The 55,596-nt window shown below is 56.6% G+C and carries 58 protein-coding genes and 1 tRNA gene (1 of these 59 only partly in view); 23 read left to right on the top strand and 36 right to left on the bottom strand.

What is annotated here, in order from left to right; all coding sequences use genetic code 11:
* From NR195_RS21670 to NR195_RS21660, 3 genes are all read left to right on the top strand, one after another.
* On the top strand, positions 1–487 hold the 3' portion of the coding sequence (locus NR195_RS21670; protein WP_010255217.1) for a chemotaxis protein. The gene continues 476 nt to the left of window position 1, outside the view; the window shows 487 of its 963 coding nt (coding positions 477–963); its start codon lies beyond the left edge, outside the window; it ends in the stop codon at positions 485–487.
* An 80-nt stretch (positions 488–567) separates the two neighbouring features.
* The gene (locus NR195_RS21665; RefSeq protein WP_022625169.1) at positions 568–717 is read left to right on the top strand and encodes a hypothetical protein; all 150 of its coding nucleotides are present in this window, start codon (positions 568–570) and stop codon (positions 715–717) included.
* A 299-nt stretch (positions 718–1,016) separates the two neighbouring features.
* Complete coding sequence (locus NR195_RS21660; protein ID WP_010255214.1) at positions 1,017–2,594, top strand: methyl-accepting chemotaxis protein; 1,578 nt, start codon at positions 1,017–1,019, stop codon at positions 2,592–2,594.
* A gap of 316 nt (positions 2,595–2,910) precedes the next feature.
* Here NR195_RS21660 and NR195_RS21655 read toward each other — a convergent pair whose 3' ends face one another.
* From NR195_RS21655 to proB, 10 genes are all read right to left on the bottom strand, one after another.
* Positions 2,911–3,081: a cold-shock protein gene (locus tag NR195_RS21655; protein ID WP_085978710.1), complete on the bottom strand. Its 171-nt coding sequence runs from the start codon at positions 3,079–3,081 to the stop codon at positions 2,911–2,913.
* Between the two features lie 3 nt (positions 3,082–3,084).
* Positions 3,085–3,297 (bottom strand): RNA chaperone/antiterminator CspA, encoded by a 213-nt coding sequence (cspA, locus tag NR195_RS21650; protein ID WP_003854408.1) that lies wholly within the window; start codon positions 3,295–3,297, stop codon positions 3,085–3,087.
* A gap of 381 nt (positions 3,298–3,678) precedes the next feature.
* Complete coding sequence (locus NR195_RS21645; protein ID WP_010671164.1) at positions 3,679–5,433, bottom strand: glycosyl hydrolase family 28-related protein; 1,755 nt, start codon at positions 5,431–5,433, stop codon at positions 3,679–3,681.
* Positions 5,434–5,636: 203 nt separating this feature from the next.
* Complete coding sequence (locus NR195_RS21640) at positions 5,637–5,930, bottom strand: hypothetical protein (RefSeq protein ID WP_010255207.1); 294 nt, start codon at positions 5,928–5,930, stop codon at positions 5,637–5,639.
* On the bottom strand, positions 5,927–6,274 hold the full coding sequence (locus tag NR195_RS21635) for a hypothetical protein (RefSeq protein ID WP_010255205.1): 348 nt from the start codon (positions 6,272–6,274) through the stop codon (positions 5,927–5,929). The genes NR195_RS21640 and NR195_RS21635 overlap by 4 nt, the downstream gene beginning before the upstream one ends.
* On the bottom strand, positions 6,271–6,738 hold the full coding sequence (locus tag NR195_RS21630) for a glycoside hydrolase family protein (protein ID WP_010255203.1): 468 nt from the start codon (positions 6,736–6,738) through the stop codon (positions 6,271–6,273). Before NR195_RS21630 ends, NR195_RS21635 begins: the two co-directional genes overlap by 4 nt.
* A gap of 204 nt (positions 6,739–6,942) precedes the next feature.
* Positions 6,943–7,221, bottom strand: coding sequence for a hypothetical protein (locus NR195_RS22915; protein WP_071785064.1), 279 nt, complete (start codon positions 7,219–7,221; stop codon positions 6,943–6,945).
* A gap of 423 nt (positions 7,222–7,644) precedes the next feature.
* A complete protein-coding gene (locus NR195_RS21625; protein WP_010255201.1) occupies positions 7,645–8,376 on the bottom strand; it encodes a S24 family peptidase in 732 nt (243 codons plus the stop codon).
* A 360-nt stretch (positions 8,377–8,736) separates the two neighbouring features.
* Positions 8,737–9,990 carry a glutamate-5-semialdehyde dehydrogenase gene (gene proA, locus NR195_RS21620; RefSeq protein WP_033766601.1) on the bottom strand — a complete coding sequence of 418 codons (1,254 nt, stop codon included), beginning with the start codon at positions 9,988–9,990 and terminating at the stop codon, positions 8,737–8,739.
* A gap of 10 nt (positions 9,991–10,000) precedes the next feature.
* Entirely contained in the window at positions 10,001–11,104 is a 1,104-nt protein-coding gene (gene proB, locus NR195_RS21615; RefSeq protein WP_010255198.1) for a glutamate 5-kinase, read from the bottom strand.
* A gap of 238 nt (positions 11,105–11,342) precedes the next feature.
* Here proB and ompC point away from each other — a divergent pair, with 238 nt between their 5' ends.
* Positions 11,343–12,455 (top strand): porin OmpC, encoded by a 1,113-nt coding sequence (gene ompC / locus NR195_RS21610; protein ID WP_256844901.1) that lies wholly within the window; start codon positions 11,343–11,345, stop codon positions 12,453–12,455.
* Between the two features lie 332 nt (positions 12,456–12,787).
* Here the strand turns inward: ompC and crl are convergent, their stop codons facing one another.
* The 3 genes from crl to gpt form a co-directional block, all read right to left on the bottom strand.
* Positions 12,788–13,189 (bottom strand): sigma factor-binding protein Crl, encoded by a 402-nt coding sequence (gene crl, locus NR195_RS21605; RefSeq protein WP_003851176.1) that lies wholly within the window; start codon positions 13,187–13,189, stop codon positions 12,788–12,790.
* 132 nt (positions 13,190–13,321) lie between these two features.
* Positions 13,322–14,569, bottom strand: a complete 1,248-nt coding sequence (gene frsA / locus NR195_RS21600; protein WP_033779697.1) for an esterase FrsA — start codon at positions 14,567–14,569, stop codon at positions 13,322–13,324.
* Between the two features lie 116 nt (positions 14,570–14,685).
* Positions 14,686–15,144 (bottom strand): xanthine phosphoribosyltransferase, encoded by a 459-nt coding sequence (gene gpt, locus NR195_RS21595; protein ID WP_009091894.1) that lies wholly within the window; start codon positions 15,142–15,144, stop codon positions 14,686–14,688.
* Between the two features lie 254 nt (positions 15,145–15,398).
* Here gpt and pepD point away from each other — a divergent pair, with 254 nt between their 5' ends.
* From pepD to NR195_RS21575, 4 genes are all read left to right on the top strand, one after another.
* Complete coding sequence (gene pepD / locus NR195_RS21590) at positions 15,399–16,856, top strand: beta-Ala-His dipeptidase (protein ID WP_158131972.1); 1,458 nt, start codon at positions 15,399–15,401, stop codon at positions 16,854–16,856.
* A gap of 260 nt (positions 16,857–17,116) precedes the next feature.
* Entirely contained in the window at positions 17,117–18,622 is a 1,506-nt protein-coding gene (locus tag NR195_RS21585) for a sugar ABC transporter ATP-binding protein (protein ID WP_256844900.1), read from the top strand.
* A complete protein-coding gene (locus tag NR195_RS21580) occupies positions 18,619–19,620 on the top strand; it encodes an ABC transporter permease (protein WP_010671160.1) in 1,002 nt (333 codons plus the stop codon). The genes NR195_RS21585 and NR195_RS21580 overlap by 4 nt, the downstream gene beginning before the upstream one ends.
* 25 nt (positions 19,621–19,645) lie before the next feature.
* Positions 19,646–20,713 carry a sugar ABC transporter substrate-binding protein gene (locus tag NR195_RS21575; protein ID WP_256844899.1) on the top strand — a complete coding sequence of 356 codons (1,068 nt, stop codon included), beginning with the start codon at positions 19,646–19,648 and terminating at the stop codon, positions 20,711–20,713.
* Positions 20,714–20,761: 48 nt separating this feature from the next.
* On the opposite strand, the gene dinB is transcribed toward NR195_RS21575, so the two are convergent.
* On the bottom strand, positions 20,762–21,817 hold the full coding sequence (dinB, locus tag NR195_RS21570; RefSeq protein ID WP_010255185.1) for a DNA polymerase IV: 1,056 nt from the start codon (positions 21,815–21,817) through the stop codon (positions 20,762–20,764).
* Positions 21,818–22,061: 244 nt separating this feature from the next.
* On the opposite strand from dinB, the gene dpaA reads away from it, so the two are divergent.
* Positions 22,062–22,805, top strand: a complete 744-nt coding sequence (gene dpaA, locus NR195_RS21565) for a peptidoglycan meso-diaminopimelic acid protein amidase (RefSeq protein WP_256844898.1) — start codon at positions 22,062–22,064, stop codon at positions 22,803–22,805.
* Here dpaA and NR195_RS21560 read toward each other — a convergent pair.
* Complete coding sequence (locus NR195_RS21560; protein WP_010255181.1) at positions 22,776–23,543, bottom strand: class II glutamine amidotransferase; 768 nt, start codon at positions 23,541–23,543, stop codon at positions 22,776–22,778. The genes dpaA and NR195_RS21560 overlap by 30 nt on opposite strands.
* Before the next feature lie 51 nt (positions 23,544–23,594).
* Positions 23,595–24,173 carry a D-sedoheptulose 7-phosphate isomerase gene (gene lpcA / locus NR195_RS21555; protein WP_010255178.1) on the bottom strand — a complete coding sequence of 193 codons (579 nt, stop codon included), beginning with the start codon at positions 24,171–24,173 and terminating at the stop codon, positions 23,595–23,597.
* Between the two features lie 253 nt (positions 24,174–24,426).
* On the opposite strand from lpcA, the gene fadE reads away from it, so the two are divergent.
* Positions 24,427–26,877 carry an acyl-CoA dehydrogenase FadE gene (fadE, locus tag NR195_RS21550; protein WP_010255176.1) on the top strand — a complete coding sequence of 817 codons (2,451 nt, stop codon included), beginning with the start codon at positions 24,427–24,429 and terminating at the stop codon, positions 26,875–26,877.
* 192 nt (positions 26,878–27,069) lie between these two features.
* Here the strand turns inward: fadE and mtnK are convergent, their stop codons facing one another.
* Positions 27,070–28,269, bottom strand: a complete 1,200-nt coding sequence (mtnK, locus tag NR195_RS21545; protein ID WP_154209603.1) for an S-methyl-5-thioribose kinase — start codon at positions 28,267–28,269, stop codon at positions 27,070–27,072.
* A 122-nt stretch (positions 28,270–28,391) separates the two neighbouring features.
* Here mtnK and mtnA point away from each other — a divergent pair, with 122 nt between their 5' ends.
* Positions 28,392–29,414 (top strand): S-methyl-5-thioribose-1-phosphate isomerase, encoded by a 1,023-nt coding sequence (mtnA, locus tag NR195_RS21540; RefSeq protein ID WP_256844897.1) that lies wholly within the window; start codon positions 28,392–28,394, stop codon positions 29,412–29,414.
* Positions 29,415–29,470: 56 nt separating this feature from the next.
* Here the strand turns inward: mtnA and NR195_RS21535 are convergent, their stop codons facing one another.
* Genes NR195_RS21535 through NR195_RS21525 form a run of 3 tightly spaced genes read right to left on the bottom strand, consistent with a single transcriptional unit; the run spans position 29,471 to position 31,309 of the window.
* Complete coding sequence (locus tag NR195_RS21535; RefSeq protein ID WP_010671156.1) at positions 29,471–30,013, bottom strand: acireductone dioxygenase; 543 nt, start codon at positions 30,011–30,013, stop codon at positions 29,471–29,473.
* Position 30,014: 1 nt separating this feature from the next.
* Positions 30,015–30,698, bottom strand: a complete 684-nt coding sequence (gene mtnC, locus NR195_RS21530) for an acireductone synthase (RefSeq protein WP_158149531.1) — start codon at positions 30,696–30,698, stop codon at positions 30,015–30,017.
* On the bottom strand, positions 30,695–31,309 hold the full coding sequence (locus NR195_RS21525) for a methylthioribulose 1-phosphate dehydratase (RefSeq protein ID WP_010255165.1): 615 nt from the start codon (positions 31,307–31,309) through the stop codon (positions 30,695–30,697). Before NR195_RS21525 ends, mtnC begins: the two co-directional genes overlap by 4 nt.
* A 481-nt stretch (positions 31,310–31,790) precedes the next feature.
* Here NR195_RS21525 and NR195_RS21520 point away from each other — a divergent pair, with 481 nt between their 5' ends.
* Both NR195_RS21520 and NR195_RS21515 read left to right on the top strand, forming a co-directional pair.
* Positions 31,791–32,951, top strand: coding sequence for a pyridoxal phosphate-dependent aminotransferase (locus tag NR195_RS21520; protein WP_256844896.1), 1,161 nt, complete (start codon positions 31,791–31,793; stop codon positions 32,949–32,951).
* Positions 32,939–33,706: an amidohydrolase gene (locus NR195_RS21515; protein ID WP_089414536.1), complete on the top strand. Its 768-nt coding sequence runs from the start codon at positions 32,939–32,941 to the stop codon at positions 33,704–33,706. Before NR195_RS21520 ends, NR195_RS21515 begins: the two co-directional genes overlap by 13 nt.
* A gap of 27 nt (positions 33,707–33,733) precedes the next feature.
* Here NR195_RS21515 and uraH read toward each other — a convergent pair whose 3' ends face one another.
* The 9 genes from uraH to hpxU form a co-directional block, all read right to left on the bottom strand.
* Positions 33,734–34,069 (bottom strand): hydroxyisourate hydrolase, encoded by a 336-nt coding sequence (uraH, locus tag NR195_RS21510; RefSeq protein ID WP_010671151.1) that lies wholly within the window; start codon positions 34,067–34,069, stop codon positions 33,734–33,736.
* Entirely contained in the window at positions 34,066–34,560 is a 495-nt protein-coding gene (gene uraD, locus NR195_RS21505; RefSeq protein ID WP_187485005.1) for a 2-oxo-4-hydroxy-4-carboxy-5-ureidoimidazoline decarboxylase, read from the bottom strand. Before uraD ends, uraH begins: the two co-directional genes overlap by 4 nt.
* Positions 34,561–34,562: 2 nt before the next feature.
* Positions 34,563–35,816, bottom strand: coding sequence for an allantoate amidohydrolase (hpxK, locus tag NR195_RS21500; RefSeq protein ID WP_010255158.1), 1,254 nt, complete (start codon positions 35,814–35,816; stop codon positions 34,563–34,565).
* Entirely contained in the window at positions 35,813–37,048 is a 1,236-nt protein-coding gene (locus tag NR195_RS21495) for an alanine--glyoxylate aminotransferase family protein (protein ID WP_010671148.1), read from the bottom strand. The genes hpxK and NR195_RS21495 overlap by 4 nt, the downstream gene beginning before the upstream one ends.
* 20 nt (positions 37,049–37,068) lie before the next feature.
* A complete protein-coding gene (locus NR195_RS21490; protein ID WP_010671147.1) occupies positions 37,069–37,800 on the bottom strand; it encodes an amino acid ABC transporter ATP-binding protein in 732 nt (243 codons plus the stop codon).
* Positions 37,781–38,437, bottom strand: a complete 657-nt coding sequence (locus NR195_RS21485) for an amino acid ABC transporter permease (protein ID WP_010255156.1) — start codon at positions 38,435–38,437, stop codon at positions 37,781–37,783. The genes NR195_RS21490 and NR195_RS21485 overlap by 20 nt, the downstream gene beginning before the upstream one ends.
* On the bottom strand, positions 38,437–39,105 hold the full coding sequence (locus NR195_RS21480; RefSeq protein WP_010255155.1) for an amino acid ABC transporter permease: 669 nt from the start codon (positions 39,103–39,105) through the stop codon (positions 38,437–38,439). Before NR195_RS21480 ends, NR195_RS21485 begins: the two co-directional genes overlap by 1 nt.
* 10 nt (positions 39,106–39,115) lie before the next feature.
* Complete coding sequence (locus NR195_RS21475; RefSeq protein WP_010255154.1) at positions 39,116–39,901, bottom strand: transporter substrate-binding domain-containing protein; 786 nt, start codon at positions 39,899–39,901, stop codon at positions 39,116–39,118.
* 192 nt (positions 39,902–40,093) lie between these two features.
* Positions 40,094–40,933, bottom strand: coding sequence for a MurR/RpiR family transcriptional regulator HpxU (gene hpxU / locus NR195_RS21470; protein WP_010255152.1), 840 nt, complete (start codon positions 40,931–40,933; stop codon positions 40,094–40,096).
* 138 nt (positions 40,934–41,071) lie between these two features.
* Between hpxU and NR195_RS21465 the strand changes: the two genes are divergently transcribed.
* Genes NR195_RS21465 through hpxZ form a run of 4 tightly spaced genes read left to right on the top strand, consistent with a single transcriptional unit; the run spans position 41,072 to position 44,627 of the window.
* The gene (locus tag NR195_RS21465) at positions 41,072–42,658 is read left to right on the top strand and encodes a gamma-glutamyltransferase family protein (RefSeq protein ID WP_256844895.1); all 1,587 of its coding nucleotides are present in this window, start codon (positions 41,072–41,074) and stop codon (positions 42,656–42,658) included.
* A gap of 12 nt (positions 42,659–42,670) precedes the next feature.
* A complete protein-coding gene (gene hpxX / locus NR195_RS21460) occupies positions 42,671–42,853 on the top strand; it encodes an oxalurate catabolism protein HpxX (protein WP_256844894.1) in 183 nt (60 codons plus the stop codon).
* Positions 42,850–44,247 carry an AtzE family amidohydrolase gene (locus tag NR195_RS21455; RefSeq protein WP_256844893.1) on the top strand — a complete coding sequence of 466 codons (1,398 nt, stop codon included), beginning with the start codon at positions 42,850–42,852 and terminating at the stop codon, positions 44,245–44,247. Before hpxX ends, NR195_RS21455 begins: the two co-directional genes overlap by 4 nt.
* The gene (gene hpxZ / locus NR195_RS21450) at positions 44,247–44,627 is read left to right on the top strand and encodes an oxalurate catabolism protein HpxZ (RefSeq protein ID WP_182500296.1); all 381 of its coding nucleotides are present in this window, start codon (positions 44,247–44,249) and stop codon (positions 44,625–44,627) included. Before NR195_RS21455 ends, hpxZ begins: the two co-directional genes overlap by 1 nt.
* Before the next feature lie 50 nt (positions 44,628–44,677).
* On the opposite strand, the gene puuE is transcribed toward hpxZ, so the two are convergent.
* From puuE to NR195_RS21435, 3 genes are read right to left on the bottom strand one after another with little or no spacing between them, the layout of a single operon-like run.
* A complete protein-coding gene (gene puuE / locus NR195_RS21445; RefSeq protein WP_010255138.1) occupies positions 44,678–45,631 on the bottom strand; it encodes an allantoinase PuuE in 954 nt (317 codons plus the stop codon).
* A gap of 32 nt (positions 45,632–45,663) precedes the next feature.
* Positions 45,664–46,395, bottom strand: coding sequence for an allantoin racemase (gene hpxA, locus NR195_RS21440; protein WP_010671141.1), 732 nt, complete (start codon positions 46,393–46,395; stop codon positions 45,664–45,666).
* Positions 46,392–47,114, bottom strand: coding sequence for a GntR family transcriptional regulator (locus tag NR195_RS21435; RefSeq protein ID WP_256844892.1), 723 nt, complete (start codon positions 47,112–47,114; stop codon positions 46,392–46,394). The genes hpxA and NR195_RS21435 overlap by 4 nt, the downstream gene beginning before the upstream one ends.
* Positions 47,115–47,258: 144 nt before the next feature.
* On the opposite strand from NR195_RS21435, the gene NR195_RS21430 reads away from it, so the two are divergent.
* Positions 47,259–48,767, top strand: a complete 1,509-nt coding sequence (locus NR195_RS21430; RefSeq protein WP_033756668.1) for an NCS1 family nucleobase:cation symporter-1 — start codon at positions 47,259–47,261, stop codon at positions 48,765–48,767.
* Positions 48,768–48,816: 49 nt separating this feature from the next.
* On the opposite strand, the gene NR195_RS21425 is transcribed toward NR195_RS21430, so the two are convergent.
* Together NR195_RS21425 and dnaQ are read right to left on the bottom strand one after the other, a co-directional pair.
* Positions 48,817–48,893 (bottom strand) — tRNA-Asp (locus NR195_RS21425).
* Between the two features lie 134 nt (positions 48,894–49,027).
* Positions 49,028–49,759 (bottom strand): DNA polymerase III subunit epsilon, encoded by a 732-nt coding sequence (gene dnaQ, locus NR195_RS21420; protein WP_010255127.1) that lies wholly within the window; start codon positions 49,757–49,759, stop codon positions 49,028–49,030.
* 51 nt (positions 49,760–49,810) lie between these two features.
* Here dnaQ and rnhA point away from each other — a divergent pair, with 51 nt between their 5' ends.
* Positions 49,811–50,278, top strand: a complete 468-nt coding sequence (rnhA, locus tag NR195_RS21415) for a ribonuclease HI (RefSeq protein ID WP_010255125.1) — start codon at positions 49,811–49,813, stop codon at positions 50,276–50,278.
* On the opposite strand, the gene NR195_RS21410 is transcribed toward rnhA, so the two are convergent.
* On the bottom strand, positions 50,260–50,997 hold the full coding sequence (locus tag NR195_RS21410; protein ID WP_010671138.1) for a class I SAM-dependent methyltransferase: 738 nt from the start codon (positions 50,995–50,997) through the stop codon (positions 50,260–50,262). The genes rnhA and NR195_RS21410 overlap by 19 nt on opposite strands.
* Positions 50,998–51,039: 42 nt before the next feature.
* Between NR195_RS21410 and gloB the strand changes: the two genes are divergently transcribed.
* Together gloB and mltD are read left to right on the top strand one after the other, a co-directional pair.
* The gene (gene gloB, locus NR195_RS21405) at positions 51,040–51,795 is read left to right on the top strand and encodes a hydroxyacylglutathione hydrolase (protein WP_132500276.1); all 756 of its coding nucleotides are present in this window, start codon (positions 51,040–51,042) and stop codon (positions 51,793–51,795) included.
* Positions 51,796–51,866: 71 nt separating this feature from the next.
* Complete coding sequence (gene mltD / locus NR195_RS21400) at positions 51,867–53,243, top strand: murein transglycosylase D (protein WP_022625195.1); 1,377 nt, start codon at positions 51,867–51,869, stop codon at positions 53,241–53,243.
* A gap of 110 nt (positions 53,244–53,353) precedes the next feature.
* Here mltD and NR195_RS21395 read toward each other — a convergent pair whose 3' ends face one another.
* Positions 53,354–54,145 (bottom strand): endonuclease/exonuclease/phosphatase family protein, encoded by a 792-nt coding sequence (locus tag NR195_RS21395; RefSeq protein WP_010255114.1) that lies wholly within the window; start codon positions 54,143–54,145, stop codon positions 53,354–53,356.
* 262 nt (positions 54,146–54,407) lie between these two features.
* On the opposite strand from NR195_RS21395, the gene yafC reads away from it, so the two are divergent.
* Entirely contained in the window at positions 54,408–55,310 is a 903-nt protein-coding gene (gene yafC / locus NR195_RS21390) for a DNA-binding transcriptional regulator YafC (protein ID WP_256844891.1), read from the top strand.
* A gap of 62 nt (positions 55,311–55,372) precedes the next feature.
* Complete coding sequence (locus NR195_RS21385; protein WP_155724509.1) at positions 55,373–55,519, top strand: hypothetical protein; 147 nt, start codon at positions 55,373–55,375, stop codon at positions 55,517–55,519.
* The last annotated feature ends 77 nt before the right edge of the window (positions 55,520–55,596 follow it).

Here is a 55,596-nt window from a genome sequence, read left to right as displayed (position 1 = left end):
AATCCTGTATGACATCATCCCATCGGTGCGCGGCGTCGAACCGGAAGCGGCCAGACCGCGTGCCTTCAACTACCGCCCAGGTGCGGTGGCGATTGTGGCAGAAGATTCCAAAGTCGCGCGTCAGCTGCTGGAGCAGGGTCTGAAGAGTATGGGCATTCCGGCGCTGATGTTTAACACCGGTCTGGATGCCTGGGAAAAAATTAAATTGATGAGCCAGGAAGCGCAGGCTGCCGGCGAATCGATTCACGACAAAATCGCCCTGGTGCTGACCGATCTGGAAATGCCAGAGATGGATGGTTTTACGCTGACCCGCAACATCAAGCGTGACCCGATCCTCAAGGCTCTGCCGGTCGTCATTCACTCCTCACTCTCTGGCAGCGCCAACGAAGATCACGTGCGCAAAGTGGGTGCCGATGGCTATGTGGCAAAGTTTGAGTTGAATGAGCTGTCAGACGTGATTTTCAACGTTCTCGACACTGCCCGCTAAGCGAATGCGGGCCGCTAAGAATGCCCGGCACGCTTTTACTTTTTAGCCAGCAGAATGGCTGACCTGATCAGGAACCGACTATGCACATTGAAACTTTACCCGTTACGCCTGCACCTGCTACGCCTTCCCGTCAAAAGGTGCTGCGTGGCCGTTTACGCCAGCTGGCCTGGATTAGCGCCGTCACATTAAGCGTCGCGTTCTGGACAGGCCTCTACTTCTTAGTTTTCTGAATCCATTCATCCTTGTCTGGATCGGGCTGTCAGCATCACTGCTGACAGCCCTTTTTTTTGTCTGAATTTCCTCTGGTTATTACTTAACCGTTTCTGATGATTTTTACTGACTATTTATTCACCCGACGTTATTACTTAAAAATTATTAAAGGTACAACTTCGTGCTCCGATAACAGTATGCGCGAGATTACCTTTTTGCCTGAGGCTGTGACCACAGACATCAGCAAGGCACTGCGCACAACAGCAGGAAACCTGAGTGTTGCTAACAAATTGATTAATAATAAAACGGGGAAGAGAACATGTTCAGTATCAAGAATATGAAGGTGGGAATGCGGCTCGCAGCAGCCTTCGGTATTATTGTGACGTTACTGATAGTGATTGGCGTGACATCCATAACCAGGATTAACAGCATTAATACGGCGATCGCCTCGATCGTTGACGATCGTTATGTGAAAGTACGACTGGCATTTGATGTGCGCGATGGCGTCAACGATCAGATCAAATACCTGCGCGGCATGGTGATCGACACGACACGTCCGGAAATGAATGTGAAGCGTTATGGTCAGCTGGATGAAGCCACGCAACGCACCAACAGCGCAATGAAAAGGATCGAAGATATTCAGGTCACGCCGGTCGGCAAGAAAAAGATCGCCGGTCTGCTGGCCTCTTCCCAGGCATTTGAGAAAGTTAAAGCAGAGCTGATCACCCTGGTGAAAGCGGGCGATTTTGAGGCTGCCAGCACCTATGTCCTGAAATCGATGACCGCCACTCAGAACAAATTCCTTCAGGATGCCGTGGATTTTGCCAACTCTCAGGACGCACAGCTGCGCAGTGAAGGTCAGGGTATTGTGGAAAATGGTCAGTCGGCTATCTCCATTACGCTGATTTTCTCCGCGCTGGCGATTCTGGCGTCTATTCTGCTGGGCTACTTCCTGACCCGTTCTATTGTGCGTCCGCTGGTTGCAGCGGTTGACGTTGCTGAACGCGTTGCCGCAGGCGATCTGAGTTCACAGATGCAGGTGACCTCACGCGATGAAACCGGCGTCCTGATGCAGGCGCTGCAACGGATGAACGATAATCTGCTGTCGATTGTGACCGAAGTGCGTACCGGCTCCGACACTATTGCGGTGGCCTCTAATCAGATCTCCAGCGGGAACCTTGATCTTTCGACCCGAACCGAACAGCAGGCCAGTTCGCTGGAAGAGACCGCCTCTGCCATGGAGCAGATGACGTCGACCGTGAAACACAATGCCGACAACGCGCGTGAAGCCAATCACCTGGTTTCAACCACTTCCAGCGTGGCGCGTGAAGGTGGCGTGGTAATGGAGCAGGTCATTGAGAAGATGGAAGCGATCGCCCTCTCCTCACGAAAAATTGTCGATATCATCAGCGTTATCGACTCCATCGCCTTCCAGACCAATATTCTCTCCCTGAACGCCGCGGTTGAAGCGGCACGCGCGGGTGAACAGGGTCGTGGCTTTGCGGTGGTGGCGAGTGAGGTGCGTAATCTGGCGCAGCGCTCAGCCTCAGCGGCCAAAGAGATTAAGGTACTGATTGAAGATTCCGTCGCTAAAGTCGATGAAGGTAGCAAGCTGGTGACACACGCCGGTTCAACTATCGGCGAAGTGGTGAACAGCGTGCAGAGCGTGGCAAACATCATGAGCGAAATCACCATTGCCAGCAGCGAGCAGAGCAGCGGCATCAATGAAATCAATCAGGCGATTACCCAGATGGAAGCGGTGACGCAGCAGAACGCCGCGCTGGTACAGGAAGCGTCAGCCGCCTCACAAGCGCTGCAGGATCAGGCAGAGCGTATGGCGCAGGCGATGAGCGTATTTAATACCGGCAAACTCTCACTGCAACCCGTACTGCGTTAATCTCTCTCAACGGCCTGCTTCGGCGGGCCAGTTTAAGAATGATGACGATAAGAGCAGATAGGTTACAGGCAACAGAGCGGGAAGCGGTTAGCGGTTAGCGGTTAGCGGTTAGCGGTAAGTGGTAAGTGGTAAGTGGTAAGTGGTAAGCGTTATACAAGGGAATTGCAAATATACAGGGAAAGTGAAAGTAAACAGGCAGGTTACAAGAATAAAGCGTGAGGTTTGAGAAGGAGGAAACGCAGAAACAAAAAAGGCTGCCAGAGGCAGCCTTTTATTACTGTAAATGCAACAACGCTATAAAGCTCACTAGCCTTAATCAGAGAGCGCGAAGCTGACTCTGAATTGCAATCCTTGCCAGGTTCACCTGAACCACGACAGATTTGCAGAAAATGCATTTCGCTCCATGCGGGTTGGCTCTTGTAACATCAAAATGTGATGTACGAAACTGTGAGCCACTACAGTGAGGACATTTAAAAGTAATTTTCAGTCCTTAGAGACCAACAACGTTCGCAGCAGCTGGGCCTTTGGCGCCATTTTCTACTGTGAATTCAACTTGCTGACCTTCATCTAATGAACGGAAATCGGTGCCCTGGATTGCAGAGAAATGTACGAATACATCTTTGCTGCCGTCTGCAGGAGAGATGAAACCGAAGCCTTTCTCTGCGTTAAACCATTTAACGGTACCGCGAATTTTGTTAGACATGCTTAAATCCTTAATATATCGAGCCTTCCGGCATACATAATGGCCTGAGAACAGATTTTAATCAGAACGTAAGAGAAGACTCAAAAAGAAGGGATGTCTCGCGACAAACTTAGAGATGAGAACTGCTTTGGTTACTTACTTTGATAGTGTCTGTTAATCAAACCGACGATTCATTAGGCCACACTTCTTAAAGTGACGCAAGCCGTAATTCAAATTAATCGCAATCAGCCTGCTGACGAGGATGAAGGCGAAAGGCTGTGTCAGGGAGACTGTCTGGCTTCACAGTGCAGCGGTGACTTTTCTGGCGACGTAAAAAGAAGCGGAGATAATGTCAGATCAAAAAAGGGCGAGGCCGGAGCCTCGCCCAAAACATGCCGATCATCAATCGTAGTAAGGAACCTTACGGTCAACGCCGTTGATATTGATCAGCACAAAACCGGTCGGAGCGGTCTTATTGGTCGGCGTACCCGCAGCAGTAGCCAGCGTAACCACCCCTTTTTCGTTGGCCCCGATGCCCGCCAGCCCGTTGTGCATGCCAAAACGTGCAGCGGGTTTCAGGTTGCTGATTTTGGTGATGTCCGTAACCACCGACATATCAGCCTGGAACAGCGAGCAGGAACCGGTATCGAAGCGGGTCGGACCGGTCGTCTTCAGGTTGAACATGGTCTCGCCGCTGTTCGCTCTCAGCTTGACCCAGATTACGGCATAGGTGGTCCCTACCCGGCCATAACGAATGTCCAGCACGGAAGGCTGCCCCATATGGTAAGCATCGGCCCAGACCGTCTCCAGTCGCTGGAGGTTGATCAGGGTTTTACCGGTGCCCACCACATTAACCGGCGAACCGGCGGTGCCGGAGGGCGTGGTCGCATCCGCTTTCCCGATCAGCTCCATTACCCATTGCTGGTTAGGCGCCGGGAAATAGAGCTGCCCCAGCCGATACCAGTTGTCGGTATCGGTGTTGTTCACCACTTTATAGCCGCTGTAGTAGCCGGCACGCAGCGAACCGGTCATGAACGTGCCGTAGTTCTCATCCCGACGATAGCCATATTCGAAGGTCGATAACCACTTACTTCCAGCCAGATCATTGGTGATTTTCGCCCCCGCCTGCAGGTTGATATGACGCATCACCACGCGGGCATTATTGAGATTGAGCGGCGTGCCGCAATCTTCAATGTTGAGCGTTTCGATGTTCCAGCCGCCATCCGACAGATCTCCTGGGTTAGTCGTGTGCTCAATCCAGACGTTACGCATGAGCCCCTGTGTGACGCGTGGCATATAGAGCGTCGCGTCGCCATAGCCCGACTGGAAGTTGGCATTACACAGCTCAATGGCGGTTGAGTGGTCCCAGTTCCCCTTCGGTGTGTTTGACCAGCCGACATCAAACACCCGTGAAAAGGTATTGGAGCTGTAAATCTGATCGAACTTACTGTCGAGCGTATCCTGCAGCTTAAAGACGGTTCCCCCGGTACTTTGCGCCTTGAAGCAGAAGATATTGACGATCTGGCCTCCGACAATGGTATTTTCAAAGAACGGCTGCGTGTTACTGCACTGTTCAGGCGTGACGGTGACTTTGGCCGCGGTGTCGACAGTCCCGGCGTTAGCCTGTCCATGCCAGCAGATGCCTTTAATGACGATTCGACGCGCATTAACCTTAAACACGGTATTCGCGCTTTTATCAGAAACAATAGTGGTGCGCGGTGCCGAGCCGAGCTCGATATCATCGCCTGCCAGACCAAAAAACGACAACTCCGTATCGCTGATATCGATGGGTGAAATCAGGAAGCGGCCCCCCGGAAAACGCACCGGAATCGCTTTCGCATAGGCGTTGTAAGACTGTGTCCATGCCAGCATCCGCTTAAAGGCTTCGGTGTCATCGGTCACGCCATCCCCTTTCGCGCCAAAGTGCAGAATGTTCACTTCGGCGGGATCGTTGATGGTGCGCTTCCAGTAGAAACCGTTACCCACCGCCACCGTACCGCCATCATCTTTCAGCGGAGTGGTGCTGAGGAAACCAACAAAGTCTGCGCCACCACGGAAGCTGGAATCCTTATCGTAATAGCGTTTAAGGCTCGCGACTTCACCTGATTTTGGTGGAACAGTGGTACGCAGTTCAGCAAAAGAGTTAACTTCGATCATAGAATCCTCCTCAGGATCATAGAGATATCGCGCTGAAATCAGCGCACTACTTAGCCGCAGCCGGATGGCCGCAAAGGGAGTCCCACATGTCGTTGTGGGTGTTGATGGCGCGCACCGTACGAACGTCCATTTTTTGCGCGTCATCGCCGTAGGTATAAAGAGGGGAAAAAAGTACGCAGGCAGAGTCGGTGATCGCCACCGGCTCAGGGTTTGTGGTATTTCGACTGCTGCAGCTTGTCGCGAGCAGCAGCGTCATCAAGGCTATGGTTGTCAGTCGCCACACGGTTAGCCTCCTCGCGGTTATGTTGTTGCTGTTGCGCCACCGCGGTGACGCGGGACGCCTCCTGTTGCGCGTTATCGACGTCAGAACGCGCTTTTTGCTGCACTTTGCCGATTTTCTTGCCGCCGAAATAACTGGCGCCCAGCGCCGCGATGACCGCAGCCAGCGCGGCGATCCAGTGCCAGCTGCCGCCCAGTAAGGTGGTAATCAGAGTCATGGCTTCGCTCCTTCAGACTGCTCCTTCGCATTGAGCAGGTTTTTCTGACGAACAAATTGTGCAATCACCCCCATCGCCACCATGAAGGCGCCCACCAGCCCGAGGTAGTTGTGCGGCAGAATCGCTTTAACGTCTTCGGGCAGTGCACTCCAGGCATCAACCGCGGCAGAAGGAAACGACTGCGCCCAGGCGCTGAGCATGGAACCCAGCGACGCAAGCCAGACAGACCAGGTTTTGAAAAGCAGACGGGCATGAGAGACAAACTGGAGGGTGGTAAAGCGCTGCAGCAGCAGCAGAATGATGATTGCCGTCAGCACGGCGGTGAGAAACATGAGCCATCTCATAGCAACCCCCTGTAAACCGCATAGGTTCCGCTGCGCATCATCTCCGCGTGACGTCTGGCGCGGCCCGGCGTCTGACGGGCCCAGAGGCTGTTCATCATCGCGTCAGCCGCATCATTAAACTGTTCAGCCACGATCGCGCTGAGCATATTTTTGAACTGCAGGACGCCCTCGACGCCCAGCTGATAAGCCATGCTCAGCAGCACGTCGGTGCGGGCGTCGTTGCACTTCGCCAGCGCATTACGCAGCAGCTCCCTGCCCTGCATCTCCTGAATTTTGTTTTCAAGAATGCACTGCTTCCAGACATCACCGACGCGCCGTGGCACGCGGAAAGCGTAATTACTCAGAGACGCCCCCTTGGGTCCAATGCGAATGCCGCCGGCCACCGTGGGAAAGCCCAGCGTGTCGAGATAGGGCGTGTCGACATACCCCTCTTCAAAATTCAGTACTGCGATTATCTGGCTCATAACGACTCCTCAATGACGGGTTAAAGCAACTCAGCCTTGTGAAAAGAAATACATAACGCTCGCTGATCATTACTCAGCACGGCGCAGCAGAAGGCCTTACTGACCCTGCAGCAAAACTGAACAGTAATTCAGCAAATTGCGCCCAGTGAGAACTGGAGAAAGCGAAGAGTTAGCCGGAACGGAAAAATGCGTTTTCTGCGCGTTTCAGCTCACGGCGTAGAGATGAACGTGCGGAAGACAGCAATTGTCGAAACTGGGTGTTTCCTGACTGGTGACGCGGGGTGCAGTAATTGCGCGGTCAACGCGCGGGGCGACCTGACGCTGGCAGATTTGCTCTGCACGTCTCAGGGTGGGTGTTTCAGTTGGGAAGTTCAGGGCCTCGTCGATGCTCTGTGTCAGGCTGCTGAGAGGTTGGCGCCGCCGGTGGCGACGAGTACGTGCGTTGCCTATAAAAACGCTTTTGCCATAGTGAATTATCGCCATAACTCCTCCTGTGAATGAGTCTTTGGCGATGGGGTGGCAGGCGCGAGCTTTCGGCGAACCGAACGGGCCCGAATGTCGCGTATCACGGTCGCACGCTTGCCGCCCGGCTGCATCAGCAGTCAGGTGGAAAGTAAGCGAGGGGAAATAAACGGCATCTGACGACGCTGCATTTTGCGCATCCACCCCATCCCAAAGTTCACTAACTTTGTGGTGGTATGATTCGCGCTTGTGCAGCGCCTCAATTGTTTAAGAGCGGCTCGTCCCTGAAAGAACTGCTTCGTTCATCCATATCCAAATTATTAACAGGTTCTTATGCTTTATCAAACACTGTTGGTTAATTTTTTATTTACCGCTGGTTAAATTTATGAATTTATGCCGATTATTTTTTTTTCAGCCTTCCTGAAAAAACCGGCAGAAGTGGCCTTAACCGAGGATTTGATAATGTCGCGCCTGGCTCATGATCACTTTGGCCAGTACCTTCAGGCTGGTGACGTCATCATGATTGAGATACCAGGTTTCATAACGCTTATTATCTGATATTACAGCGATTTTCTTATGCTGCAGCTGCAGGCGCTTGAGATAGAGCTGCTCATCGAGGGTGAAAATATAGATGCCGTCGCCGTCGAACATCCGCACGCTGATATCCACAAACAGCTGATCGCGCGGCGCAAAGGTGTCAGCCATGGAGTCACTGTTGATAGCGATTAACCGGATGTTTTCCGCCGGGCGCCCGTTGAACAGCACCCGCGCCTCATCCAGACCATATTCGATCGCCTGGATAGTCTCGACAAACTCATCACGCGCGGGCAGGCCTGCAGCACTTCGCTGACCAATGTCGAGGCTATCAATCCGAAACACATTCTTCTGACCGGTGAGCGCACTTAGCGTCACCGGTTCAGCAGGTTGTTCCATACCGTATTGCAGCCACTCAACCCTGACGCCCAGCAGCTGACTGAGAGCCAGTAAATTGCCGCCATCCGGCACTGACTGCGCGTTAAACCACTTCCACACTCCCGGCGTTGAAATCTTACAGCCTTGCTGCTGCAGAGCCCTGGCAACCTGTTTGTTTCGTCCATGTCCGGCAATGCCGGCACTCTCACAGGCCGCTATCAGCCTGGCGGTGAAAGCTTGTCTTGTACTTTCTTTTTTAACCATTAGTTAATAATCAGCCATAGAAGAGATACTGGATGTTATTTTCATTATTGCTACCAGTTCATTTTATATTACCGCTCGTTTACTACCTAACCGCTTTATCAAGCATTCCTGATAATCATTATCCGCTTCAGCCCGCGGCTGGACAAAAAATATTGCCTCAGGCCGCGTACAGCCCCGGCTTTCAGGAATGTTCCGTAAAAAATTGCGTGAATATCAGCCAGAATAATGGCCAGTAGTGACGAGACCGGAACGGAAATTAAGCTGATGCGCAGAAAACTCTATCTTTCACTGGACCGGAAAATGGAGCTAAAAAAAACGGGAGTCTCTGAAAGACTCCCGCTTTGTTAAAAATTATGGCAGTTATGGCCGGAGCGTATCGTCGCCCCATGCTATCCATTTATAGGTCGTCAGCGCCTCTAATCCCATCGGACCACGGGCATGCAGTTTCTGTGTACTGACCGCCACTTCGGCACCCAGGCCAAACTGTCCGCCATCGGTGAAGCGGGTGCTTGCGTTGACATAGACCGCTGAGGAGTCGACCTGACGGACAAAACGCGCGGCGTTGCGGGTATTACGGGTCAGGATGGCATCCGAGTGCTGCGTGCCGTGCGTACGGATGTGATCGATCGCCTCATCCATATCCGCCACTAATTTGACGTTAAGATCCAGCGACAGCCACTCATCATTGTACTGCTGTGGATTCACCTGCGTGACCGATGCCGGGCCTTGCTGCAGCTGCGCCAGCACGTTGCTGTCAGCATGCAACGCGATCGCTTCCTGTGCCATACGCGCGCTGAAGGCGGGCAGGAAACGATCGGCAATCGCCTGATCCACCAGCAGCGTCTCCAGTGAGTTACAGGCGCTGGGGCGCTGTTTCTTGGCGTTGACGATCAGATCAAGTGCAGGTTCGATCTCCATCGTCTCATCAATGTAGATGTGACAGACGCCGATGCCGCCGGTGATCACCGGAATAGTCGAGTTTTCCCGGCAAAGCTTGTGCAGCCCGGCTCCGCCACGCGGGATCAGCATATCGACGTAGCGATCCAGCTTCAGTAGCTGATTCACCAGCTCGCGATCCGGATTTTCGATCGCCTGAACGATCGCCGCAGGCAGACCGTGCTGTTTGAGCGCGTTCTGGATCACCCGGACGGTGGCCGCATTGGTGCGCCAGGTCTCTTTACCGCCGCGCAGAATGGCGGCGTTGCCGGTTTTCAGGCACAGAGTGGCGACGTCCACCGTGACATTGGGACGCGCCTCGTAGATTACGGCCACCACGCCCAGCGGCACGCGACGACGCTCAATGCGCAGCCCGCTGTCGAGCTGACCGCCGTCAATTAGCTGTCCAACCGGATCGGCCAGCTGGCAGACCTGGCGCACATCGCTGGCGATGCTGCCGAGGCGTTGCGGATTGAGTGTCAGCCGGTCCAGCAGCGCGGCGCTCATGCCGTTCTGACGCGCATCGGCTAAATCCAGCTCATTGGCCGCCAGAATGTCTGCGCTTTCCGCCTCCAGACGGTCGGCAATAGTCATCAGAACCTGATTTTTCTCTGCAGTCGACAGATCGGCCACGGTGTAAGCTGCGGCGCGCGCCGCTTTTCCCATCTCTTCTAGCATTGTCCGCTCCTTAACTGACGATCATGTCGTCGCGGTGAACCGCCACCGGGCCATATTCATAGCCCAGGATTTCGCTGATCTGCTGGCTGTGATGACCGGCAATCATCCGCATCGCGTCGCTGTTGTAGCGTGAAACACCATGCGCGATATCCCTGCCCTGCAAACTGCGGATACGGATCACTTCCCCACGTGAGAAATTCCCCTGGATAGCACGGATCCCTTTCGGTAGCAGCGAACTGCCGCGTTCAATAATTGCTGCCAGCGCACCATCATCGACGGTGAGTTCACCTGCCGGAGGCGCACCGAAAATCCAGCGTTTACGATTTTCCAGCGGCGATTGCTGCGCATGAAAGCGCGTACCGACCGGCTTGCCGTCAATAACATCGCTGATTACGCCGCTGCGGCTGCCTGAGGCGATGATCACATCGATACCGGCGCGGCAGGCGACATCCGCCGCCTGAAGCTTGGTCGACATGCCGCCAGTGCCAAGACCCGATACGCTGTCGCCCGCCAGGGCACGCAACGCATCATCAATCACATGGACATCACTAATCAGCTCAGCCTCAGGATTGTTACGCGGATCGGCGGTGAACAGTCCCTGCTGGTCGGTCAGCAGCAGCAGCTTGTCGGCACCGCCGAGCATCGCCGCCAGCGCTGAGAGATTGTCATTATCGCCCACTTTGATTTCAGCGGTGGCAACGGCATCGTTCTCATTGATCACCGGCACTATGTGGTTATCCAGCAGCGCGCGCAGCGTGTCGCGGGCATTCAGGAAGCGCTCGCGATCTTCCATGTCGGCACGGGTCAGCAACATCTGACCAATATGGATACCGTAGATTGAGAACAACTGTTCCCACAGCTGAATCAGACGGCTCTGCCCCACCGCAGCCAGCAGCTGCTTTGAGGCGATGGTGGGTGGCAGTTCGGGGTAACCCAGATGTTCGCGTCCGGCGGCCATCGCGCCAGAGGTCACAATCACAATGCGGTGGCCCGCCGCGTGCTGCTGCGCACACTGACGAACCAGTTCCACCATGTGCGCCCGATTCAGCCGGCGGGAGCCGCCGGTGAGAACGCTGGTACCCAATTTGACCACTAAGGTCTGACTGCCACTCATATTTCCTGCCGTAGTGAAAAATTTTTACGAAAGGACGTTTTAACAGGAGTCGATAAGGAAGCCAACAGCCAGCGGGGGAAAAGCACGAATTTACGCGGACAAGGAGGTAGACCAAAAGTTCAGGGTTAACAAGAAATCATGAAAAGTGTCATAAAAACTTCATCGCCGACGGGTAAAAAGTCCGTGCTTTACAAAAACTTTCATTTTTTTACGGCGTTCACATTGGGATTGATAGCAAATGAAGAAAAGCACACTGGCCATGATCCTCTCCACGCTGACGCTGGCATCCGCCGCGCAGGCTGCCGAAATCTATAACAAAGATGGCAACAAACTGGACTTATACGGCAAAGTTAAAGCTGAGCACTACATCAGCGATAATGCCAGCCAGGATGGAGACAAGTCCTATACCCGTATCGGCTTTAAGGGTCAGACACAGATTAACGACCTGATGACCGGTTATGGTCAGTGGGAATATGAGTATAAGCTCAATAACTCTGAAGGCAGTGACGCTAACAACAACAACAAAACCCGCCTTGGTTTTGCCGGTCTGAAATTCTCGCAGTATGGTTCGGTCGATTATGGTCGTAACTACGGTGTGCTGTATGACGTTGAGGCCTGGACCGACGTGTTCCCGGAATTCGGCGGTGACGGTACAGCCCGTTCCGATAACTTTATGACTCAGCGCGCTACCGGTGTGGCGACTTACCGTAACAACAACTTCTTTGGTCTGGTCGATGGGCTGAAGTTTGCGTTGCAGTATCAGGGTAAAAACGACGCCACCAGCGCCAACACCCGCACCGACATTAACCGTCAGAATGGCGACGGCTACGGTGCCTCACTGGGCTATGCCCTGGGTGATTCCGGTGTGAGCCTGATGAGTGCCATCACCTCTTCTGACCGTACCAACCAGCAGCAGGCACGTGCCTATGGCGGCGGTGACCGTGCGGATTCCTGGGGCGCAGGCGTGAAGTATGATGCCAACAGCGTCTACCTGGCGGCGATCTATACCGATACCCGCAACATGACACCAATCAGCGGCACCAACCGTAACACCGGTGCTACCGTCGCGGGCGCAGCCAACAAAGCGCAGAACATCGAACTGGTGGCGCAGTATCAGTTTGATTTCGGCCTGCGTCCTTCTATTGGCTATGTACAGACCAAAGGCAAAGATATCGAAAACGGTATCGGCGATGCGGATCTGGTGAAATATATCGACGTGGGCGCGACCTACTACTTCAACAAAAATATGTCCGCCTTCGTTGATTACAAAATCAACCAGCTGGATGATGACAACGCGCTGTCGATTAACAACGATGACGTGGTCGCGATGGGTGTGACTTACCAGTTCTGATTTCAGGCTAATGCCGGACAGCATAAGCTACAGAATGTATGAGCATGAAAAAGGGCGCGTTTTTCAACGCGCCCTTTGCTTGTTAACAGCATCTGGCCCGCTCTGCTATGAGATCGAGCTGCGCAGGGAACACGGTCAGATCGGAAAGACGCAAAAGACGTCATCCCTGACAGGCTCGGCCCGCGCCGTCCCTGGCGCGGGACGCTTTCCTCTTCTGCCCGTGTTCCCTGCGCGTTGAGCTTATTCGTTGCTGCCAGATTCACCCTACTTGAGATTTGTCAGCAGTTTGTGGGCAAGCGTTTTAACTCACCCTTTAATCTCTAAACACCCAATCAGGCGCTCAGCTTCACCGGTTTCTCATCGAAATCGCTGGCCGGAATCAGATCCAGCTCGAACTCTTTCAGCATCGCTTTCAGACGGGTATGGAAATTCCGTAAGGTCTCTTCCACGCGCGCCGTATTCTCTTTGCCTTTGATGGTTGCCACCGACCAGTCACCCTCTTTATCGAACAGACCGATATGGTAGACATAGGTAAAGTGGTCAGCCTGCGCTTCCAGCTCCATCCACCAGCCCCAGAACTCACGCAGTTCCGGTGCCGGTTTCACATTAACGCAGGCAGCCAGGCAGTCGAAAAAGAACCGGGTTTCGCCACATTTCCCATCGCGAATATAAGGCCCAAGCTCCGTAAAGCGCTTAAGCAGGCGACTGCGGGGATGACCACTTGGTAACGTCATGCTGAATCTCCATAGATTTTGACCGCTATACAGCCTTGATTTTCCGGACGGCCAGGTGATGTCATGTTTCGCTTAACGGCAGCCCGGAAGAATTCCGCTACTAGTTGTAGCAAATACTGTAAATTTTGCCAGTTACCTTTTTAAACGCTTCTCCAGCCAGTCGCAAATTTCATTCAGCGCCTTGTCGAAACTGGCCATCATCGGCTTCACCGGAATCAGCAACGCTTTGCCATCTGACGAAGAGTTAGCGATCAGCTTGCTCTCCTCTTCCGGGCTGAAAAGATCGTTTTGCCAGTAGCCCGACAGCATGGGTGTCGGCGTCCGGCGGCCCAGCAATCCCTGAGTTTTCAGCGAATATCGATTGAGTTCGGTACGCAGCGCACTGTCAGAGGCAGTTGCCATGCCCAGCCGGCTCGCCAGCATATCCATATACATATCCGGGATCTCATCCTGCAACGCTGTCTGCGTCAGCAGCGCATGCACAATCGGGCCAAGACAGGCGACCCCACGCAGCCGCTGCGATTCCAGATAGGCCAGTCGTACGGCCACGTTAGCGCCAAAGCGATAACCAAACGCCGCCACGCGGGTATGGTCGATCCAGGGCACGTTTTTCAGATCGCGCAGCACCTGCTGATGCAGAAAGCTGGTGTCCTGATTTAGCGTCCATTTCACCGAGTTGCCTACCGACGGCACATCAATGGTCAGCATGGCGATGCCGCGCGGTGCAAGGTAATCATGGAACAGGCGATAGTGATCGCTCTGTAATGAGTCGAGCGCGCCACAGAACAGCACGGTGGGATAAGGCGCTTCAACGTCAGGCGGCATGTGCAGAAAGCCGTTAACCGGGCTGCCACCCTGAATGGCGAACGTCAGCGGTTTCAGCTCGCCCGGCAGGCGTTGAGTCGCCTCTTCATAGGCGCGGTTCGCCAGCGTCTGCGCCTGGTCGGCCAGCTCATCCCCTTTTATATAGGGATAGGCCGCAACGCTGTAGAGATGCGCCGCGTGTAACCAGTAGTCGCCCGCCTCGCTGTCGTCGGTGGCCTCCAGCGCTTTCTGCTGCCAGATACCCGCCTGTTTACACCATTCGAAATGCCAGTTGCCGCCGCGAAAACCGATTACAGTGTCGAGCAGCGTCTCATCAGTATGTTCAACATTGCTGATGGCAATCCGAGCCAGCACTTCGCTGATCTCCTGCGGCGTCAGGCCACGCCATGTCCACATCAGCTTATTCAGCATACGATACCAGCCACGCTGGCTGTCACCATCCAGGGCTGAGTGGACATCCGAAGTAGCATGATGGTGGCGGCGAACCAGGGTTGAGGTTTCAGGATGTTTAAAGCGCGGTTTGAACAACTCCTCGCTGAGATTTTTGCTCGACATACTCACTTCTCCTGCAACAGAAACGGCGATGGCTAAGTGTACTGTACGGCAATTCGGGGTGCGAGGCACAGAAAGCACAACGCCCGGAAAACCGGGCGTTGTCTGATGCATATCAATCAGCTTTTAACAATCGGCGGGATGTAGACCACGCCCATATCCCACGGCTGCTCGATCCAGGTATCCTGCGGAATATCGACAATATAATCATCAACCAGTGAGCGACCGGCCGGTTTAGCGAAAATGGTGCAGAAACGCGCTTTCGGGTACATCTCGCGAATCGCCTGGGCGGTGCCGCCGGTATCCACCAGGTCATCGATCACGATAAAGCCTTCGCCGTCGCCTTCTGCGCGCTTCAGAACTTTCATTTCGCGCTGATGATCGTGGTCATAGCTGGAGATGCAGACGGTATCGACGTAGCGGATACCCAGTTCACGTGCCAGCAGCGAAGCCGGTACCAGACCGCCGCGGCTCACCGCGATAATGCCTTTCCACTGTTCAACAGGAAGCAGGCGCTGGGCCAGTTTACGGGCATGAATCTGAAGCATGTCCCAGGTAACGACGTATTTTTCGCTCATAGAATAGAAATCCCAGCCAACCGAGGTGGCGTAAAAATGTGCAACGGGGAAAAGGTTGCGCGAGATTATAAGGAGTTGACGCACTAAAAACCAGCACCCGCGCACTGGTTGCGGCTTTTTAGCGCGTCTGAGAGCGCACCCGGTAGAAAACAGTGATATTCTCGGGCCTGGCTCGTCAGATTCTCTGACGGCGATTTTTCACTGGAAACTCGCGATGTCCGGCCTCGCCGGTACACTGACACAGGAGACCTGTCGTGTCTGAATTGTCTCAACTCTCTCCACAGCCGCTGTGGGATATTTTCGCTAAGATCTGCTCTATTCCCCATCCCTCTTTTCACGAAGAAGCGCTGGCGAGTTACATCGTCGGCTGGGCCAAAGAGCAAGGCTTCTGGTGTGAGCGCGATCAGGTCGGCAACATCCTGATTCGTAAGCCCGCCACCGCAGGCATGGAAAACCGTACCCCGGTTGCGCTGCAGGCGCATCTGGATATGGTGCCGCAGAAAAATAATGACACCGTTCATGACTTCACCAAAGATCCGATTCAGCCCTGGGTTGACGGTGAGTGGGTGAAAGCGCGCGGCACCACGCTGGGCGCGGACAACGGCATCGGTATGGCTTCTGCGCTGGCAGTACTGGCTGACAACAGCCTGACGCATGGCCCGCTGGAAGTGCTGCTGACCATGACTGAAGAGACCGGTATGGATGGCGCATTCGGTCTGCAACCCAACTGGCTGCAGGCAGAAATCCTGATCAACACCGACTCCGAAGAAGAAGGTGAGATCTACATGGGCTGCGCGGGCGGTATCGACTTCGTCACCACCCTGCCACTGACCCGTGAAGCGGTGCCTGCTGAATTCCAGACCCTGAAGCTGACGCTGAAAGGCCTGCGTGGCGGTCACTCCGGTGCCGATATTCATATGGGCCTCGGCAATGCCAACAAACTACTGGCGCGCTTCCTGGCGGCACACGCTGCTGAACTGGATCTGCGTCTGCTGGCCTTCAGCGGCGGTACGCTGCGCAACGCGATCCCGCGTGAAGCCTTCGCTACCGTGGCGGTCGAGAGCCACAAAGCGGATGCGCTGAAATCAGCGGCGGCGCACTTCCTGAGCGCCATCAAAAATGAGCACGGCATCAAAGAGCCGAACATCGCACTGGTCACTGAGCCGCTGGCGCATCAGGGTAATGCTCTGAACGCTGACAGCCGCGATCGCTTCCTGAACCTGCTCAACAGTATGCCAAACGGCGTGATCCGCAACTCCGACGTGGCGAAAGGCGTAGTAGAAACCTCACTGAATATTGGTGTGGTGACCATGGAAGCCGATCATGCAGAGATCAACTGCCTGATCCGTTCGCTGATCGATACCGGCCGCGATTATGTGGTGCAGATGCTGACCTCACTGGGCCAGCTGGCCGGTGCACAGACCAAAGCGAAAGGCGGCTACCCAGGCTGGCAGCCTGATGCGGACTCCGCCATTATGGCGCTGACCCGTCAGACCTATATCGCGCTGTTTGATAAGACCCCGAACATTCAGGTGATCCACGCCGGTCTGGAGTGTGGTCTGTTCAAAAAACCGTATCCGGAGATGGATATGGTATCGATTGGGCCGACCATCACCGGGCCGCACTCGCCGGATGAGCAGGTTCACATCGAAAGCGTTGGCCTTTACTGGAAACTGCTGACCACCCTGCTGAATGTGGTGCCAGAAAAGTAATTCTGTCACAAAAAAAGTAAACCAGGCTCCGGCCTGGTTTTTTTATGCCTGTGACTTTCCCCCAGCATAATTCGCTGCCTTTTCCGCCCTTTACCCCGCTATTCCGCCGCTTTCCCGCGCTTCGCTGGTTGTAGCCGCCATTATGTCCAGATGTCTGGATGGCTAATAAGATTTCGTGCTAGCTTATGCGCTTTCGGCTGTTGCCGCGCCTGAAGGTTCAGGAAAAAATGCGGCCAGTGATTCTTCAGGAGAGTAATGACATGCCAGGGTTAAACTGCCTTGAGATGCGTAACATCTCCATCGCTTTTGGCGGGTTTGCCGCGCTATCGTCGGTGGATTTCCGCAGTGACGGCCATTCAGTACATGCACTGACCGGCGCTAACGGCGCGGGCAAGTCAACGCTGATGGCGATCCTTTCCGGTGCGCACAGCCACTACAGCGGCGAGATCCTGCTGGATGGTGAGCCGGTCTCCATCCGTACGCCGCGTGATGCGAAACGGCTGGGTATTCATCTGGTTCAGCAGGAAGTGGACGTGGCGCTGGTGCCGCAGCTCAGCGTCGCAGAAAACATTCTGCTGGATCGGCTGGCAGAGCCTGGCCACCGCTATCGCTGGGGCGAGGTTCGGCGTCAGGCGCGGGCGCTGCTGGCTCAGCTCGACGTGGCGCTGGACGTCAACCGGCTGGTGGAGCGCTGTACCCTGGCTGAAAAGCAGCAAATTCTGCTGGCGCGCGCGCTGTCACACCACTGCCGCTTTCTGATTCTGGATGAACCCACCGCCCCGCTGGATCAGCATGAAAGTGAGCGGCTGTTTGCTGTGGTGCGTCGCCTGCAGGCCAGCGGCATCGGCGTGGTGTTTATCTCTCACCGCATCCATGAACTGAAAGCAATCTGTGACCAGCTGACGGTGCTGCGTGATGGCCGGTTGATCGAAACCGGCCCGATGGCGGCACTGAGCGGTGAGCAGATCGTGGAGAAGATGCTGGGGCATCAGCTCACCGATATCTTCCCGGCCCGTCGTGCGCAGCAGACTCAGCCGCTGCTGCTGGCGATTGACGGTCTTCATGATGAGCAACTGCTGCAGGATATCTCGCTACGATTGCACAAAGGGGAAATTCTGGGCATTGCAGGCCTGGCCGGTGCCGGTAAAACCGAACTCTGTAAGGCGCTGTTTGGTGCCAGCAAAAGCCGCGTCAGTAGCGGTGAACTGCATGGCCAGCCGTGGCAGCCCCGTTCGCCGCATGACTCCGTCAGTCGCCGCATGGCGCTGGTGCCGGAGGAGCGGCGCAAAGAGGGGATCTTTATTGATGAGTCGGTGGCAATGAACCTCAGCGTCAGCGCAGACGACAGCTTTTCGCGCTGGAGCCTGTTTGGCCATCGCCAGGCATGGCGCTGGGCGGAGCAGGTTATCCAGCAATTGCAGGTGCGCACCACCGGTCCGGCACAGACGCTGCGCCGTCTCTCCGGCGGCAATCAGCAGAAAGTGGCGATAGGCAAATGGCTGCGCAACAACGCCGACGTGCTGATTTTCGATGAGCCGACGAAAGGCGTCGATATCAAAGCCAAAACCGAACTCTTCACCCTGATCGATAACCTGGCGCGCGAGGGGAAAGGCATCATTTACGCGTCGGGAGAGTTTTCTGAACTGGTCGGTTTATGCGACCGGATTTGCGTGCTCTGGGATGGACGCATTGTGGCCGAACTGGCTGCATGCGACGTCACCGAAGAGACGCTTTTGCTCTATTCCACCGGAGGAACCCCTGCGTGAGCAGCAAAGAAACCAGCCTGAATCTGACAGCCTCGCCGTGGCGTCACCAGTTGTTCGACTTTCTCTATAAATGGGGCATGTTGCTCACGGTGGTGATCCTGATCGCCGCCTTTGGTCTCGCCTCCGACAGCTTCCTTGAACCCAACAACATCATCAATATTCTGCGCTCAATTGCCATTGTCACGGTGATTGCGATCGGCGTCTCGATCTCGCTGACCGTTGGCGGCTTTGATCTGTCGGTCGGATCGACCGCCTCGCTGGCCAATGCGCTGGTGATTTCACTGTTTGTCTGGTACGGCTTCGGCACTACCACCGCCATCCTGCTCACCCTGGCGCTCTGCACCCTGGTCGGGCTGTTTAACGCCTTTCTGATTGTGATCCTGCGCATCCCCGACATGCTGGCAACGCTGGCGACACTGTTTGTGATTCAGGGGGTGGCGATGACCTACAGCTTTGGCGGATCGATCACCGAGAACATGGTGCTGCCGAGCGGTGATATGGCGGAAGGCACCATTCCGGCGGCGTTTGGCCTGCTCGGCCAGGTGCCCACCATCGTCATCATCATGCTGGTCGTCACCGTCGCCGCGCAGCTGGCGCTCTCACTGACTAAACATGGTCGCCGGATGTATGCGCTGGGCGGCAATCCGGAAGCGGCGCGCCTCTCCGGCATCCGCACCACCCGCTATCGGGTGCTGGCTTATGTGATCGCCTCACTGCTGGCCGGTCTGGGCGGCATTCTGCTCGCCTCGCGTATCGGCTCCTCGCAGGTGAACGCCGGTAGCGGCTACCTGATGGACGCGGTCGCGGCGGCGTGGATTGGCTTCTCACTGGCGGGCTCCGGCAAGCCGAATGCGCTGGGCACGCTGGTCGGTGCGGTGATCCTCGGCGTGCTGCAGAACGGTCTGGTGATGCTCTCTGTTCCCTACTACGCCATGGACATTATTAAAGGGCTGGTGCTGGCTTTAGCACTGGCGATCACCTATATCCAGCGCCGCTGAGGCGCGTTTACCGGAGTTGATAACAATGCAAAAAATAACACTCTCGCTGCTGGCCCTGAGCCTGCTGAACGCCAGCGCCGCCTTCGCGGATACCGTCACGCCGGTGCCTGCGGCTATCGCCAGTCATGATGGCCCGATCCGTATTGCGGTGATCCGCAATCTCGGCTCCGATGACAACACCACCCAGTTTGTTGCCGGTGCCATTCAGCAGGGTCGCCAGCTTGGCTTCAAGGTCAGCACCTTTCTCAGCAACGGCGACGATGCGCGCTTCCAGGATTTCGTGAATCAGGCGATCAGCCAGAAATATGACGGCATCGTGCTGTCGCACGGTAAAGCGCCCTACGCCAGCGGACTGGTGAAGCGCATTGCCGATGCAGGCATTAAGCTGTCGGTGTTTGATACGCCGGTGGATAGCCCGATCCCGGGCGTCACCGTCACCGCGCAGGATGACGCTTCACTGGCGCAGTTGTCGCTGGGCCAGCTCATCCATGATTTCAACGGCAAGGCGAACATCGTCAAGCTATGGGTTGCCGGTTTCCCGCCGATGGAACGCCGTCAGGTGGTGTATGAAAAACTGCTGAAAGAGAATCCGGGCATTCATCAGCTTGAGTCGATTGGTGCGGTTTCAACTGACGTTCAGGGCGACACCGCCAATAAAATTGGCGCGATTCTGGCGAAATACCCGAAAGGCAAAATCGACGCCATCTGGGGCGCCTGGGACGCCTTCAGCCAGGGCGCTTACAAAGCGCTGCAGGAGAATGGCCGTACCGAGATCAAACTCTACAGCATTGATGTTTCGAACCAGGATTTGCAGCTGATGCGCGAGAAAAACAGCCCGTGGGTGCAGACGGTAGCGGTGGATCCTAAAACTATTGGCGCGGTGAATATGCGTCTGGTGGCGAAGAAAATTGCCGGTGAAGAGACGCCAGCGACTTATCAGTTTAAAGCGGCATCGATCTCTCAGCAGCAGCTTAACAGCCAGCCTGGCGCGGTGAACGTCGCGTCACTGAACAAGATCATTCCGGGCTGGGGCAGCAATGAGGATTTCGTTGCCCCGTGGTTTGCGACCCTGGCGGCGAAATATAAGGAGTAATCGGATGTCAGCCTTGCCGGTCGGTGAGGCTGACGGTTACGGTTACGGTTACAGACCCAGCAGCAGCTGACGCTCCAGCTGGGGATCCACCATCGTCACATGTAATCCCACCAGCCGCACGCCGCGCCCGGCACGACGCTCATCCCAGGTTTTACGGGCGATGGCAATCATGTCCTCTTTATTCAGCACCGGCCAGATATGCTCCTGGGTCGTCTGCTGAAAATCACTGAACTTCAGTTTGACGCCCTGTCGCGCCACCTGCTTGTCAGGTCGGATCTGCGTCAGCCGGCGTTCCAGTTCGGCGTAGAGAAAATCGATAATTTCCAGGCAGGCATCCCAGTCGCTGATATCTTCCGCCAGCGTCCGTTCAACCCCCAGCGATTTACGCTCGCGCTCAACGATCACGCTGCGGTCATCAATGCCATTGCTGCGCTCCCACAGCACCCGGCCAAACTTACCAAAGCGCTTTAACAGCAGCGCTAAGTCCGCCTTCTGCACGTCGCCACAGGTTACCAGCCCCATCTCTTCCAGCTTTTTGGCCGAGACCTTGCCGACGCCAGGGATCTTCGCCAGCGGCAGGGTCAGCAGAAAACCGGACATCTCCGGCGGGGTAATCACGAACTGGCCGTCCGGCTTATTGAGGTCAGAGGCGATCTTCGCCAGAAATTTAATCGGGGCGATGCCCGCTGAGGCGGTAAGCCCGGTTTCACGGTAGATGGTGGCACGGATCGCCTGCGCCATCAGCGTGGCAGAGCCGTGACAGTGGGGGCTGTCGGTGACATCCAGGTAAGCTTCATCGAGGGAGAGCGGTTCAATCAGCGGCGTATAGCGGGTAAAGATGTCGCGGATCTGCGCGGAGGCTTCTTTATAGGCGTCAAAGCGTCCTGGCAGCAGACGCAGATGCGGGCATAACTTGAGGGCCATGCCGGTTGGCATCGCGCTGCGCACGCCAAATTTGCGCGCCGGATAGTTGGCGGTGCTGATCACGCCGCGACGTTCGCGGCTGCCACCAATGGCGATCGGGATGTCGCGCAGCTGGGGATTATCACGCATCTCCACCGCGGCATAGAAGCAGTCCATATCGACATGAATGATTTTACGCATACCCCCTCCGGCACTGGATAAGTATACAGTTGGCAGGGGTAACTGCAATATTTGTCGCGCTGACGATTAAAGTTTACAAATTTCTGGCCGAATATCCTTCAGTAAATCGCGAATTTGGCTGACGCCGTCTTGCTAAAAAAACAGACAATGTTTAATGTTGCGCTGCGGTAGCGGACAGTTCCGATAATGCAAACAGAGACGCACATTTTGCGTCATGTTCTCTTCACCTCAAGGTACACACAGCATGGGCAAAATCGCACTCCTGTTTGCGATGATTTTACTGCCAGCCCTCAGCATGGCAATGACACCCGAACCCGTCTCAACGGCACCGGTCAGCAAAGAATTAAAGAAGCAATTACTCGGCACCCCGGTCTATATCCAGATCTTCAAGGAAGAACGCACGCTCGAACTCTACGGCAAAATCGGTAACGAATACCGCCTGCTGAACACCTACCGCATCTGTAACTTTTCTGGCGGCCTCGGCCCGAAACGCCGTGAAGGCGATTTCAAAAGCCCGGAAGGTTTTTACAACGTGAAGCTGAATCAGCTGAAGCCGGATAGCCGGTTTTATCGCGCGATCAACATCGGCTTTCCGAATCAGTACGATCGTAATCAGGGCTACAGCGGCAATTACCTGATGATTCATGGCGACTGTAAGTCGATTGGCTGCTATGCCATGACTAACGCCTATATGGATGAGATTTTTACCTATGTGAATGCCGCACTGCGTAACGGCCAGCAGGATATCAGCATCAGCATCTATCCATTCCGCATGACCGACAGCAATATGCAGCGTCACCGCTACTCCACCTATGCCAGTTTCTGGCAGCAGCTGCAGCCGGGATACGCTTACTTTGCTAAATATCACCAGCCGCCGATGGTTAATGTCGCCAGCGGTAAATATGTGATGAACAGCAGCCCGGCACCGGTTTTAGCCAGTCCCGAAGCGGCTTCACGTTCATTCCTGGCGCTCTCCAAGGCAGAATAACGCCCATTCACCTGGCACGATCCGCTGCCAGGTTTCATTGGCCGTCAGTGGCTGCGTAGCAATCACCGTCACCACGTCATGCGGCGTGGTGTGCTGCTGAAAATCGACCTCCACATCCTGATCCAGTAACTGTGCCCGGCCAAAGGGTGCGCGGCGGGTGATCCAGTAAAGATTGGTGGAGCAAAAGGCCATCAGATAACGGCCGTCTGACAGCAGCATGTTAAACACACCCTTCTGCCGCAACGTGCCGGCAAGCTCCCCGATAAAACGGAATACCGCCGGCCAGTTGCCTGGCGTACGTGGATAGCGAGTCGCCAGCTGATGCAGGATCCAGCAGAACGCCTTCTCGCTGTCCGTTTCGCCCACCGGCCGGAATGTGCCGGTCTCCAGCTGCCGATAGCCCCTGAGCTGCCCGTTGTGCGCATAGGTCCAGTTACGGCCCCACAACTCACGGGTAAACGGGTGGGTATTTTCCAGCGACACCTGCCCGCGATTCGCCTGGCGGATGTGCGCCACCACCGAATGCGATTTGATCGGATACTCCTGCACCAGACGCGCAATCGGCGAGTTAAAGCTCGGCAGCGGATCTTTAAACGTACGACAACCTTTATCTTCGTAGAAGGTAATGCCCCAGCCATCTTTGTGAGGCCCGGTTCCACCGCCACGCTGAACCAGACCGGTAAAGCTGAAACAGATATCCGTGGGAACATTGGCGCTCATCCCGAGCAATTCGCACATAGCCACCGCCTTAGAGTAAGCGGCCTCCCGTCAGGCGGGAGGCCAGCGCAGTTACTTCACCATCTCTTTTTCGATCAGCAGCATCAGGATGTGGATCACTTTAATGTGGATCTCCTGGATGCGATCGGCATAACCAAAGTGTGGCACCCGGATTTCAATGTCGGCACTGCCTGCCATCTTACCGCCATCTTTACCGGTCAGGGTGATCACTTTCATCCCCTGCGCACGGGCAGCTTCAATCGCTTTAATGATATTGGCAGAGTTACCGGAAGTTGAGAGGCCCAGCAGCACATCGCCCGGACGCCCTACCGCTTCCACATAGCGTGAAAAGACATAGTCATAACCAAAATCATTACTGACGCAGGAGAGATGGCTGACATCAGAGATGGCAATCGCCGGATAGCCAGGACGATTTTCGCGATAGCGACCGGTCAGCTCTTCAGCGAAATGCATCGCATCGCAATGTGAACCGCCGTTACCGCAGGAAAGCACCTTGCCGCCCGCCTTAAAGCTGTCAGCCAGCAGCACCGCAGCACGCTGGATCGCATGGATATTGGCCTCGTCGCTGAGGAATTTATTCAGCGTATCAGCAGCTTCATTAAGCTCAGAGCGGATAATGTCCTGGTACATAGGGATGTCCTTTTTTAGGAGAGGTTAATCGCAGCAAGTTTAACGGAATGGCCGGTCAGCGCAAAGCGTCATGCCATGGCTGGCCAGGCAGTGGCGGCGATTATTACTGCAGCGGGTGATGCAAAAATGGACAGAAATCGGTTTTTGTGAGGCAGGTTGTAATTGCGATGTAAACAAATTGATAAATCAACCCAACTGCTCTAAACCTCTCTACATAACAGGTCAGACCTCTTACTACTTGGAGCGGTTCATTATGATGGTTGTCTCGATACTTGCCACGGTGGCGCTGATTGGCGCCCTGTTCTATCACCGCCTGTCGTTGCGGCTCAGCAGCGCGATTCTGCTGCTGTGGACTGCTGCGATGGCTTTTGCTCACCTCTGGACGCCATGGTTACTGTTGCCGCTGGCGATCATCCTGCTGCCGTTCAACCTGCCGTCATTGCGCCGCAGCCTGTTTTCAAAGCCGATGTTTCAGCGCTTCCAGCAGGTGATGCCGCCGATGTCACGCACCGAAAAAGAAGCGATCGATGCGGGCACCACCTGGTGGGAAGGCGATCTGTTTCAGGGCAAACCAGACTGGCAGAAGCTGCACAACTATCCGCAGCCGCGCCTGACTGCCGACGAGCAGGCTTTTCTTAATGGTCCGGTAGAAGAAGCGTGCCGCATGGCCAATGACTTCCAGATCACCCATGAGCTGGCCGATATGCCGCCGGAACTCTGGGCTTATCTGAAAGAGCATCGTTTCTTCGCGATGATTATCAAAAAAGAGTATGGCGGACTCGATTTCTCCGCCTATGCGCAGGCCTGCGTGCTGCAAAAACTGTCGGGCGTCTCCGGGATTCTGGCGATTACCGTGGGCGTGCCTAACTCATTAGGTCCGGGCGAACTGCTGCAACACTACGGCACTGAAGAGCAGAAAAATCACTATTTACCCCGGCTGGCACGCGGCGATGAGATCCCCTGCTTTGCGCTGACCAGTCCGGAAGCGGGCTCAGATGCCGGAGCCATCCCCGATACCGGCGTGGTCTGCATGGGCGAGTGGCAGGGTCAGCAGGTGCTGGGCATGCGGCTGACCTGGAACAAGCGCTATATTACGCTGGCGCCGATCGCCACCGTGCTGGGGCTGGCATTTAAACTCTCCGACCCGGATCATCTGCTCAGCGATAACGAAAATCCTGGCATTACCTGTGCGCTGATCCCGACCAACACGCCCGGCGTGGAGATTGGTCATCGCCACTTCCCGCTTAACGTGCCGTTCCAGAACGGGCCGACACGCGGCAATAATATCTTTGTGCCGATTGACTATATTATCGGCGGCCCACAAATGGCCGGTCAGGGCTGGCGGATGCTGGTGGAGTGTCTGTCTGTGGGTCGCGGCATTACGCTGCCATCGAACTCAACCGGCAGCCTGAAAAGTGTGGCGCTGGCGACAGGCGCCTATGCCCATATCCGTCGTCAGTTCCGCGTCTCAATCGGTAAGATGGAAGGGATTGAAGAGCCGCTGGCGCGCATTGCCGGTAACGCCTACGTGATGGATGCGGCGGCTACGCTGATTACCGCCGGTATTATGCAGGGTGAAAAACCGGCAGTGCTGTCGGCGATTGTGAAATATCACTGCACCCATCGCGGTCAGCGCGCCATTATCGACGCCATGGATATTGCCGGCGGTAAAGGCATTATGCTGGGTAACAGCAACTTCCTGGCCCGCGCCTATCAGGGTGCGCCTATCGCCATCACGGTGGAAGGCGCTAATATTCTGACCCGCAGCATGATTATCTTCGGACAGGGTGCGATTCGCTGCCATCCTTATGTACTGCAGGAGATGGCGGCGGCAGCCAGCAACGATGTTAACGCGTTTGATCAGGCGCTGTTCAGCCACATCGGTCATGTCGGCAGCAGCACCATGCGCAGCCTGTGGCTGGGCTTAACCGCCGGACGCACCAGCGCCACCCCGACCCGCGATGGCACCCGTCGTTACTATCAGCATCTGAACCGCATCAGTGCCAACCTGGCGTTGCTCTCTGATGTGTCGATGGCGGTGCTGGGCGGCAGCCTGAAGCGTCGTGAGCGTATTTCGGCGCGTCTGGGCGATGTGCTGAGCCAGCTCTATCTCGCTTCGGCGACGCTGAAACGTTATGACGATGAAGGCCGCAACGAAGCCGATCTGCCGCTGGTTCACTGGGGCGTGCAGGATGCGTTACATCAGGCGGAAGTCGCGATGGACGATCTGCTGCGTAATTTCCCGAACCGTCTGGTCGCGGGCGCATTGCGGATGACTATTTTTGCAGGCGGTCATCACTGCCCTGCTCCGTCTGACCGTCTGGACCATCAGCTGGCAAAACTGCTGCAACAGCCGTCAGCTACCCGCAGCCGTCTGGGCCGTGGCATGTACCTGACGCCCAGCGAGCACAACCCTGCCGGTCAGCTGGAACAGGCATTGCAGGATGTGATGGCGGCAGAAGTGATTCATGACAGGCTGTGCAAACAGACGAAGCAGCACCTTTCCTTTACCCGGCTGGATGCGCTGGCGAAGCGCGCGCTGGAGCAGGGCTGGATTGATGCTAAAGAGGCTGAAGTGTTGCAGCGTGCTGAGGCCAGCCGTCTGCGTTCGATTAACGTCGATGAGTTTGAGGCGGATGCGCTGGCAGTGCCGGTGCCAGAGAAAGCCCCTCAGGCTGCGTCGCGGGCGAGTGAGGCAGCATAGGGTTAGCGTTAGCCTGCATCACCGGCGCAGGGAACAGGGTCAGAAGAGGAAAGCGTCCCGCGTCAGGACATCGCGGGCCGAGCGAGCCAGGGATGGCTTTAGCGACTTTCCGATCTGCACCTGTTTCCGGCGCGGGCACACTCTTACAGCCAGCCTTTGATTTACCTGAAAGCCGACATCACGTCGGCTTTTTTATCCCGCCTGACGGATGCGGGCAATCAGCGCATCCACATCTTCTACATGATCGGCCGCCAGAATCAGCGTGCGTCCCAGATTAATCGCATTACGGATGCAGTCGGTACGCATCGCCGGATCGGCAATCAGCTTCATATCCGCCACGTGTGACATCCCCACCGTGCGGCGAATCAGTTCGGTGCCGCAGTAACCGATGGTATCGGCCCATACTTTACGCAGAAACGCCTCCGCATAGCCTGGATAAGCCAGCGCCTCATCACGGGTTTTCTCTGCCGCCAGTGCCAGAAAGCCCGCGGCAAAGGTGGTCCAGAGGGTGTGCACATCGCTGAGACGCTGCTCGCGTGCATCGGCGGCCTCACGCGGTGGCAGCAGACCCGGCACGCCGCAGTAGTTAATCAGCAGGTTGCCAATGGCGGTGCCGACATCAAAACCGATAGGGCCAAAATAACCAAATTCCGCATCAATCGCTTTCAGGCTGCCATCAGCAACGAAAATTGATCCGCTGTGAATATCACCATGCAGCAGCGCTTCAGCGTGGGCAAAGAAACGATGCTTGAGACCGCCCACCGCAATGCGCAGTGCATCGTCATTACGCAGGCTGGCGACCAACGGTTCAAGCGCTTCGGGATAGCTATTGCGCTCATGGTCGGTATAGGGATCGTTAAAGAAAAGATCTTCGGTGATTTCACACATTTCCGGATTAATAAAACGCGCCACTTCCGCTTTTTTCTGGTGCGGATGCAGGATGAAATCGGAGGTATGAAACAGGGTTTGTGCCAGATAGTCGCCTAACTGCTGAGCCGCTTCCGGGTAGTAAGCGCCCTTCACCAGCTCGCCGCGCCAGATGCGATGACTGGAGAGATCTTCCATTACCATCACCGCCAGCTCCGCATCGTAATGGGTGATCTTCACCGTGTGCTGCGGACAATATTTGTAGTGTTCGACCAGGGTCTGCGCTTCCAGCCGCGCCCGATCCAGCGTCAGCGGCCACGACTCACCCACACAGCGCACATAGGGCAGCGCCTGCTTGACCACCACCCGGCTGTTGCCCTGATCGTCATAAATTTTAAACACCAGGTTGAGGTTGCCATCACCAATCTCTTCTGCGCTGCTCAGCGCGGCAGGATTGTCCACGCCGCCAAATTGTCGGGCATATTCCACAGCATCAGCAGCAGTAAAGGTACGGTATTGCGACATTGCCTGTTCCTCATCAATCGAAGGGGGATAACCTGGGTGTAATAAGCCGTTCAGACGTCTATACATCCGTTCAGCATGTTGGCACAATAGGTATCATTAACGCAACATGGATTTCACCCACAATGCAGACACTTCAAACCACCAGCTTACAGGTTCGTGACAATCAGCTCTGGATTCTGGATCAGCAGGCACTGCCGCAGCAAAAGAACTGGCTGCCCGCGCACAGCGTGCCCCAGCTGATTGAACATATTCATGCGCTGCGGGTGCGCGGTGCGCCGCTGATCGGCCTTTCCGCCTCGCTGCTGCTGGCGTTGCTGGCAGAACAGGGGCAGACGCGCGCTGAACTGGCGCAGGCACTGGAGACCCTGCGCGCCGCCCGCCCTACCGCGGTCAATCTGATGAACAATCTGGACCGGATGAAACTGGCGCTGGCGCAGCCGGACTTTGCCCCCGCGCTGGCAGAAGAAGCCTGGCGACTGGTGCAGGAAGATAAGCAGCTGTGTGACGCCATTGCTGACGCGGGTTGTACGCGGGTGAAACACGGCAGCCAGCTGCTGACCCACTGTAATACCGGCGGACTCGCCACCGCCGGTGTGGGCACCGCCCTTGGCGTGATTGCCCGCGCCCATCAGCAGGGGCTGATTAAGAATGTCTGGGTTGATGAAACCCGTCCGCTGTTACAGGGCGGCCGGTTAACCGCCTGGGAGCTGGGCGAGCTGGCGATTCCTTACACCCTGATTACCGATTCCATGGCCGCCAGCCTGATGGCCCGTGGAGAGGTCGATGCCGTATGGGTAGGCGCTGACCGCATTGCCGCCAACGGCGATGTGGCGAATAAAATCGGCACCTACAGCCTGGCGGTGCTGGCCCATTATCATCAGATTCCGTTTTACGTGGCGGCCCCGCATACCACGCTGGATCGCTGCTGTCCGGACGGCGCAGCGATTCCTATTGAGCAGCGCGCCGCCAGTGAAGTGACGGGCGTTGCCGGCAGTTTTGGCAGCGTGCAGTGGGCGCCGGAAGCGGCGAAGGTCTATAACCCGGCGTTTGATGTCACGCCCGCCACCCTGATCAGCGGCTGGGTACTGGACACCGGGGTAGTCACGCCTGACCAGGTTCAGGGTGGCATTTTCCAGCCACAATAACGGTCTGCAAGGCGTTTACCGTGAGCGGCAAACGCCTTGCGAAAACAACGGGCGGTTTACGCCAGACGCGGATAGGCATCCGCAATCTTATCGCCGGTAAAGTTCGCTACCCAGCCTTCCTGATTATCGAAAATACGGATAGCCGTGAAGTGCGGTGACGATCCCATATCAAACCAGTGTGGTGTTCCCGCAGGTACCGAGATCAGATCGTTTTTTTCGCAGAGGATCTGCAGGATCTCGCCATCCAGGTGCAGACAAAAGAGTCCGGCACCCTCAACAAAGAAACGCACCTCATCTTCGCCGTGTGTATGTTCAGAGAGGAACTTCTCGCGCAGCACGGTTTTCTGCGGATTATCGGCGCGCATGCTGATCACGTCCCAGCTCTGATAGCCCTTCTCTGCCACCAGCCGATCGATCGCATGCTGATAGGCGTTGATCACCGTTTCGGGATCCGGATTTTCACCCAGATCGCGATCGGCTTCCCAGCGCTCAAAACGGACGCCTTTGGTGCTCAGGCGTTCACGAATCTCTTCCGCGTCGGTGCTGTGCCACACCGGCTGGCTGGCTTCGCGGTCGGTAAAAATAGTCAGTGCGCTCATCCTAAATTGACTCCGGGTTAATCTGGGAAAAATCCGTCACCTGACGATGGCGGCTCTCGCCGTCTGCATCGCCACGCAGTAGTTGCAGCGTCTGCCAGCCCGCCTCAGCGGCGGCATCCAGCTCCTGATGAATATCGGAGAGAAACAGCAGCTGCTCCGCTGGCTGACCAATTTCAGCGGCGATAGCGCGATAGGCTGCGACTTCGCGTTTGGCACCCACGTGCGTATCAAAATAGCCGCTGAAGAGGTCAGTAATATCACCTTCGTCGCTGTAGCCAAATAACAATTTCTGCGCCGCAACCGAACCGGAGGAATATACATACAGTTCAATGCCCTGCGCCTTCCAGCGGGTCAGTGCTGGCAGGACGTCAGGATAGAGATGGCCGGTAAAACTGCCGTTAACATAGCCATCGCGCCAGATCATGCCCTGCAGCGCTTTCAGGCCCGTTGATTTGCGATCCTGGTCCATAAACCCCAGCAGAATCTCTGTCACCGCATCCAGGTCGGCCTGCGGCTGACCGGCCTCCTCACGTACCGAATGCAGCGCTGCGGCGACCTCGGGCTGATGCGCATTTTCACGCAGGAAGCTCGCCAGATGCTGACGGGCGTAGGGAAACAGGATGTTATGTACAAAACGGATATCGCTGGTGGTGCCTTCGATATCAGTAACAATGGCGCGAATCATGCTCTCTCCAGCAGGCGACGTTGACGTTCACATTCAAATAAAAATTCCAGACCTTCCAGATGACGGCGTGCTTCGCTGACATCCCGGCCCCAGCAGGTTAAGCCGTGACCGCGCAGCAGAAAGCCGTAACGCAGCGGAAAGCGGGCAGCGTAATCTTCAATTTCTGACGCCAGCGCCGCAATGTCCTGGCTGTTGTCGAACACAGGAATGGCCAGCGTATCCAGATGGGTGTGCTGGCCACTTAACGATTTTTGCATCTCATAGCCGTGCAGCAGCAGCGCCGCGCCCTGCTCCACCCGCGACAGGACCGTCGCATTCACGGTGTGGGTATGCAGCACTGCGCCCGCCTCGGGAAAGAGTCGATAGATCATCGTGTGCAGACCGGTTTCTGCCGACGGCTTACGGCCAGAGAGCGACTGGCTGGTGGCAATATCGACCTCGATAAAGTCATCCCGCGTCAGCGTGCCTTTATCTTTGCCCGATTCACTCAGCAGGCAGACATGTTCATCGCGGCGCACCGACATATTCCCGCCGGTGGCCGGTGCCCAGCCTTTCGCGCCAATCCAGTGACAGGCGGCGACCAGCTGATCTAATGGAAGACTCTGCGACATAAAAGTTCCTTGCGGTGAAATGTGATCTCGGGTGGCTCAGCCCAGATAACGATAATGGCTATAAAATTACAACAGGTTGAAAATCTTAAACAGTTAGCAAACGTGCCCGACTGCTGAACCATACTCTCCGGGTCCTGCCAGATGATCCGCATCTCAGCAAGGCGGCAAGCGCTTATCGCCGGGAGCTGACACTCGTCAGTGACCGGGGTAAGTAAGTGCAGCCAACGCCGCTGACGCCCGGAGCATGACGCATGTAAATGCTAAATGATCCGCATCTCAGTAAGGCAGCAAGTGCGCGCATCCCCGGGAGCTGACACTTGTCAGTGACCGGGGTAAGCAAACGAAGCTAACGAAGCTGAGGTGTGGAGCATGACGCATTTAGCCATCTAAGCGTCTTGATTGCCAAATACTATCATCCTGTTTATAGTGGCACAAACACCGGGTGACACCGCATCAATCTTCGCGCTTAAGGCCTGACATCATGACGCAGCACAACCTGATCCCCGAGAGTAAACTCCCTTTTCTCGGCACCACCATTTTCAGCCAGATGAGTGCGCTGGCGCAGCAGCATAACGCTATCAATCTCTCTCAGGGCTTTCCTGATTTTAGCGGCCCGGACTATCTGCAGCAGCGGCTGGCGTATCACGTCAGCCAGGGCGCGAACCAATATGCGCCGATGACCGGTGCGCTGCCGTTACGTGAGGCGATAGCAGAGAAAACCGCGCGGCTCTATGACTATCGTCCTGATGTCGAAACGGAGATTACGGTGACGGCGGGCGCAACCGAAGCGCTCTATGCGGCGATTACCGCGCTGGTGCGGCCAGGCGATGAAGTGATCTGCTTTGATCCCAGCTACGACAGCTATGCGCCTGCGGTAGAGTTGTCGGGCGGCGTGATGAAACGCATTACGCTGCAGCCGCCCGCTTTCCGGGTGGACTGGCAGGCGTTTGCTGCCCTGCTGAGTGATAAAACCCGGCTGGTGATCCTGAATACGCCGCACAATCCTTCCGCCACCGTCTGGCAGCAGCAGGATTTCGCCGCGCTGTGGCAGGCGATTGCTGCGCGGCCGGTCTATGTGCTGAGCGACGAAGTCTATGAGCATATCTGCTTCGATCAGGCGGGCCACGCCAGCGTGCTGGCACATCCCGAACTGCGCCAGCGCGCTATCGCGGTATCATCGTTTGGTAAGACCTTCCATATGACCGGCTGGAAAGTGGGCTACTGCATTGCCCCTGCCGCGATCAGCGCGGAATTGCGCAAGGTGCATCAGTATCTGACCTTCTCGGTGAATACGCCGGCGCAGCTGGCGATTGCCGATATGCTGCGTGAGCATCCGGAGCACTATCTTGAGCTGCCAGCGTTTTATCGCGACCGCCGCGATCGGCTGGCAACGGCGCTAAGCAGCAGCCGCTTTAAGGTGCTTCCCTGCGAAGGTACCTACTTTTTGCTGGTCGATTACAGCGCCATCTCCGATCTGGATGATGTCAGTTTCTGCCAGTGGCTGACCCGCGAAGTGGGCGTTGCCGCGATTCCTCTGTCGGTGTTCTGCGCCGATCCCTTTCCTCATAAACTGATCCGCCTCTGTTTTGCCAAACAGCCGGCGACATTAGATGCCGCCGCGGAGCGCTTATGTCAGCTTTAAAAATCACGTTACTGCAGGAGACGCTGAGCTGGATGGATGGCGAGGCGAACCTGCGCCATTTTGACGAGCAACTGGATGGACTCACCGGGCGCGATCTGATTTTACTGCCAGAGATGTTTACCACCGGCTTTGCAATGGAAGCGGCGAAAAGCTCGCTGCCTCAGGCGCAGGTGGTGGAGTGGCTGCATCAGCATGCCCGTCGCAACGATGCCCTGGTCGGCGGCAGTGCGGCGATTCAGACCGAACACGGCTCGGTAAACCGCTTTCTGCTGGTGGAGCCGGACGGCACGCTGCATCAGTATGACAAGCGCCACCTGTTCCGCATGGCGGACGAGCATCACCACTATCTGCCTGGCGAACAGCGTCAGGTGTTTGAGTGGCGCGGCTGGCGCATCCTGCCGCAGATCTGTTACGACCTGCGTTTCCCGGTCTTCTCGCGCAACCGCAACGATTACGATCTGGCGCTCTATGTCGCCAACTGGCCTGCACCGCGTGCACTGCACTGGCAGGCACTGCTGCTGGCGCGGGCAATTGAGAATCAGGCTTATGTAGCAGGCTGTAACCGCGTCGGCAGTGACGGCAATCAGCATGAATACAGCGGCGACAGCCAGATTATTTCACCGCAGGGCGAGATCCTCAGCGCGGCTGAGCCGCACCAGCGCGCCAGGCTGGACGCAGAGCTGTCGCTGGACGCACTGAATGCTTATCGCGAGCGTTTCCCGGCCTGGCAGGATGCGGATCGCTTTTCGCTGTGAATGGCGGGCAGTCAGTCAGCCCGCCCATTAACTGCCGCGATAGGTTGACCAGGACCAGGGCGAAATCAGAAACGGCAGATGAAAATGGCTGCCCGCTTCGGCAATCATAAAATCGATCTGCGCGCTGACGTAGAGTGCATCCCGACCGGCAGCAGCAAAATAGTCGCCGATTTCTGCCGTTAAACGGTAGTGGCCCGGCGTCAGCGGCTCGGGCGTCAGATCTTTCAGACGCCCGTCGCTGTCGGTTTCACCCTGTGAAATCGGAAACCACCCTTCCGGGCTGTTCTGCTCAAGTGAAATCGCTACACCGCTGGCCGGTTTGCCCAGCGCCGTGTCCAGAATATGGGTGGTAACAGTACTCATTGAATCGTCTCCTTCAGGCGTAACAGGGTAATCTCACGCAGCTGATCCAGCACCTCCTGCTGCTCGGCAGGATCGCTATTCTGCAACCGACGCTGCAACTCTGCCAGCATCTGCTCGCCGCTACGCCCTTTAGCGCGAATCAGAAACACCCGGCCAAAACGGGCTTCATACGCCTGATTCCCCTGCTGCATTGCCTGCTGCAAAGCGCTGTCGGCCTGCTGCATGGCGGACTGCTCTCCGCGTGAAAGTGCCGCTTCTTTATCCGCACCGTTCGCGCGTTCGCCAATGCGGGGATGCGCCGACAGTGCGGTCTCCAGCTCAGGCTGCTGCCACTGGCGGGCCAGCGCATCGGCGGTTTCCCGTAGCGCATCCAGGGTGTCAAAAGGCCGGGCTGCCACCAGCGACTGCTGCCAGTGCGGAATGGCAACACAATGCCGGATGGCCGCCTGCGCCTCATCAGCCGACAGCTGATTAAATGCGGCTAATTCCATGTTCAGCTCCGTTCAGCAATCAGCGAGACCGCCTGTAAATAAGCCTGCAGCGCGGGCGCCACATCAGCCACCGCCACGGACTCCGCCGGATGGTGGCTGATACCACGATGGTTACGCACAAATAGCATGCCGACCGGCCAGCGTTCAGCGATAGCGATGGCGTCGTGCCCCGCACCGCTCGGCAGTGACAGGCTGCGCCCCTGCACCGTTTCCACCGCATGACTCAGCGCCTGCTGCAGCGCGGAGTCACAGGCGGTGGCACCGATGCGATAATATTCGTTCGACTCAAAGCGGAGTCCACGCCGCAGCGCAATCGCCTCCGCCTGGGTTAACAGGCTGGAGAGCAGTGTCTCCAGCGGGTTGTCCAGCGGACCGCGCACGTCCAGCGACAGCGATACCTCGCCAGGGATTACATTGACCGCTCCCGGCGCGCAGTTAATCGTACCGACGGTAGCCACCAGTTGCGGATCCTGCTCACGGGTGGTCTGCTCAATAAACACCATCCACTCGGCAGCAGCAGCCAGCGCATCTTTGCGGTGGGTCATCGGCACCGTGCCCGCATGGCCCGCTTCACCGGTGAAACGGCAGTTGAGGCGGCGCGCACCGTTGATGGCCGTGACCACACCGAGCGCCAGATCCTCCTGCTCCAGGCAGGGGCCCTGCTCGATGTGCAGCTCAAGATAACCGACGATATCCTCAACCCGCCGCGCCGCAGATGCGATCCTGTCGCTGTCGAGACCGACATCCGCCATCGCCTGCGCCACGGTGATGCCGTTGCCGTCAGGATGCGTCACCCAGCTTTGCGGCCAGCTGCCAGTAATGCCACGACTGCCGAGCAGCGTAATGCCAAAACGGGTGCCCTCTTCGTCGCCAAAGCCAATGACTTCAATCGCCAGCGGTAAGCGGCGCTGATGTTCGTTAAGCCACTGCACGGTTTCAATCGCGCTGAGCACGCCCAGCATGCCGTCGTAGCGACCGGCGTTGCGCACCGTGTCGAGATGCGAGCCAAGCAGTAACGCGGGTGCACCCGCTTCTGCCGCCTCGTAGCGCCCACAGATATTGCCGACTTCATCCTGCCACACCTGCATCCCCGCCGCCTGCATCCATTCACCGACACAGGCGTTGGCGCGCAGATGTTCGGGTGAGAGGTAGACGCGGGTCAGCCCCTCGGCCGTTTCGCTGATCGCCGCCAGCGCATCGCAGCGCGCCATAACGCGCTGTGCAGCGGCCTGGGCTTCGCTGGCGCTCATCATCATGCGTGGCTCCCGTAGTGATCCCAGGCGGCCTGCGCGGCGGCACCCTGTGGCGTGCGATAGCCGACATAGGTCAGCACCGTTTCCAGCGCGGAGAGAGTCTGCATCACGCAATCTTTACGCGCGTTGTAGCCCATGGTGCCAATGCGCCACACCTTGCCATGCAGCGGGCCAAACGAGGTGCCAATCTCAATGCCGAAATCTTCCAGCATCAGTTTGCGCACCTGATCGCCGTTTACGCCGGACGGGATCATCACGCCCAGCACGTTGTTCATTTTGTGTTTCAGGTCGCCGAAGGTTTCCAGCCCCATCCCCTGAATGCCTTTGAGTAATGCTTCACCGTGCAGTTTGTGGCGGGCGATGCCGTTGTCCAGCCCCTCCTGCAGGATCAGACGGGCGCACTCGCGCGCGCCAAACAGCGCACTGGTCGCTTCGGTATGGTGGTTGAGCCGCTCCGGCCCCCAGTAATCCATGATCATGCCGAGATCAAAATAGTTGGAGTAGATCATCTCCTCTTCGCCATCCTGATGCGCCTCGGTGCGGATCCCCTGCTCTACGCATTTGCGTTTGCGGATCACCGCCTCCATCTCTGCGCTCAGCGTGATCGGCGAGGTACCCGATGGACCGCCCAGGCATTTCTGCATCCCCGCGGATACGGCATCAAGTCCCCAGGCGTCCGTTTCCAGCGCGTTACCCGCCAGCGACGCGGTGGCATCGGTGTAGAACAGTACGCCATACTGTTTGCAGATCGCGCCCAATTGCTCAAGCGGCTGCAGCATGGTGGTTGAGGTGTCGCCCTGCACGGTCAGCAGCAGGCGCGGCCGCACTTTTTTGATCGCATCTTCGATCTGGTCGGGAGTAAAGACTTCGCCCCACGGCACTTCAATGGTGTGCACTTCCGCACGACAGCGGCGGGCAATTTCGCACAGCAGATGACCAAAGCGGCCAAACACCGGTACCAGCACTTTGTCGCCAGGCCGGATCGATGACAGCAGAATCGATTCGATACCGGCGCGGGAGGTGCCGTCAATCAGCAGCGTCCAGCGGTTCTCTGTGCGAAACACGCCGCGATAGAGCGCCATCACTTCATTCATGTAGTGGGTCATCGCGGGATCGTACTGCCCCAGCAGCTGACTCGACATGGCGCGCAGCACACGTGGATCGGCATTGATCGGTCCTGGCCCCATTAGCAGACGCTGTGGCGGGTTAAGTTGCGGGTAGTGATTGATATCCATGGTAATTTCCTTTTTCAGAATCAGAGGCGAACCGAAGAGATAAACTGCTTCAGCTCCGGTGACTGCGGCTGAGCGAACAGCGTCTTACTGTCGCCCTGCTCCCAGACGCGCCCCTGATGCATAAAGACCACACGATCGCCCACGTCGCGGGCGAAGCTCATTTCATGCGTGACGAGGATCAGCGTCATCCCTTCTGACGCCAGCTGCTCCAGAACTTTGAGCACTTCGCCCACCAGCTCGGGATCGAGCGCGGAGGTGATCTCATCACAGAGTAAAACTTTCGGCGTCATCGCCAGTGCACGGGCGATCGCCACGCGCTGCTGCTGACCGCCGGAGAGGCTGGCAGGATAGTAGTTGAGACGCTCGCCCAGCCCGACCTTCTCCAGCATCTGCGCCGCCAGCGCCCGGCACTCGGCCTCGCTTTTTTTCAGCACCCGGCGCGGCGCCAGCATCACGTTCTCCAGTGCCGTCATGTGCGGGAACAGATTGAAGCTCTGAAACACCATCCCGACCGAGCGGCTGATTTCACGCGCCTGCGAGTCGCGATCGGTAATCGTCATACCGCCGAGCTTGATGCTGCCCTCCTGATAGCCTTCCAGCCCGTTCATGCAGCGCAGCAGCGTGCTTTTGCCCGATCCGCTGCGACCGATGATTGAGATCACCTCGCCCATGTCGATATCCAGATCCACGCCTTTCAACACATGGTTGTCGCCGTAATATTTTTGCACCTGATTAATGGTGATGAGCGGCATTGAATTTTTTCTCCAGATACTGGCTGTAGCGAGACAGCGGATAACACATCAGGAAGTAGCCCAGCGCCACCAGCCCAAAGACTTTAAACGGCTGATAGGTCACGTTGTTCAGAATGGTGCCCGCTTTGGTCAGCTCGATAAAACCGATAATTGACGCCAGCGCGGTGCCCTTGATCACCTGGACAGCAAACCCCACAGTCGGGGCAATACCGATGCGGATCGCCTGCGGCGCAATGACCCGCCACAGCGTCTGACCAAAGGTCAGGCCGAGACAGCGCGACGCTTCCCACTGGCCTTTTGGCAGGGCGCGGATGCTGCCGTACCAGATATCGACCAGAAAGGCGCTGGTGTAGAAGGTCAGCGCCAGCGAGGCCGCCGTCCAGGGTGCAACATCAATGCCGAACAGGCCGACGCCGAAAAACGCCAGGAACAGCTGCATTAGCAGCGGCGTGCCCTGAAACAGCGCGGTGTAACCGCGTACCAGCCGCGTTAACCATTTGCGTTGCAGCAGGCGCATAAACAGCAGCGGCAGCGTCACCAGCGTGCCGCCGACAAAGGCCACCAGCGACAGCAACAGGGTCCAGCGTGCCGCCAGCAGCAGGTTGCGCAGGATGTCCCAGTCGGTAAAGGTCGTCATCATGATGGCTGCACTCCAAACCATTTACGGCCAATCGCCAGCAGCAGATGGCGCATTGCAATCGACAACGCCAGGTAGATCAGCGTGGTCACCAGATAGACCTCAAAACTTAAGAAGGTGCGCGACTGGATCAGGTTGGCGGCGAAGGTCAGCTCCTCGTAGGAGACCTGCGACACCACCGACGAACCCAGCATCACGATGATGCACTGACTCACCAGCGCCGGATAAATGCGCTGCAGCGCGGGCGGCAACACCACCCGCAGAAACGTCTGGCTGCGGGTTAATCCCAGCACCCGTCCCGCTTCCCACTGCCCTTTGGGTGTCACCTGTATTCCGGCACGAATAATCTCGGTGCTATATGCCCCGAGGTTGATCAGCATCGCCAACAGCGCCGCCTCGCCAGCAGTGAGTTTCAGCCCCAGCGCAGGCAGACCGAAAACGATAAAGAACAGTTGCACCACAAACGGCGTGTTGCGGATCAGCTCGACATAGATGCCCCACAGGCGGCTCATCCAGCTGGGTCTGCCACTGCGCAGCGCCGCGCCCGCAATGCCGAGCGCCACACCACCGGTAGTCGCCAGCACCGTCAGCTGAATGGTGACCCAAAGACCGGAGAGCAGCTCCGGCCAGTAGGGCCACAGGGCGGGAAAGTTAAGTTGCCCGGTCATGAATCTTTCCTCAGGCGCCGAGGTTGGCGGGCAGCGGCGCTTTCAGCCACTCTTCTGACAGTTTATTCAGGGTGCCATCTTTGATGCCCTGCTCAATCAGCGCATTTACTTTCGCTTTCAGTGCGGGCTGATCTTTCTTCAGGCCGATATAGCAGGGAGAATCTTTCAGCATAAACTGCGCCACCGGCGCTTTGGCCGGATTCTGACGGGCAATGGCGGCGACCACCAGGTTGCCGGTCGCCACATACTGCACCTGACCGGAGAGATACGCAGACAAGGTAGTGTTGTTATCTTCGTAGCGTTTCACCTGTGCATCTTTCGGCGCAACGTCACTGAGCACCATGTCCTCTACTGCACCACGTGTTACGCCAATCGATTTGCCGCTCAGGGCAGACGCCGCTTTGATTTCATCGCCTTTCGGCCCGAATACGCCCAGGAAGAACGGCGCATAGGCGCGGGTGAAGTCGATCACTTTTTCCCGCTCGGCATTTTTACCCATGCTGGAGATCACCAGGTCGACCTTGTCGGTTTGCAGATAAGGCACGCGGTTGGCACTGCTGACCGGCACCAGCTGCAACTTAAGTTTCATCTGTTTTGCCAGGTATCTGGCCGTGTCGATGTCATACCCCTGCGGCTGCAGATCGGTGCCAACCGAGCCAAACGGCGGGAAATCCTGCGGCACGGCGATGCGAATGACGCCGCGTTTCTGGATGTCCTGCAGTTGATCGGCCAGCGCGCTTCCCGCTTGTGCCATCAGTAATGCCGCTGTCGCAACCGCCATCAAAACTTTTTTCATTATGCACCCCGGTGAGATTAACGTGAAACAAAAGATTCTTTAGCATGCAATCTGCAACTAATGTGCCAACCCGGACGGCCACAGAAAAAGGGTTAAGCGGCAAAGCATTCAGCTGAAATCTGGCGTAATCGGGACGACTACGCCGGGGGAAGGTCTGTTCTGAAATGGGGCAAAGCACCAAAACGGTGCCTTTTAGCGGTGCTCCAGCTCATCAAACTGCTGGTAAAGGTCGGCGATCTGATGAATGCGCTGGCGTCCCTGTGCCAGCATTTCATGCAGCAGTGCATTGGCAATCAGGTTAACCAGACTCATGGCGGAGCCATAACTGTCGAAGGCGGAAACGCTGTCCAGCGGCGTACAGAGCTGCCAGCGCGCCAGCGCAATCACCGTCTGCGCCTGCGGCTCACACAGCGCCAGCAGCGGGATACCGGCAGCCTGCAACTGCTGCATCAGCGGGCGAATGATGCGGGGACGACGACGGAAGGCCATCACGACCACCATATCCTCCGGCGTAATATCCACCAGCTCCTCAGCCAGCGTCTGGCCCGGCTGCGGCAGGATATGTACCTGCGAACGCGCCTGCACCAGCTGCTGTCGCAGATGCAGTGCCACCGGATAGGCGTTGCGCATGCCGATGATAAAGACGCGTTTTGCCTGTGCCAGCTGCTGGATAACCTCATTAAAGTGCCGGGCATCCAGACTGTTCACCCACTGCGTCAGGTTAGCCATCTCCTGCTTGTAGTGTCGCGCCAGCAGCGTATTGCCCTGCACCGCATCACGATTATCGGTCAGCGGCATGCCGCTTTGGCGCAGGATGCGTAACTCATCACGCATATCCTTGTATTTCTCATAGCCCAGACGCTTAAACAGCCGGCTGACCGTGGCTTTCGACACGCCACTGAGCCGCGCCAGCTCGGCACTGTTGTAGCTGATCAGGTCATCGAAGTGGTCAAACACGAAGTCGGCAATGCGCTGCTCCTGCGGAGAGAGCTGGGGATAGTGACTCCTGAGTCGTTCATCAAGCTGTTTCATAACCCGTCCTGTAACTTTTGTTTCAGCAGAAGCTAGCACAATTTGCGCCAGGTTAACCGGCGCATTGTCAGCTCAGGGTGAAAACTGGAACAGCTCTTGCTTTGTTATCGGTTCTGTCACCCGGATAACGAGAAAAAGATGATTCAAAGCAATATGGCCCCGCAGGGGATGGCGGTGACGCCACACCATCTGGCGAGTGAAAGCGCGCTCGCGGTACTGCGTGATGGCGGTAATGCCATTGAAGCGATGGTGGCCGCTGCCGCGACCATCGCCGTGGTCTACCCGCATATGAATGGACTGGGCGGTGATGGTTTCTGGCTGATTCTGCCGCCCGGCGGCGATCCTGTCGCTATCGACGCCAGCGGCGCAGCCGGTTCGCTGGCTCATCACGATTTCTACGCCGATCACCTTAAGATTCCACATCGCGGGCCGAAAGCGGCGCTGACCGTGGCCGGTACGGTCAGCGGCTGGCAGGAGGCACTGAATCTCTCGGCTGAGATGTGCACCCCGCCGCTGCCGCTGGCACGTCTGCTGCGCGATGCGATTCGCTACGCCGCCGACGGTATTCCGGTGACCACCTCACAGAGCGCCGCCACCGCGACGTTCCGCAGTGAATTGCAGCATCAGCCCGGCTTCAGCGCCACCTTTATGCCTGACGGCAACGTGCCGCAGCCAGGCAGCCGTTTTACCCAGCCTGCCCTGGCTAACACCCTGAGCCAGCTTACTGAAGAGGGGCTCGACAGCTTTTATCGCGGCACGCTGGCTCACCATATGGCCGATGAGATGACCACGCTGGGCATGCCGGTGACGCTGGCCGATCTGCAGCAGCATCGCGCCCGCCGCACGACGCCGCTGCATCTCTCCCACAGCGAAGGTGACATCTGGAATATCACCCCGCCAACGCAGGGCATGGTGTCGCTGGCGATCCTGGGCATCACCGATCGGCTGGAGATGGCGGAGGCTGACGATGCGCAGACGGTGCACCGTATCGTGGAAGCCACCAAAAAAGCGTTTGCACTGCGCGACAAACACATCACCGATCCACGTCACGTCACGGAAGATTTGCAGGCGCTGCTGGACAGCGATCACCTTGCCACACTCGCCAGCCAGATCACCGATGGAGAGGCGGCGGCATGGGGAAACGGACGCGGGCCGGGCGATACGGTCTGGATGGGCGTGATGGACAGCAGCGGCCTGGCCGTCTCCTTTATTCAGAGCATTTATCACGAATTTGGCAGTGGTGTGGTGCTGCCCGGCACGGGTATCACCTGGCAGAACCGCGGCGCCGCTTTCAGCCTCGATCCTGACCATCTGCTGGCCCTGGCACCCGGTAAGCAACCGTTTCATACCCTGAATCCCGCCGCCGCACGGCTGAAAGATGGCCGGACGCTGGTGTATGGCGCGATGGGTGGGGATGGACAGCCGCAGACTCAGGCGGCGATTTTTACCCGCCATGTGATTCAGGGCTTGCCGTTACAACAGGCGGTCAGTGCGCCGCGCTGGCTGCTGGGCCGGACCTGGGGGCAATCATCAGACTCGCTGAAACTGGAAGGTCGTTTTGACGACGAAACGGTATTGATGCTGCGTCTGTGGGGACATGAGGTGGAGCTGCTGCCGGACTTCAGCGAATCCGTGGGCCATGCGGGCGCCATTGTGCGCCACAGCAACGGCATGTTTGAGGGCGCAAGCGATCCACGCAGTAACGGCAGCGCCGCCGGTTTTTAACAGGAGCGAATCATGAATCAACACGACTGGGCCAGCTACATCGGCCATATGGAGCAGATACTGCAACTGGAACTGGATGACGCCCGCAGCGCTGAACTGCTGATCCAGCTGTCGCGTATCGCGGAGATGGCCGCGCCGCTGATGGCGTTTCCGCTGGATGACCGGCTTGAAGTGGCAGGAGTATACCAGGCATGAGACTAGGTGACGTTTCGATTCAGACCCTGCAGCGGGCGATTCAGCAGGGTGAGATCAGTGCGCTGGAAGTGGCAAAGCGCACGCTGCAGGCGGTTGAGCAGCATAATCCGGCGCTGAATGCCTGGACGGAAGTGACCGGGCCGCGCATGTTAAAAGAAGCCAGTGCGATTGATGCGCAGCGGCAGCGCGGCGAAACCCTGCCACCGCTGGCGGGCATCCCGTATGCGGTAAAAAACCTGTTTGATGTGGCCGGGCACACTACCCTGGCCGGTGCCAGCCTGTTCAGCGACCGGCCGGCGGCACGTGCAGATGCGTTTGCTGTCGATAAACTGCGTCGCTCTGGTGCGCTGCTGTCTGGCATGCTGAACATGGATGCCTACGCGTATGGTTTTACCACCGAAAACAGCCACTACGGCGCGACGCACAATCCGCGCGATCTCAGCCGCGTGGCGGGTGGCTCGTCAGGCGGTTCGGCGGCTGCTGTGGCCGCCGGTCTGGTCCACTTTTCGCTGGGGACCGACACCAACGGCTCGATTCGGGTGCCCGCGTCGCTGTGTGGTATTTTTGGTCTTAAGCCGACCTTTGGCCGGTTGTCACGCAGCGGCAGCCATCCGTTTGTCGCCAGCCTCGATCACATCGGTCCTCTGGCGCGGCGGGTTGAAGACCTGGCGCTGGTATATGATCTGTTGCAGGGAGCAGACCACACCGATGCGTTTCAGGCCGATCGCCCGCTGGCCGCGACGCTACCGGGGCTGTCACAGGGCAGCGAAGGCTTGCGCTGCGGCGTACTGGGTGGCTTTTTTGCCCGCTGGTGCGATGAGGATGCCCGCGCTGCCGTCGCGGTTGTCGGGGCAGCACTTGATGCACAGGAAGAGGTGCTGATGCCGGACGCTGAGCTGGCACGCTCGGCGGCATTTATCATGACCGCGGCAGAAGGCGGCAATCACTATCTGCCCGCCCTGCGCCAGACGCCTGAGCAGTTTGAACCCAATTCACGCGAGCGTCTGCTGGCCGGTGCCATGATGCCAGGTGCCTGGTACGTGCAGGCGCAGCGTTTCCGCCGCCATTTCCAGCAGCAGGTGTTGCCGCTTTTTGATCGGTTTGATGTGCTGATAGCGCCGGCGACACCCTGCAGCGCGATCACCATCGGTCAGCAGACCCTGTCGATTCAGGGGGAATCGCTGCCCGCTAAGGCGAGCATGGGTATGCTGACGCAGCCGATCTCCTTCCTGGGATTGCCGGTCTGTACCGTGCCGCTGGCGACCCGAAGCGGTCTGCCGATTGGATTACAGCTTATCGCCCGTCCATTTAATGAAGAGGCGGTGTTACGTGCCGCCTGGGCACTGGAACAACGCGGCATTACGATACCGCAAATCAATATGGCTGGAGCCTGATGAACAGAGAGATTAATTTACCGCAGGTCGTCACCGAGGTGACGGCGCAGTTTTACCGCTACGAGCAGGCGCTGGTCAGCAATGACGTGGCCGAACTGGATGCGTTGTTCTGGCACGACCCGCGAACCGTGCGCCTCGGCGCGGGTGAGAATCTGTATGGCATTGATGAGATTCGTGCCTTCCGCGCCGCGCGTCCTTCAGCCGGGCTGAACCGGACGCTGCAAAACACCGTGATCACCACCTTTGGCGAGGATTATGCGGTCTGCAGCACCGAATTTACCCGCACCGGCAGCGATAAAATTGGCCGTCAGCAGCAGACCTGGGTACGTATGCCCCACGGCTGGTGCATCGTGGCGGCGCAGGTCAGCCTGATGAGCTGACATCGTCCGGCGCTTCGCCCGATCAACGCGGGGCGAGCGCCGGAACCGGCTTAAGGTGCCGGGTGCGTGTTGATCCAGTGGTCAGCGATCTGCTGACGGGTGCAGATCCAGACATCCTCATGCTGCTGGATGTGATCGAGAAAATTCTGCAGCGCGCGGAATTTGCCAGGACGACCCAGCAGGCGGCAATGCATACCGATCGACATCATCTTGGGTGCGGTTTCGCCCTCTTCATACAGCACATCGAAGCTGTCGCGCAGATAGGTAAAGAACTGTTCCGCGGTATTAAATCCCTGCGGCGAGGCAAAGCGCATGTCATTGCACTCCAGGGTATAGGGGATAATCAGGTGCGGTTTAACCGTTCCATCCTGACAGGTGACCTGGGTCCAGAAAGGCAGATCGTCGCCGTAGTAGTCACTGTCATAGCTAAAACCGCCCTGCTCCACCACCAGCCGCCGGGTATTCGGGCTGTCGCGGCCGGTGTACCAGCCGGTCGGCGCTTTACCAAACAGATCAACCAGCACATCGACCGCCTGCTGCATATGCTGGCGTTCGGTTTTTGCATCCATGCCCTGATAGTGGATCCAGCGCCAGCCGTGACTGACCACATCGTAGTCAGCCTGTTTAATCGCTTCGACGACTTCCGGATGACGCGCCAGCGCCATCGCCACGCCGAAAACCGTTAACGGCAGACCGCGTTTCTGGAATTCGTTGTGGATACGCCAGAAACCGGCGCGTGAGCCGTACTCATACAGCGACTCCATCGACATGTGGCGATCGGGATAGCTGGCTGCCCCGATGATGTCGGAGAGGAACTGCTCTGAGCCGGTGTCGCCGTGCAGTACGCTGTTTTCTGCGCCCTCTTCGTAGTTCAGAACAAACTGCACCGCCACACGGGCGTTGTTGGGCCAGGCGGCGTGCGGCGGATGAGCGCCATAACCGATTAAATCGCGCGGATAGTTTTTGTTAAAGCTGTACTCTTTCTTCTCTGCAGCGTCAGTCATCACTCCACCTGTTTTGATTCGGGAAAGTTCCGTTAGTTTAGATGCTGAAACGCACCTGAGAGAGGTTTCTGCAAAGGCCAGGCCAGATCACCATGTTTGCTGGTGCCAAAACCAAGCGCCACCAGCGACTCCACCATCTTCACCGCCGCGCTGACGCCATCGATCACCGGCAGGCCGAGCTCCCGGGTCAGCTCCCCGGCCAGCGTCGCCATTCCGCCACAGCCCAGCACAATCGCCCCGCTGCCATCTTCCCGTTTAGCCTGAATGCAGCGCTGCCGCACTTTTTCCTGCGCCAGGCCGCTGCCATCTTCCAGCGCCAGTACCGGCAGATCGATGGCATGCAGTGCGGCACAGTGATGGGTAAAGCCATACTGCTGCAGCAGATGACGCGCAATCACCAGGGTGCGCGGCAGCGTGGTGACAATGGAGAAACGCGTCGCCAGCAGCGTGGCGGTATGCATCGCCGCTTCCGCGATGCCGATCACCGGTCCGCTGGCCAGTTCGCGTGCCGCCAGCAAACCCGGATCGCCAAAGCAGGCAATGACGTGGCCGCTGACGCCCTGCGCTCTGCCCAGTTTAATCTGCTCCAGCACGCCGATGGCGGCGATCGCCTCATCGAAATGCCCTTCAATGGAGGGCACACCCTGCGACGGCGAAACAGCCAGAATTTCGGTGCCCGGTGCGGCGACCGCACGCGCGGCCTGACCGATAGTTTCGGTCATCGCCAGGCTGGTATTAGGGTTAATAACCTGAATCAGGCTCATGAGGCCGCTCCAGAGCCTGCGGCAAACAGTCGGGAAAAGTCGGGCAGCGTTTCCCCGCTGCGCTCAAAGTGCAGGCTGGAGACGATGTGCTCGAAGTGATGCTGTAGCGCCTGCGTCAGCAGCTGCAGCGCACGCGCGCGCAGTAACTGAAGCAGATTCGCATGATCGTCACAGCGGCAGCCACGCTGCCAGGGTGCGCCATAGGCGGCGATCACCAGCGATGATCGCTGCGTCAGACTGGTCACCATGCCGGTGAGCACCTGATTCCCGGAGATCGCCTGCAACTGAATATGAAAGGCCGCTGACAGCCGGATGGCTGCCGGCCCATCATGATCGGCGTGCGCCTGGTTCTCCTGCGCGATGAGCTGCTCCAGCGCCACCAGATGCGGGGGCTGCAGATGGGCCAGGACCGCTGGCAGATTAGCGCACTCCATTAAACTGCGGGTTGAGAAGATATCCCGCGCCTCTTCAACGCCGGGTGTGGAGACCTGCGCACCACGTTTGGGCGTCAGAGTGACCATTTGCACCGCCGCGAGGCGTTGCAGCACTTTGCGGATGCCGGTGCGGCTCACGCCAAAGACCCCGGAAAGGGCCTCTTCCGGCAGTTTACTGCCCGGCGGCAGCTGATGCTCAACAATGGCGTTCATCAACGCCTGGTAAATCCCTTCATCTTTATCCTGCATCCTGGTGGCGTCTCGCTGTCCTGTTTTACTCGTCATTACCCGCTCCGGTCGCTTGCTGTACGCCACATATCGTATACGTGAAAAATAAATATTGTATACAAGAAAAGAGATCTGGCCTGGATCCTGCAATACCGCTTTACCAGATTATTCATTCCACTCTCGGGTAGAGGAGCAGGTTTCATGCCAAATCAATCAACGGTGGCCAGCACGGCCTCTGAAGCCAACGCCCGTTACAGCCCACGACTCTGTAACGACGACCTGGCACCGACTCGCGATCAGAACTGGTCGTGGTACAACATTTTTTCTTTCTGGATGTCGGATGTGCACAGCATGGGCGGCTATGTGGTGGCCGCCAGCTTCTTCACGCTGGGATTAGCCAGCTGGCAGGTGCTGCTCTGCCTGCTGGCGGGGATCTGCATCGTGCAGATCTGTGCGAATCTGGTGGCGAAACCGAGCCAGATGGCGGGCGTCCCCTATGCGGTGATCTGCCGTCAGGCGTTTGGGGTGTTTGGTGCCAATATCCCGGCAGTGATACGCGGTCTGATCGCGTTCGCCTGGTATGGCATCCAGACCTATCTGGCGGCGAATGCGCTGATGCTGGTGCTGCTGAAGTTCGCGCCGTCGCTGACGTCGATGACCGTGCCGCACTGGCTTGGTCTGTCGCTGCTGGGCTGGTGCTGCTTCGGCATTATGTGGTTACTGCAGGCGATGGTATTCTGGCATGGCATGAACGCCATCAAACGGTTTATTGATGTCGCCGGACCGGCGGTCTATGTGGTGATGGTGGCGCTGGCGGGCTGGATTGTATACAAGACCGGCTTCGATGGGATCTCGTTTACTCTCGCCAGCAAATCGCTGACCGCAGGCGAGCAGACGTGGCAGATGATTACGGCGACGGCGCTGGTGGTCTCTTACTTCTCCGGGCCGCTGCTGAACTTCGGTGACTTCTCACGCTACGGCAAAAGCATGTCAGAGATCCGTCGCGGCAACCGCTGGGGACTGCCGTTTAACTTTCTGCTGTTCTCGGTGGTGACCGTAGTGATTGTGTCGGGCACCCAGTCGCTGTTTGGCAAAATGATTACCGATCCCATCGAAACCGTAAGCATGGTCGGCAACGATCTGGCGGTCGCGATTGGATTGCTGACCATGATTACCGCCACCATCGGTATCAATATCGTGGCGAACTTCGTCTCACCCGCTTTTGACTTCTCTAACTGTTCACCGCAGAAAATCAGTTTCCGTACCGGCGGGATGATCGCTGCGGTGGGGTCGGTGCTGTTAACGCCGTGGAATCTGTTCCAGTCTCCTGAGCTGATTCACTATACGCTGGATGTGCTGGGATCGTTTATCGGGCCGCTGTTCGGGATTCTGCTGACCGATTTCTATCTGATTAAACGTGGACGTATCTCGGTCGACGATCTTTTTAACGATACGCCAGCAGGCCGTTACTGGTATCGCGGTGGCTTTAACCCTAAAGCGATTGGCGCACTGCTGCCATCGGTGGCGATTTGCCTGGTGATTAGCTTTATCCCTTCCCTGCATCAGGTGGCGAATTTCAGCTGGTTTATTGGCGCCGGTCTGGCGGCAGGCTGCTATCGCTTTATCGCCCGTGAAGATCGTGAGGCGGAGGATGGTGCCCGCTGGCAAGGCGAGGTGATGCCGCAGAAGAACCAGGCCACCGCTGAATAGCAGACAGCAAAAAGCCGATTCATTTCTGAATCGGCTTTTTTAAAGAGATTGGCGGAACGGACGGGGCTCGAACCCGCGACCCCCTGCGTGACAGGCAGGTATTCTAACCAACTGAACTACCGCTCCGCGCTTTGTTCCCCGTCGGGAACGAGGCGCATAGTAATGGCAGCCTGTTGCGACGTCAACGCTTTTTCCAGGCGAACAAATCGTTTGCTGTTTTTTTCAGCTTGCCGTTGATTTTATCCACAAAAATGCGTAATTCAGCCGCGCCACAGGCAGCTGCCACCCTTTTTCATCACCAGATCCAGACGTGACTCATGGGCAACCACTTCTTCATCGCTGGCCGTGACCACGCGCAGTGCAGAGGTGGGACGCACGATGCGCTGGATGCTCTCTCCCTGCGCCTGTCGGGCGCTTTCACTTTCCGATAAAAAGGAGAGTGACGTTTGTCCGCCGGTCATCGTCAGGAAGACTTCAGCCAGAATCTCGGCATCGAGCAGTGCGCCGTGCAGGGTTCGTTTGCTGTTGTCTATTTCGTAACGCGAGCAAAGCGCATCAAGGCTGTTGCGCTTGCCGGGAAACATACGGCGCGCCAGCGCCAGACTGTCGGTGATTTTGCAGAAGGTTTCGGTTTTCTCAATGCCGCGGTTCAGCTTTGCAAACTCGTAGTCCATAAAGCCGATATCAAACGGGGCGTTATGGATCACTAATTCAGCACCGCGAATGTAGTCGAGAAACTCATCGGCAATCTCGCTGAATGCAGGCTTGTCGGCCAGGAACTCATCGGCAATGCCGTGTACGCCAAAGGCTTCGGGATCGACCAGCCGATCGGGCTTGAGATACATATGGAAATTGTTACCGGTCAGGCGACGGTTAATCACCTCTACCGCACCAATCTCAATGATGCGGTGCCCCTCATAATGTACCCCGATCATGTTCATGCCGGTGGTTTCAGTATCGAGAACGATCTGGCGGTTATTTGCAGTGCTCATAAGACCCGTTTTATGTCAGACTTAGCGTTTTTGAGAGGAAGTCTACCAGAGATGCGCAAACAGGTAGAAATATTCACCGATGGATCCTGTCTTGGAAATCCCGGTCCCGGCGGTTATGGGGCGATTTTACGCTACGGTCAGCATGAGAAAACCTTCAGCGCGGGCTATCACCTTACCACCAATAACCGGATGGAGCTGATGGCGGCGATTGTCTCACTGGAAGCGCTGACCCAGCCGTGCGATGTGGTGCTCAGTACCGACAGTCAGTATGTGCGTCAGGGAATTACCAGCTGGATCCATAACTGGAAAAAGCGTGGCTGGAAAACCGCCGACAAAAAGCCGGTGAAGAATGTCGATCTCTGGCAGCGTCTCGACTTAGCACTCAGCACCCATAAGATTCAGTGGGAGTGGGTTAAAGGCCATGCCGGACATCCGGAAAATGAGCGCTGCGACGTGCTGGCCCGCAGCGCGGCTGAAAATCCCGCTTTTGAGGATATCGGTTATAAAACCGAATCCTGATCCTCTGCCTGCCGGAACTGGCGTGTGGCATTGACCGTCTGGCGGATCTTGCTGGTGCTCATACTCTTCTTAGCCCGGGTCGGCAGCAGCGGGAAGGTGCGTTTACGTGCCACCACAATATTCAGACAGCCCAGCGCCGGTAAGTGGGCGCTGATCAGTTTTCCGCCCTGCCGATGCCACGGCAGCACCTGAAAGCGGGTGCGATAGACCACCTCATAATTCAACAGTCCCAGCCAGTCGACTAACCGCACCTGGCTGAACATCCGTCCGCTCCAGGGGGCTTTGCGGTTCAGGCCCGGCACCATCTTACTCACGCCGAGCAGACTGAATGGATTGAAGCCGCTGATAATCATCCAGCCATCATCAATTAACACCCTATCTACTTCACGTAACACCCGGTGAGGATCCTGGCTCCAGGCGAGCGTATGGGCCAGCAAACAGGCATCGATCGACTTCGACTCAAACGGCAGTTGCATCGGGTCAGCCAGCACCTGTAACAGCTCACCTTCCCTGCCAACATTGACCTGATGTGAAATAGCACAGTTTTCGGTGTTGATTTCTGCGCTGAGGTTGCCAAGCTTAAGCATATGAAAGCCATAAAGCTTTCCAAGGTAAGGCTGAAGCTGCTGCGTTAGCGCGTCGCGGAAATAATCTCCCCACGGCATATCGCGCCATGACAGCGGTGCGTTCAGAATCTGGCGTGATTTAGCGGGCTTCATGCTTTACGCTCTTCCTTTTCCTACGACCTGCGAGAGGTGATGATGAATCTTACCAGTATTCCTGCGTTGCAGGACAACTACATCTGGACGCTGACTGATGATGACGGTAAATGCCTGATTGTCGATCCCGGCGAAGCCCAACCGGTGTTAGAAAAAATGGCCTCCAACGGCTGGCAGCCGGTCGCTATTCTGCTGACTCACCACCATAACGACCACACAGGCGGAGTGAAAACACTGTGCGAGCATTTCCCTCAGCTTGAGGTCTATGGTCCCCAGGAAACTGCGGCTAAAGGGGCCAGAACCATAGTCAGCGAAGGCGATAAGGTCACGGTACTGGGCCTGACGTTTGAGGTAATCCACACCCCTGGTCACACTTTAGGACATATCTCATATTACAGCTCACCTTATCTTTTCTGTGGTGACACACTCTTTTCGGGCGGCTGCGGGCGCCTTTTTGAGGGCACGGCAGAGCAGATGTATGATTCCTTTCAAAAGCTTAACCAGCTTCCAGGTGAAACATTAGTCTGCTGCGCACATGAATATACTTTATCCAATCTGAAGTTTGCTGCGGCTATTCTGCCCCATGACCCACAAATAACGGCCGAATATCAGAAAATTAAGGACTTACGCGCTGAAAAAGGCATTAGTTTGCCCACAAAACTGGCGCACGAACGGACAATAAATTTATTTCTTCGCACGCAAGACGTTGATTTACAAAGGGCATTAAACGTTAACGTTACTGATGAACCCGTATGGCGTTCATTTGCCGTTCTACGCGAGAAGAAAGACGCTTTTTGATTTTTCGGGTTGTGTTGTGAAAAGTCGTCACGTATAGTTGCTCGTCTTTTAAGCGAACTATTGACACACACATGAAGGCTAAAGCGATCTTACTCGCCTCAGTCTTGCTGGTAGGATGTCAGGCGTCCAGGAACGATGCCAATATCCCGGTACAGCATGCACAGAGTCTGTCTTCAGCTGGTCAAGGTGAAAATGGAAAGTACGGAGACGAGTTTTTGTCGCCGCGATGGCAGGAAGATGGAACTGGCCTCGCAGCAGACGCAGATCTCTGGAGTTTCATTAGTGACGAGTTGAAGATGGGGATTCCGGAAAACCCGGCAATCCGCGAACAAAAAAGTAAATTTTTAAAAAATAAGAGCTATCTCCACGATGTAACATTACGGGCAGAGCCGTACATGTACTGGATAGTCGAGCAGATACAGAAACGTAAAATGCCGATGGAACTGGTACTGCTACCCATAGTGGAGAGCGCTTTTGACCCCCGGGCAACCTCATCCGCCAATGCCGCTGGTATCTGGCAGATTGTTGCTGCAACAGGTCGAAACTATGGTTTGAAACAGAACCAGTATTACGATGGGCGACGTGATGTGGTCGCATCCACGAAAGTTGCGCTGGATATGATGCAGCGTCTTAACACCATGTTTGACGGCGACTGGTTATTAACCATCGCAGCGTACAACAGTGGTGAAGGACGTGTACTCAAAGCGATAAAGCAGAACAAGGCGCGCGGTAAGCCGACTGACTTCTGGCATTTATCGCTGCCACGCGAAACGACCGTGTATGTGCCTAAAATGTTAGCTCTGAGTGAACTGCTCAAAAATAACAAGCGTTACGGTATCAAACTGCCGACACCTAATGAAAGTCGTGCTCTGGCGCGAGTGGAAGTGGGTCAGCAGATACAGCTGACGCAGGCTGCCGAAATGGCGGGTATGTCGCTCACGAAACTGAAGAGCTTCAATACCGGTTATAAAGGCGGTGCAACAGCGCCAAACGGCCCACACTATATTATGGTGCCGAAGTCGAACGTCGCGAAACTGCGTAACTCACTGGCTTCCGGTGACATCGCAGCGGTACAGCCTACTCAGCTTGCGAAAGCCAGTGCGAGTGGCGGGTACAAAGTGCGACGGGGTGATACGCTCTCTGGTATCGCCTCAAAACTTGGCGTTAGCGTCTCGACACTGAAGCAGGATAACAACCTGCGCGGTGCTGATATCCGACCGGGTCAGACTCTGACCATTGGTTCGAATGGCACCCGACTGGCTGATAACGGCAACAGCATCACCTATCGTGTTCGTAAGGGTGATTCTCTTGACAGTATTGCCCGTCATCACGGCGTTAACATCAAAGACGTGATGCGCTGGAACAGTGTGCTGGACAGTGCGAAAGATATTCAACCCGGCGATAACTTAACGCTGTTTGTGAATAATAACGCAACACCTGATACCTGATACGTTGAAAAGGCTGACATTTGTCAGCCTTTTTCTTTTATTCATCCGCCACCGTTTACTCATCTGCCGGACTTCCCTCCCCCTTCTGCAGGTAAGCTTAATGCACCGGACTAGCTTCCTGAACTGAACTCCACCAGTAAGGGGTTATGGTCGGACGCGCGCGTCACCAGTACGGATGCCTCACTCACCCTGAGATCGCGATAGAAGACGAAATCCAGCGGGCGACCAAAGGCTTTACGGCGGTGATCGGCAGTGAACATCACCTCTTCCAGCTTCATTCGCTGTGCAAAACGGTAGAGGGCATTGATGCGCTGACGGCTCCAGGCATTGAAATCCCCGGCCATAATCACCGGCCCCTGGTGATGCATGATCTGCTCCCCGATTGGCCCCAGCTGTTTACTGTAGACGTCGACGCCCAGGCTGAAATTTACCGCATGGATGTTCACGACCATCAGCATTTCACCCGTGGGCAGCGGATACGCCGTGACCAGTGCCGATTTTGACAGCCTCAGCAGAGGCTCACGCTCACGCAACGGGCAGCAATAGACCGGGTGCGCAGAGGCGAGCGTCATCACCCCAGAGGGATGCTGAGGCAGCACAAAGGCAGGTACCTGATCGGCAGCAAGATAATTACTGGTGGCAAACTCCACCAGTTCTGGTGTGGTCTGCGCTTCCTGCAGTAATACCAGGTGCGCATCTTTACCAAATCCTTCCAGTACCGACATCCAGTCTGCGCGTTGCTGCTTGAAGATGTTCCACACCAGAACTTTGAGGTTTGGGTGCGCGGGCAAGGGGGCGCCGGGTGGCAGTGCCTGACCGAGATGGAGCATCGCGCCAGGTGGAAAGATCTGTTCCACTGGTTGTCCTGCTACATATCGCATTGCATAAGTTTTTTTGCGCACTTTCCCGCCTGGCTGATGATTCAAAATACAGTTAACACCTGTCTGTTATAGGGATTTTAGACCGGGGTTTCAATGGATGCAGGTGAATGTCAGAATTCATCACCTTTTCCAGAATAAAGCAGCCCTTTTAAGTTCGCTAAGCAAAACGAGGCAGATCAGGCGGTGACATCCCCGATGTCATCGTTAACGGCTCCTGTACTGGTTATAACAGCATTATCAGTCATAAACTGGCTTAATGGCCATGTGACTGCAGGGAGGAAGAATGAAGGCATCTTCTGATGAACTAAAAGTGTTTGTCAGCGTTGTAGAAAGTGGAAGTTTCAGTCGCGCTGCTGAACAGCTGAAAATGGCTAACTCTGCCGTCAGCAGGACAGTTAAAAAGCTGGAGAGCAAGCTGGGTATTGCCCTGCTGACTCGCACAACACGGCAGCTGGCGCTTACTCAGGAGGGCGAACGCTATTTTCGCCATGTTCAACGTTTTTTACAGGAGATGACCACGGCAGAAAGCGATTTGATCGAGAGTTTACAGGCGCCTAAAGGACTACTGCGCGTTGATGCCGCGACGCCGGTGATTCTGCATTTGCTGATGCCGATGATTAAACCCTTTCGTCTGCGCTATCCTGACGTGACTCTTTCTTTGATCTCCTCAGAGAGTTTTATCAATCTGATTGAGCGGAAAGTGGATATCGCCATTCGCGCCGGCAATCTCACCGACTCAACGCTGCGCGCCCGGCTGCTGTTCAGGAGCTTTCGCAAGATGGTTGCTTCACCCGCCTATCTCCGTGAGCATGGGACACCGCAAACGGTGGCTGAGCTGGATAACCACCACTGTCTCGGCTTTGATGATTCCCCACGACTCAATAGCTGGCCCGTCTCCCGTGAAAGCGGCGAACTCTATGATATTAGCTGGGCTATCTCCTCTAACAGCGGAGAGACGATTAAGCAGCTCTGTCTTACCGGTAATGGTATTGCCTGCCTGTCGGACTATATGATCGATCGTGAAGTTGCTGAGGGAAAACTGGTGGAAGTGTTGGCCGATCAGCGTCTGCCGGTCGAGATGCCCTTCCATGCTGTTTACTACAGTGATATTGGCGTAAGCCAGCGTGTGCGCGCTTTTATCGATTTTCTGAGTGAGTGGACAGCTGACCAGCCGTGGCGTACCTGAAGTCTACAGGGGCAGGCCTGATCGGGGTCTGCCCGCACACAATTTGGAAGGGGTGGGATCGATTGCGCGATTATCGCTTCAGATTCAAAGAATTAGCGATCGTTAAAATGATCCGGGAGATCGAAGAGAATCAGCGCGGTGTATTTTTCCGTGTTGAATTTGCTGCAATGGAAAAAGCCCTGACCGTTAAGTCAGGGCTTTCCAATTAAGTGGCGGAACGGACGGGGCTCGAACCCGCGACCCCCTGCGTGACAGGCAGGTATTCTAACCAACTGAACTACCGCTC

Origin of the sequence: Pantoea sp. Ft-CA_14 (assembly GCF_024520875.1) — a bacterium.
GTDB lineage: Bacteria > Pseudomonadota > Gammaproteobacteria > Enterobacterales > Enterobacteriaceae > Pantoea > Pantoea agglomerans.
Note: the sequence above shows the minus strand (reverse complement) of the source record. Positions and strands in the feature narration are given on the sequence as shown.

What these genes read in the sequence shown, in the direction of transcription:
- NR195_RS21560 (WP_010255181.1), bottom strand. Translation starts at nt 23,543, where the DNA reads ATGTGCGAATTGCTCGGGATGAGCGCCAATGTTCCCACGGATATCTGT.
- rnhA (WP_010255125.1), top strand. Translation starts at nt 49,811, where the DNA reads ATGCGCAAACAGGTAGAAATATTCACCGATGGATCCTGTCTTGGAAAT.
- NR195_RS21525 (WP_010255165.1), bottom strand. Translation starts at nt 31,309, where the DNA reads ATGTCGCAGAGTCTTCCATTAGATCAGCTGGTCGCCGCCTGTCACTGG.
- NR195_RS21495 (WP_010671148.1), bottom strand. Translation starts at nt 37,048, where the DNA reads ATGGATATCAATCACTACCCGCAACTTAACCCGCCACAGCGTCTGCTA.
- gloB (WP_132500276.1), top strand. Translation starts at nt 51,040, where the DNA reads ATGAATCTTACCAGTATTCCTGCGTTGCAGGACAACTACATCTGGACG.
- NR195_RS21535 (WP_010671156.1), bottom strand. Translation starts at nt 30,013, where the DNA reads ATGAGCGCACTGACTATTTTTACCGACCGCGAAGCCAGCCAGCCGGTG.
- NR195_RS21480 (WP_010255155.1), bottom strand. Translation starts at nt 39,105, where the DNA reads ATGACCGGGCAACTTAACTTTCCCGCCCTGTGGCCCTACTGGCCGGAG.
- NR195_RS21585 (WP_256844900.1), top strand. Translation starts at nt 17,117, where the DNA reads ATGCCAGGGTTAAACTGCCTTGAGATGCGTAACATCTCCATCGCTTTT.
- dpaA (WP_256844898.1), top strand. Translation starts at nt 22,062, where the DNA reads ATGGGCAAAATCGCACTCCTGTTTGCGATGATTTTACTGCCAGCCCTC.
- NR195_RS21635 (WP_010255205.1), bottom strand. Translation starts at nt 6,274, where the DNA reads ATGAGATGGCTCATGTTTCTCACCGCCGTGCTGACGGCAATCATCATT.
- yafC (WP_256844891.1), top strand. Translation starts at nt 54,408, where the DNA reads ATGAAGGCATCTTCTGATGAACTAAAAGTGTTTGTCAGCGTTGTAGAA.
- uraH (WP_010671151.1), bottom strand. Translation starts at nt 34,069, where the DNA reads ATGAGTACTGTTACCACCCATATTCTGGACACGGCGCTGGGCAAACCG.
- NR195_RS21665 (WP_022625169.1), top strand. Translation starts at nt 568, where the DNA reads ATGCACATTGAAACTTTACCCGTTACGCCTGCACCTGCTACGCCTTCC.
- NR195_RS21410 (WP_010671138.1), bottom strand. Translation starts at nt 50,997, where the DNA reads ATGAAGCCCGCTAAATCACGCCAGATTCTGAACGCACCGCTGTCATGG.
- hpxA (WP_010671141.1), bottom strand. Translation starts at nt 46,395, where the DNA reads ATGAGCCTGATTCAGGTTATTAACCCTAATACCAGCCTGGCGATGACC.
- NR195_RS21625 (WP_010255201.1), bottom strand. Translation starts at nt 8,376, where the DNA reads ATGGTTAAAAAAGAAAGTACAAGACAAGCTTTCACCGCCAGGCTGATA.
- fadE (WP_010255176.1), top strand. Translation starts at nt 24,427, where the DNA reads ATGATGGTTGTCTCGATACTTGCCACGGTGGCGCTGATTGGCGCCCTG.
- hpxK (WP_010255158.1), bottom strand. Translation starts at nt 35,816, where the DNA reads ATGATGATGAGCGCCAGCGAAGCCCAGGCCGCTGCACAGCGCGTTATG.
- hpxX (WP_256844894.1), top strand. Translation starts at nt 42,671, where the DNA reads ATGAATCAACACGACTGGGCCAGCTACATCGGCCATATGGAGCAGATA.
- gpt (WP_009091894.1), bottom strand. Translation starts at nt 15,144, where the DNA reads ATGAGCGAAAAATACGTCGTTACCTGGGACATGCTTCAGATTCATGCC.
- NR195_RS22915 (WP_071785064.1), bottom strand. Translation starts at nt 7,221, where the DNA reads ATGGCGATAATTCACTATGGCAAAAGCGTTTTTATAGGCAACGCACGT.
- lpcA (WP_010255178.1), bottom strand. Translation starts at nt 24,173, where the DNA reads ATGTACCAGGACATTATCCGCTCTGAGCTTAATGAAGCTGCTGATACG.
- proB (WP_010255198.1), bottom strand. Translation starts at nt 11,104, where the DNA reads ATGAGTGGCAGTCAGACCTTAGTGGTCAAATTGGGTACCAGCGTTCTC.
- NR195_RS21645 (WP_010671164.1), bottom strand. Translation starts at nt 5,433, where the DNA reads ATGATCGAAGTTAACTCTTTTGCTGAACTGCGTACCACTGTTCCACCA.
- NR195_RS21630 (WP_010255203.1), bottom strand. Translation starts at nt 6,738, where the DNA reads ATGAGCCAGATAATCGCAGTACTGAATTTTGAAGAGGGGTATGTCGAC.
- hpxZ (WP_182500296.1), top strand. Translation starts at nt 44,247, where the DNA reads ATGAACAGAGAGATTAATTTACCGCAGGTCGTCACCGAGGTGACGGCG.
- NR195_RS21475 (WP_010255154.1), bottom strand. Translation starts at nt 39,901, where the DNA reads ATGAAAAAAGTTTTGATGGCGGTTGCGACAGCGGCATTACTGATGGCA.
- hpxU (WP_010255152.1), bottom strand. Translation starts at nt 40,933, where the DNA reads ATGAAACAGCTTGATGAACGACTCAGGAGTCACTATCCCCAGCTCTCT.
- NR195_RS21465 (WP_256844895.1), top strand. Translation starts at nt 41,072, where the DNA reads ATGATTCAAAGCAATATGGCCCCGCAGGGGATGGCGGTGACGCCACAC.
- frsA (WP_033779697.1), bottom strand. Translation starts at nt 14,569, where the DNA reads ATGTCGAGCAAAAATCTCAGCGAGGAGTTGTTCAAACCGCGCTTTAAA.
- uraD (WP_187485005.1), bottom strand. Translation starts at nt 34,560, where the DNA reads ATGGAATTAGCCGCATTTAATCAGCTGTCGGCTGATGAGGCGCAGGCG.
- crl (WP_003851176.1), bottom strand. Translation starts at nt 13,189, where the DNA reads ATGACGTTACCAAGTGGTCATCCCCGCAGTCGCCTGCTTAAGCGCTTT.
- NR195_RS21640 (WP_010255207.1), bottom strand. Translation starts at nt 5,930, where the DNA reads ATGACTCTGATTACCACCTTACTGGGCGGCAGCTGGCACTGGATCGCC.
- NR195_RS21575 (WP_256844899.1), top strand. Translation starts at nt 19,646, where the DNA reads ATGCAAAAAATAACACTCTCGCTGCTGGCCCTGAGCCTGCTGAACGCC.
- NR195_RS21515 (WP_089414536.1), top strand. Translation starts at nt 32,939, where the DNA reads ATGTCAGCTTTAAAAATCACGTTACTGCAGGAGACGCTGAGCTGGATG.
- puuE (WP_010255138.1), bottom strand. Translation starts at nt 45,631, where the DNA reads ATGACTGACGCTGCAGAGAAGAAAGAGTACAGCTTTAACAAAAACTAT.
- NR195_RS21520 (WP_256844896.1), top strand. Translation starts at nt 31,791, where the DNA reads ATGACGCAGCACAACCTGATCCCCGAGAGTAAACTCCCTTTTCTCGGC.
- NR195_RS21430 (WP_033756668.1), top strand. Translation starts at nt 47,259, where the DNA reads ATGCCAAATCAATCAACGGTGGCCAGCACGGCCTCTGAAGCCAACGCC.
- ompC (WP_256844901.1), top strand. Translation starts at nt 11,343, where the DNA reads ATGAAGAAAAGCACACTGGCCATGATCCTCTCCACGCTGACGCTGGCA.
- mtnA (WP_256844897.1), top strand. Translation starts at nt 28,392, where the DNA reads ATGCAGACACTTCAAACCACCAGCTTACAGGTTCGTGACAATCAGCTC.
- mtnK (WP_154209603.1), bottom strand. Translation starts at nt 28,269, where the DNA reads ATGTCGCAATACCGTACCTTTACTGCTGCTGATGCTGTGGAATATGCC.
- NR195_RS21435 (WP_256844892.1), bottom strand. Translation starts at nt 47,114, where the DNA reads ATGACGAGTAAAACAGGACAGCGAGACGCCACCAGGATGCAGGATAAA.
- mltD (WP_022625195.1), top strand. Translation starts at nt 51,867, where the DNA reads ATGAAGGCTAAAGCGATCTTACTCGCCTCAGTCTTGCTGGTAGGATGT.
- NR195_RS21455 (WP_256844893.1), top strand. Translation starts at nt 42,850, where the DNA reads ATGAGACTAGGTGACGTTTCGATTCAGACCCTGCAGCGGGCGATTCAG.
- dnaQ (WP_010255127.1), bottom strand. Translation starts at nt 49,759, where the DNA reads ATGAGCACTGCAAATAACCGCCAGATCGTTCTCGATACTGAAACCACC.
- mtnC (WP_158149531.1), bottom strand. Translation starts at nt 30,698, where the DNA reads ATGATTCGCGCCATTGTTACTGATATCGAAGGCACCACCAGCGATATC.
- cspA (WP_003854408.1), bottom strand. Translation starts at nt 3,297, where the DNA reads ATGTCTAACAAAATTCGCGGTACCGTTAAATGGTTTAACGCAGAGAAA.
- proA (WP_033766601.1), bottom strand. Translation starts at nt 9,990, where the DNA reads ATGCTAGAAGAGATGGGAAAAGCGGCGCGCGCCGCAGCTTACACCGTG.
- NR195_RS21485 (WP_010255156.1), bottom strand. Translation starts at nt 38,437, where the DNA reads ATGACGACCTTTACCGACTGGGACATCCTGCGCAACCTGCTGCTGGCG.
- dinB (WP_010255185.1), bottom strand. Translation starts at nt 21,817, where the DNA reads ATGCGTAAAATCATTCATGTCGATATGGACTGCTTCTATGCCGCGGTG.
- NR195_RS21490 (WP_010671147.1), bottom strand. Translation starts at nt 37,800, where the DNA reads ATGCCGCTCATCACCATTAATCAGGTGCAAAAATATTACGGCGACAAC.
- NR195_RS21660 (WP_010255214.1), top strand. Translation starts at nt 1,017, where the DNA reads ATGTTCAGTATCAAGAATATGAAGGTGGGAATGCGGCTCGCAGCAGCC.